The organism is Sphingobium sp. (assembly GCF_033795625.1).
Lineage (GTDB): Bacteria > Pseudomonadota > Alphaproteobacteria > Sphingomonadales > Sphingomonadaceae > Sphingobium.
This window is the reverse complement of the sequence record NZ_JARYGI010000027.1, coordinates 1-45136: the sequence shown is the minus strand read 5'-3', so window position 1 is coordinate 45136 and position 45136 is coordinate 1. Positions and strand designations below refer to the sequence as shown.

General features: G+C 63.0%; 38 protein-coding genes and 1 pseudogene. 15 read left to right on the top strand and 24 right to left on the bottom strand.

All coding sequences use genetic code 11. From position 1 onward, the window contains the following. Window positions 1-65 precede the first annotated feature (65 nt). Entirely contained in the window at window positions 66-302 is a 237-nt protein-coding gene (locus QHC67_RS13420; RefSeq protein ID WP_413818542.1) for a phage integrase central domain-containing protein, read from the bottom strand. A 26-nt stretch (window positions 303-328) separates the two neighbouring features. Next, a complete protein-coding gene (locus tag QHC67_RS13415; RefSeq protein WP_319295113.1) occupies window positions 329-637 on the bottom strand; it encodes an Arm DNA-binding domain-containing protein in 309 nt (102 codons plus the stop codon). 272 nt (window positions 638-909) lie between these two features. Here QHC67_RS13415 and QHC67_RS13410 point away from each other — a divergent pair, with 272 nt between their 5' ends. Then, on the top strand, window positions 910-2544 hold the full coding sequence (locus QHC67_RS13410; RefSeq protein WP_319295111.1) for a helicase HerA-like domain-containing protein: 1635 nt from the start codon (window positions 910-912) through the stop codon (window positions 2542-2544). Between the two features lie 623 nt (window positions 2545-3167). Here QHC67_RS13410 and QHC67_RS13405 read toward each other — a convergent pair. From QHC67_RS13405 to QHC67_RS13385, 5 genes are all read right to left on the bottom strand, one after another. Then, on the bottom strand, window positions 3168-3605 hold the full coding sequence (locus QHC67_RS13405; RefSeq protein WP_319295117.1) for a TIGR01244 family sulfur transferase: 438 nt from the start codon (window positions 3603-3605) through the stop codon (window positions 3168-3170). 75 nt (window positions 3606-3680) lie between these two features. Then, complete coding sequence (recQ, locus tag QHC67_RS13400) at window positions 3681-5450, bottom strand: DNA helicase RecQ (RefSeq protein ID WP_319295109.1); 1770 nt, start codon at window positions 5448-5450, stop codon at window positions 3681-3683. A 203-nt stretch (window positions 5451-5653) separates the two neighbouring features. Continuing rightward, window positions 5654-7486: an ABC transporter ATP-binding protein/permease gene (locus tag QHC67_RS13395; protein WP_319295107.1), complete on the bottom strand. Its 1833-nt coding sequence runs from the start codon at window positions 7484-7486 to the stop codon at window positions 5654-5656. 60 nt (window positions 7487-7546) lie between these two features. Beyond that, complete coding sequence (gene dapD / locus QHC67_RS13390) at window positions 7547-8386, bottom strand: 2,3,4,5-tetrahydropyridine-2,6-dicarboxylate N-succinyltransferase (protein ID WP_319295105.1); 840 nt, start codon at window positions 8384-8386, stop codon at window positions 7547-7549. Between the two features lies 1 nt (window position 8387). Continuing rightward, entirely contained in the window at window positions 8388-9065 is a 678-nt protein-coding gene (locus QHC67_RS13385) for a pyrimidine 5'-nucleotidase (RefSeq protein WP_319295103.1), read from the bottom strand. Window positions 9066-9171: 106 nt separating this feature from the next. Between QHC67_RS13385 and QHC67_RS13380 the strand changes: the two genes are divergently transcribed. Next, a complete protein-coding gene (locus QHC67_RS13380; protein WP_319295101.1) occupies window positions 9172-11484 on the top strand; it encodes a S8 family serine peptidase in 2313 nt (770 codons plus the stop codon). On the opposite strand, the gene QHC67_RS13375 is transcribed toward QHC67_RS13380, so the two are convergent. The 8 genes from QHC67_RS13375 to QHC67_RS13340 all read right to left on the bottom strand — a co-directional run bounded on the left by QHC67_RS13375 (window position 11481) and on the right by QHC67_RS13340 (window position 17968). Continuing rightward, the gene (locus tag QHC67_RS13375) at window positions 11481-11840 is read right to left on the bottom strand and encodes an iron-sulfur cluster assembly accessory protein (protein ID WP_319295099.1); all 360 of its coding nucleotides are present in this window, start codon (window positions 11838-11840) and stop codon (window positions 11481-11483) included. The two genes, QHC67_RS13380 and QHC67_RS13375, sit on opposite strands and share 4 nt — an antisense overlap. Continuing rightward, the gene (locus QHC67_RS13370) at window positions 11840-12304 is read right to left on the bottom strand and encodes an SUF system Fe-S cluster assembly protein (RefSeq protein ID WP_319295097.1); all 465 of its coding nucleotides are present in this window, start codon (window positions 12302-12304) and stop codon (window positions 11840-11842) included. The genes QHC67_RS13375 and QHC67_RS13370 overlap by 1 nt, the downstream gene beginning before the upstream one ends. Continuing rightward, window positions 12301-13602 (bottom strand): cysteine desulfurase, encoded by a 1302-nt coding sequence (locus tag QHC67_RS13365; protein ID WP_319295095.1) that lies wholly within the window; start codon window positions 13600-13602, stop codon window positions 12301-12303. Before QHC67_RS13365 ends, QHC67_RS13370 begins: the two co-directional genes overlap by 4 nt. Continuing rightward, on the bottom strand, window positions 13599-14351 hold the full coding sequence (locus QHC67_RS13360; protein WP_319295093.1) for a SufD family Fe-S cluster assembly protein: 753 nt from the start codon (window positions 14349-14351) through the stop codon (window positions 13599-13601). The genes QHC67_RS13365 and QHC67_RS13360 overlap by 4 nt, the downstream gene beginning before the upstream one ends. Beyond that, on the bottom strand, window positions 14348-15109 hold the full coding sequence (sufC, locus tag QHC67_RS13355; RefSeq protein WP_319295090.1) for a Fe-S cluster assembly ATPase SufC: 762 nt from the start codon (window positions 15107-15109) through the stop codon (window positions 14348-14350). The genes QHC67_RS13360 and sufC overlap by 4 nt, the downstream gene beginning before the upstream one ends. Before the next feature lie 48 nt (window positions 15110-15157). Beyond that, a complete protein-coding gene (gene sufB, locus QHC67_RS13350) occupies window positions 15158-16642 on the bottom strand; it encodes a Fe-S cluster assembly protein SufB (protein ID WP_319295088.1) in 1485 nt (494 codons plus the stop codon). Then, window positions 16639-17058, bottom strand: coding sequence for an SUF system Fe-S cluster assembly regulator (locus tag QHC67_RS13345; protein WP_319295086.1), 420 nt, complete (start codon window positions 17056-17058; stop codon window positions 16639-16641). The genes sufB and QHC67_RS13345 overlap by 4 nt, the downstream gene beginning before the upstream one ends. A gap of 97 nt (window positions 17059-17155) precedes the next feature. Continuing rightward, the gene (locus QHC67_RS13340; RefSeq protein ID WP_319295084.1) at window positions 17156-17968 is read right to left on the bottom strand and encodes an AraC family transcriptional regulator; all 813 of its coding nucleotides are present in this window, start codon (window positions 17966-17968) and stop codon (window positions 17156-17158) included. Window positions 17969-18477: 509 nt separating this feature from the next. Between QHC67_RS13340 and QHC67_RS13335 the strand changes: the two genes are divergently transcribed. The 3 genes from QHC67_RS13335 to QHC67_RS13325 all read left to right on the top strand — a co-directional run bounded on the left by QHC67_RS13335 (window position 18478) and on the right by QHC67_RS13325 (window position 23111). Beyond that, window positions 18478-19512: a quinone-dependent dihydroorotate dehydrogenase gene (locus QHC67_RS13335; protein ID WP_319295083.1), complete on the top strand. Its 1035-nt coding sequence runs from the start codon at window positions 18478-18480 to the stop codon at window positions 19510-19512. Window positions 19513-19567: 55 nt separating this feature from the next. Next, on the top strand, window positions 19568-21235 hold the full coding sequence (gene ggt / locus QHC67_RS13330) for a gamma-glutamyltransferase (protein WP_319295081.1): 1668 nt from the start codon (window positions 19568-19570) through the stop codon (window positions 21233-21235). A gap of 88 nt (window positions 21236-21323) precedes the next feature. Next, window positions 21324-23111: an AMP-dependent synthetase/ligase gene (locus tag QHC67_RS13325; RefSeq protein ID WP_319295079.1), complete on the top strand. Its 1788-nt coding sequence runs from the start codon at window positions 21324-21326 to the stop codon at window positions 23109-23111. Window positions 23112-23119: 8 nt separating this feature from the next. On the opposite strand, the gene QHC67_RS13320 is transcribed toward QHC67_RS13325, so the two are convergent. From QHC67_RS13320 to QHC67_RS13300, 5 genes are all read right to left on the bottom strand, one after another. Further along, window positions 23120-23521 carry a hypothetical protein gene (locus QHC67_RS13320; protein WP_319295077.1) on the bottom strand — a complete coding sequence of 134 codons (402 nt, stop codon included), beginning with the start codon at window positions 23519-23521 and terminating at the stop codon, window positions 23120-23122. Window positions 23522-23541: 20 nt separating this feature from the next. Further along, a complete protein-coding gene (gloB, locus tag QHC67_RS13315; RefSeq protein ID WP_319295075.1) occupies window positions 23542-24267 on the bottom strand; it encodes a hydroxyacylglutathione hydrolase in 726 nt (241 codons plus the stop codon). A gap of 5 nt (window positions 24268-24272) precedes the next feature. Next, window positions 24273-24689: a VOC family protein gene (locus QHC67_RS13310; RefSeq protein WP_319295073.1), complete on the bottom strand. Its 417-nt coding sequence runs from the start codon at window positions 24687-24689 to the stop codon at window positions 24273-24275. Window positions 24690-24777: 88 nt separating this feature from the next. Continuing rightward, complete coding sequence (locus tag QHC67_RS13305) at window positions 24778-25614, bottom strand: tetratricopeptide repeat protein (protein WP_319295071.1); 837 nt, start codon at window positions 25612-25614, stop codon at window positions 24778-24780. Next, on the bottom strand, window positions 25611-26360 hold the full coding sequence (locus tag QHC67_RS13300) for an alpha/beta hydrolase (protein ID WP_319295069.1): 750 nt from the start codon (window positions 26358-26360) through the stop codon (window positions 25611-25613). Before QHC67_RS13300 ends, QHC67_RS13305 begins: the two co-directional genes overlap by 4 nt. A 119-nt stretch (window positions 26361-26479) precedes the next feature. On the opposite strand from QHC67_RS13300, the gene thrS reads away from it, so the two are divergent. The 3 genes from thrS to QHC67_RS13285 all read left to right on the top strand — a co-directional run bounded on the left by thrS (window position 26480) and on the right by QHC67_RS13285 (window position 34988). After that, window positions 26480-28474, top strand: a complete 1995-nt coding sequence (gene thrS / locus QHC67_RS13295) for a threonine--tRNA ligase (RefSeq protein WP_319295067.1) — start codon at window positions 26480-26482, stop codon at window positions 28472-28474. 124 nt (window positions 28475-28598) lie between these two features. Continuing rightward, complete coding sequence (infC, locus tag QHC67_RS13290) at window positions 28599-29132, top strand: translation initiation factor IF-3 (protein WP_319295065.1); 534 nt, start codon at window positions 28599-28601, stop codon at window positions 29130-29132. Window positions 29133-29498: 366 nt separating this feature from the next. Beyond that, complete coding sequence (locus QHC67_RS13285; RefSeq protein ID WP_319295063.1) at window positions 29499-34988, top strand: autotransporter outer membrane beta-barrel domain-containing protein; 5490 nt, start codon at window positions 29499-29501, stop codon at window positions 34986-34988. Between the two features lie 38 nt (window positions 34989-35026). Here QHC67_RS13285 and QHC67_RS13280 read toward each other — a convergent pair whose 3' ends face one another. Then, window positions 35027-37084, bottom strand: coding sequence for a S8 family peptidase (locus QHC67_RS13280; protein WP_319295061.1), 2058 nt, complete (start codon window positions 37082-37084; stop codon window positions 35027-35029). 496 nt (window positions 37085-37580) lie between these two features. On the opposite strand from QHC67_RS13280, the gene QHC67_RS13275 reads away from it, so the two are divergent. Then, window positions 37581-37835 (top strand): hypothetical protein, encoded by a 255-nt coding sequence (locus QHC67_RS13275; RefSeq protein WP_319295059.1) that lies wholly within the window; start codon window positions 37581-37583, stop codon window positions 37833-37835. A gap of 56 nt (window positions 37836-37891) precedes the next feature. Next, the gene (locus QHC67_RS13270; RefSeq protein WP_319295057.1) at window positions 37892-39187 is read left to right on the top strand and encodes a L,D-transpeptidase family protein; all 1296 of its coding nucleotides are present in this window, start codon (window positions 37892-37894) and stop codon (window positions 39185-39187) included. A gap of 32 nt (window positions 39188-39219) precedes the next feature. Here the strand turns inward: QHC67_RS13270 and QHC67_RS13265 are convergent, their stop codons facing one another. Beyond that, window positions 39220-39903: a Fe2+-dependent dioxygenase gene (locus QHC67_RS13265; protein ID WP_319295054.1), complete on the bottom strand. Its 684-nt coding sequence runs from the start codon at window positions 39901-39903 to the stop codon at window positions 39220-39222. A 12-nt stretch (window positions 39904-39915) separates the two neighbouring features. Then, complete coding sequence (locus QHC67_RS13260) at window positions 39916-40665, bottom strand: energy transducer TonB (protein ID WP_319295052.1); 750 nt, start codon at window positions 40663-40665, stop codon at window positions 39916-39918. A 158-nt stretch (window positions 40666-40823) separates the two neighbouring features. On the opposite strand from QHC67_RS13260, the gene QHC67_RS13255 reads away from it, so the two are divergent. Together QHC67_RS13255 and QHC67_RS13250 are read left to right on the top strand one after the other, a co-directional pair. Further along, the gene (locus QHC67_RS13255; RefSeq protein WP_319295050.1) at window positions 40824-41240 is read left to right on the top strand and encodes a gamma-glutamylcyclotransferase family protein; all 417 of its coding nucleotides are present in this window, start codon (window positions 40824-40826) and stop codon (window positions 41238-41240) included. A 60-nt stretch (window positions 41241-41300) separates the two neighbouring features. After that, window positions 41301-42221, top strand: a complete 921-nt coding sequence (locus QHC67_RS13250; RefSeq protein WP_319295048.1) for a dienelactone hydrolase family protein — start codon at window positions 41301-41303, stop codon at window positions 42219-42221. A gap of 44 nt (window positions 42222-42265) precedes the next feature. Here QHC67_RS13250 and QHC67_RS13245 read toward each other — a convergent pair whose 3' ends face one another. Then, complete coding sequence (locus QHC67_RS13245) at window positions 42266-42802, bottom strand: peroxiredoxin (RefSeq protein WP_319295046.1); 537 nt, start codon at window positions 42800-42802, stop codon at window positions 42266-42268. Between the two features lie 144 nt (window positions 42803-42946). Here QHC67_RS13245 and recF point away from each other — a divergent pair, with 144 nt between their 5' ends. The 3 genes and pseudogenes from recF to QHC67_RS13230 all read left to right on the top strand — a co-directional run. Beyond that, window positions 42947-44011 (top strand): DNA replication/repair protein RecF, encoded by a 1065-nt coding sequence (gene recF, locus QHC67_RS13240; protein ID WP_319295044.1) that lies wholly within the window; start codon window positions 42947-42949, stop codon window positions 44009-44011. 139 nt (window positions 44012-44150) lie between these two features. Further along, window positions 44151-44663: a CHAP domain-containing protein gene (locus tag QHC67_RS13235; RefSeq protein ID WP_319295042.1), complete on the top strand. Its 513-nt coding sequence runs from the start codon at window positions 44151-44153 to the stop codon at window positions 44661-44663. Window positions 44664-44838: 175 nt separating this feature from the next. Further along, a pseudogene (locus QHC67_RS13230) lies at window positions 44839-45072 on the top strand (CHAP domain-containing protein); the annotation flags it as partial. Window positions 45073-45136 lie beyond the last annotated feature (64 nt).

Genomic DNA, 45136 nt, shown 5'->3' with positions numbered 1-45136 from the left:
GGCATCAGCCCACTCGCGTTCGAAGCCAAGGTGGCATAATGAGATAGGTGACCGGCACAAAACCGTTACAAGTCCACATCTCTTTGCGCGCGGCCGGTCACGATCGCGTATCGGTAGATCGTTCCAAATGTACTGCGGAGGCGGTTGGCAGTTTCATATCTTCCGCGCACCTCTACCTTGCGCAAGACTTCGAGCAGTTCGGGCGCCGCCAGATCTGCGATCGGTCGGTTGCCGATAAGCGGATAGGCGAGGTCTAGCATCCAGCGCATTTTCTGGAGCGTCTTCGGCGCACGCCCCTCGATCTCAAGCCGGGCAAGCCATTCATCGGCTATAGCTTGAACGTCTCAACCGACTTGGCTTTCGCTTCGCGAAGATTGGCCTTGCGGACTTCGATAGGATCGCGGCCATCTGCTAACGCCTCTCGAGCAACCGATCTCTTTTCGCGAGCCTTCGCGAGAGACACATCAGGGTAGCTTCCTAAAGAAAGCGTCTTCTGTTGCCCCAAAAACCGATAGTTCATGCGCCATAGGCGGCCCCCTGTGGGCGCAACCAAGAGATACAGCCCCAGACCATCGGCCAGCTTGTAGGTCTTATCCTTTGATTTTGCAGCATTTATTGCCGTAACGGTGAGCGCCATGATGGTATCTCCGCGATGGTATTTTTCGGAATACCATCAAAATACCATCACAGAGGGGTGGCTGCCAGTGTACCCCCGGGGACGTGCGGGGACGATGGGCTTCTCAAAAACCCATGTTTTCCGCCATTTTTGGGATGGCAGTGGATGTTGCTGGATGCTCAAAAAAGAACAAATGGTGCCCGGGACCGGCATCGAACCGGCTCCCCGTCCGCCCTTCCCATGACTGCCGCTTATGGCTAGTCTCCGGGAAAGTGCGGACGGGGAGTTTTCTTATGAGCGACGGCATATTTCTTGGGCTGGCTCCTGACGCCCCCGGCAGCGCCGCCCCGCAGTCCCTGAACCTCAAGCGCGCCAATCGCCACGGCCTGATTGCGGGCGCGACCGGCACCGGCAAGACCGTCACGCTTCAGGGCATAGCGGAAGGCTTCTCCGCCGCTGGCGTGCCGGTCTTCGTCTCCGATGTCAAAGGCGACCTTTCCGGCATATCCATGGCCGGGTCGCCGACCTTCAAGAACGCCGACAAGCTGGTTTCGCGCGCCAGGGAAGTCGGCCTCGAAAACTACGCCTATGCCGACAATCCCGCGATCTTCTGGGACCTGTATGGCGAGCAGGGCCATCCGATCCGCACCACCGTCAGCGAGATGGGGCCGCTGCTCCTCGCCCGCCTGATGAACCTCAACGAGACGCAGGAAGGCGTGCTCTCGATCGCCTTCCGCTATGCCGACGAGGAGGGACTGCTGCTCCTCGACCTCGACGATCTCCAGTCGATGCTCGCTTATTGTGCGGAGAACGCCGACATGCTCTCCGCAAAATACGGCAATGTCACCAAGGCCAGCGTCGGCACCATCCAGCGCCAGTTGCTGCAACTCGACAGCCAGGGGGCCAAGCATTTCTTCGGCGAACCGGCGCTCGACATTCACGACTTGCTGAAGACTGACGATCAGGGCCGCGGCTACATCAACATCCTTGCCGCCGACAGGCTGATGCAGAGCCCGAAGCTCTATTCGACATTCCTGCTCTGGCTGATGTCCGAATTGTTCGAGACGCTGCCCGAAGTCGGCGACCCGGAAAAGCCGGTCCTCGTCTTCTTCTTCGACGAAGCGCACCTGCTGTTCGACGACGCGCCCAAGGCGCTGACCGACAAGATCGAGCAGGTCGTCCGCCTGATCCGATCCAAGGGTGTGGGCATCTACTTCATCACCCAGAACCCCATCGACATTCCCGAAGACGTTGCCGGCCAGCTCGGCAATCGCGTCCAGCACGCGCTGCGCGCCTTCACCCCTCGCGACCAGAAGGCGATCAAGGCGGCGGCGGAGACCTTCCGCATCAATCCCGCTCTCGACATCGCCACGGCCATCACCGAACTGAAGACCGGCGAAGCGCTGGTGTCGGTCCTGCAGGAGGATGGCTCCCCCTCGATGGTTCAGCGCACCCTGATCGCCCCGCCCCGTTCGCGATTGGGGCCGGTGGACGCCAAGGAACGCGCGATCATCCAGTCGATCTCGCCGGTCGCGGGTAAATATGACGATGCGGTCGACCGCGAATCCGCCGAAGAAATCCTCGCCGCGCGCGGCAATGCCGCCGCCGCTGCCGCGACCGCCGCCAAGGCGCAGGCAGAGTCCGACAAGGCGGCCGCAGCCCAGGCAAAGATCGAGGCCAAGCAGCAAGAAGCCCAACTGAAGGAACAGGCTCGCGCCGACGCCGCCGCCGCCCGCGAAGCTACAAAGCCGTCCGCCCTTGGCCGCGCCGTCCAGTCCGCCACGCGCTCCGCCGCCTCCACCGTGGGACGACAGGTCGCGAGTGAACTAACCAAGGTGGTGTTCGGCGGATCGAGCCGCCGCAAATCCACCTCCGGCGGGATAGCGGGAAGTCTGGTCCGCGGCATATTGGGCAGCTTGTTCAAATAATATGCGCCACGGCCGATGCATCAATCACCTTGACATCATGAACCATATAGGTTATACGCGTCATCACTTCCAACGCTCCTGATCACGGCGAAGGCAAGTGAAGGTTCCTGCGCGGCGGTGTCGTGCAGGAGCGGTCGGCGCGGAACCATCCAGCATGAAGACGGATATCCGCAATACTGCCGGCATACCTGGTACCGAGGACTGTAGGGGCGTCGCGTCAGCGGCTAACCAGTAATTGCCTCCAAATGCCCGAAAGGGAGCAGCAGACCCGCCGGGATGCCAAACCATAAAGCCTCGACGCTTTATCATGACTACCACTACCAAGTCGTCGAGCCTGGGTGACCGAGGCAAGGACGCGCCGACCGTCATCCTTCTTAATGAGTTTCCGGACACGCGCGCCCAAGCGCCACGATCCAACACGCCCAACTTTCTCCAGGCTGAGAAGTTGGATGAGGCACTCCACCCCTTCGCAAGGGCACGCACCCACCCCCGTTCGCCCTGAGCGAAGTCGAAGGGTCAGGCTGAGCGCAGGCGAAGCATCTTCACTTGCGTTCAGGACAAGGCTTCGACTTCGCTCAGCCCGAACGGATCGGCGGGGTGCCGCGATACCCGAACGCCGCGCCTCAACCCCTGACCGCATCCATGATCTGCCGGATCGGCGCCAAGTCGTACCCCGCCGCCGCCGCCTGCGCGGACAATGCCTCCACATCATCCCCGGCCCGCGCCCGCGTCAACGCCCACAACAAAGTGCTCCGCGTGCCCGACCGGCAATAGGCCAGCACCTTGCCAGCATCAGGACCTTGGCCCGCCTGCTCCAGCGCCGCCGCCATGCCATCCAGTTGCCACGGCGCGAAGCCCGCATGCGTCACCGGCACCGCGGCATAATCCAGCCCCGCTGCCCGCGCCGCCGCCTCGATCTGTGCGCCTGTCGGCTGGCCCGGCTCCTCGCCTTCGGGCCGGTTGTTCACCACCATCGTCACGCCCAGCGCCTTGGCCATATCGATCTCCGCCACCGTGATTTGCGGCGAAACATAGAGCGTGTCGGTGACTTGGCGGAACATGGGCGCATCCTTTGCAATCAGGCGCAAATCCATGCCCAATCCATCCCCGGCTTTCAAGCGCGGCGAACCAGGCCCTCAGCCATATTGCCGCAGCACGGCCAGAAACGCGTCGCCATAAGCCTCCAGCTTGCGCGTTCCGACGCCGCTGATCGTCCCCAAAGCGGACAGGCTGTCGGGCCGATACTCCGCCATTTCCCGCAGCGTCGAATCGTGGAACACCACATAAGGCGGCACCCCTGCCTCCTTCGCAAGTTCCCGCCGGCACGCCCGCAGCGCATCGAACAGCGGGTCGTCGCTCGGATTGGCCCCGGCGTCCCGCCCGCTGCGCCGCCGCACGCGCTTGGGCGGCAGCACCAGCGACACCGCCTCCTCGCCGCGCAGGATCGGCCGCGCGTTCGGCCCCAGCATCAGCCCGCCATGCTCGTTCGTCTCCAGCGCATCGCGGATCAGCAGCGCCCGCGATACCGGCCGCAGCAGCGCCGTCTCCTCGCCCGACACGATGCCCGACACCGACAGCCGGTCATGCCCGCGCTGCCGCACCTTGTCGTTGGCCGCGCCGGTCAGCACTGCCTCGATATGCTGCACGCCGAAGCTCTGCCCCGTCCGGTACACGGCCGACAGGAACTTGCGCGCCGTCTCGGTCGCGTCGATGCTGGCGGGCGGGGAGAGGCAGTTGTCGCAATTTCCGCAGGTCGCGGGCGGGTCCTCGCCGAAATGCCGCAGCAGTACCGCGCGGCGGCATCCCCCCGTCTCCACCAGCGCGCCCAATGCCGATATCCGCGCCCGCTCGCCAGCCTGCCGAGCCTGCTCGACTTCCATGATCCGCTGGCGGGCGCGGGCGAAGTCCTCCGCGCCCCAGAACAGATGCGCCTCTGCCGGTTCGCCGTCGCGGCCCGCGCGGCCCGACTCCTGATAATAGCCCTCGATAGACTTGGGCAGCCCGGCATGCGCCACGAACCGCACGTCGGGCTTGTCGATGCCCATGCCGAACGCGACCGTCGCCACCATCACCATGTCCTCGCTGGCGATGAAGGCCGCCTGATTGGCGCTCCGCACGGAGGGGTCCAGCCCCGCATGATAAGCGCGCACCTGCCGCCGCCCGCCAGCGGACAGGCTCGCCGCCATCTTCTCGGTCGCCGCGCGGGTTTGCGCGTAGACGATCCCCGGCCCCGGCTGAGCGGCCAGCAACTCGGCGATCTGCTTGCTCAGGCCATCGCGCGGATGCACGGCGTAGCGGATATTGGGCCGGTCGAAGCCCGAGATGATCATGCCGTCAGCCGGAATCCCGAGCTGCTTGAGGATGTCCTCTCGCGTGTGCGCGTCCGCCGTCGCCGTCAGGGCGAGGCGCGGCACCTCCGGAAACTCGTCCAGCAACGGCCGGAGCAGCCGATAGTCGGGCCGGAAGTCATGCCCCCATTCCGATACGCAATGCGCCTCGTCAATGGCGAACAGGGCAATCTCTGCCGAGCGCAGCAGCGACCGGAATCCCTCGCCGCTCGCCCGCTCCGGCGCGACATAGAGCAGGTCGAGGTCACCATTGCGCAGCCGGTCCTGCGTCTCGCGCCAGTCCGCATCCACCGACGTCAGGCTGGCGGCGCGAATGCCCACGGCCTGCGCCGCCCGCAACTGGTCGTGCATCAGCGCGATCAGCGGCGACACCACGACGCAGCATCCGTCGAACGCCACCGCCGGAAGCTGATAGCACAGCGACTTGCCCGCCCCGGTCGGCATGATCGCCAGCGTCCGCTTGCCTGCCATGACGCGCGCGACGACCTGCGCCTGCACGCCGCGAAAAGCGGGAAAGCCGAATATGTCGTGCAGAAGCTGGCGCGGATCGCGGGGCATTGGTGGGGGCTTAGATACCGGTGGGCTGTGGCGCAATTGGTTTGGTGGTCACACCTTCGTTTCCCAACCCGTTCGTGCTGAGTAGGGGCTGAGCGAAGTCGAAGACCCGTATCGAAGCATTTGGCGCCGCGCATAATCCTTCGATACATCACTTCGACAAGCTCAGTGATTACTCAGGACGAACGGCGTGCGGAAAGAAACCCCTACGCCTCCACTGCCTCGCCCTCCACCGTCTCCCGCTCCTGCGCCTGCCGCGCCCACATCGACGCATAGAGGTCGCCCGCCCGCAGCAGTTGGGCATGGGTGCCCCGCTCCCGCACGCGCCCGCTGTCCAGCACGATGATTTCGTCCGCCTCCACGACGGTCGAGAGCCGATGCGCGACGATGATCGTCGTGCGCCGCCGCGCAATCTCCCCCAGCACGCCCTGGATCGCTTCCTCGGTGCGGCTGTCCAGCGCGCTCGTCGCCTCGTCCAGCACCAGGATCGGCGGGTTCTTCACCAGCGTCCGCGCGATCGCCACGCGCTGTTTCTCGCCACCCGACAGCTTCAGCCCCCGCTCGCCGACCCGCGTGTCATAGCCTTCCGGCAGCGACAACACGAACTCGTGGATCGAAGCGCCCTTCGCCGCCGCCTCGATCTCCGCGCGATCAGCCCCCGCCCGGCCATAGCCGATATTATAGCCCACCGTATCGTTGAACAGCACCATGTCCTGCGGCACGATGCCGATGGCGGCGCGCAAACTGTCCTGCTGCACCTTCGCGATATCCTGCCCGTCGATCAGGATACGCCCCGACTGGATCTCGTAAAAGCGGAACAGCAGCCGTGCAATCGTGGACTTGCCCGCCCCGGACGGCCCGACGATCGCCAGCGTCTTGCCCGCGGGAATCGTGAAGCTCACCCCATGCAATATCTCGCGCTCCGGATCATATCCGAACACCACATTGTCGAACCGGACTTCGGCCTGTCCCACATGCAGCGCGGGAGCGCCCGGCACATCCCGGATCTCCTGCGGCGTGTCGACCAGATTGAACATCGCCTCCATGTCGATCAGCCCCTGCCGGATCGTGCGATACACCATGCCCAGCAGATCGAGCGGCCGGAAAAGCTGCGTCAGCAATCCGTTCACCAGCACCACGTCGCCGGTACTGAACGTCCCCCGGCTCCACCCCCAGACGGTATAGGCCATCGCCCCCGCCATCATCAGGTTGGTGATCAGCGATTGCCCGATATTCAGCCACGCCAGGCTGTTCTCCGACTTGACCGCCGCCGCCGCATAGCGCCGCATCGCCGTGCCGTACCGCTCCGCCTCGCGCGCCTCGGCCCCGAAATACTTGACCGTCTCGAAGTTCAGCAGGCTGTCCACGGCATGCGCGACCGCCCCGGTGTCGAGGTCCACCATGTCCCGCCGCAGCTGGTTGCGCCACTCCGTCACCGTCCGCGTGAACCAGATATACAGGCCGACCATGACCAGCGTCGCCGCGACCATGCCGAAGCCGAACTTCAGCTGGAAGAACACGCAGACTGCCGCCAGTTCCAGCACCGTCGGCGCGATGTTGAACAGCAGGAAGTACAGCATCGTGTCGATGCTCTTGGTCCCGCGCTCCACGATCTTGGTGACGGCACCCGTCTTGCGGTCCAGATGGAAGCGCAGCGACAGGCGGTGCAGATGCCCGAACACATGCTCAGCCAGCCGCCGGGTCGCTTCCTGGCCGACGCGCTCGAACACGACATTGCGCACATTGTCGAACACCACCGACACGAACCGCGCCAGCGCGTAAGCGCCGACCAGCGCAATGGCGAGGCCCGCCACCGGCTCCAGCCCCGGCGCCATCCGGTCGATCGCGGCCTTGTAGGCGAACGGCATCGCAAACGCCGTCGCCTTGGCCAGCACCACCAGCACCATCGCCAGCACGACACGCACGCGCAGCGCCCGCGAATCGGCGGGCCACAGATAGACGAAGAACCGGCGGAGCGTTGCCCAGGCGGGCGGCGCATCCTCGCGCGGCCCGAGAGACGTGGGATTATCGGGAGGCATTGCCCGCATGTAGGGTAGGCAGCGGCGAAATCCAAATGGTCCCGCCGCTGCCGTAAGAGATCAGTCGCGCAGCAACTCGTTGATGCCGGTCTTGGAGCGCGTCTGCGCGTCCACGCGCTTGACGATCACCGCGCAGGACAGGTTCGGCCCCGGCGTCCCGTCCGGCAGCGGCTTGCCCGGCAGCGATCCGGGCACGACGACCGAATAAGGCGGCACTTGCCCAATGAATATCTCGCCCGTGGTGCGATCCACGATCTTGGTCGTGCTGGTGATGAAGACGCCCATCGACAGCACCGACCCCTTGCCGATCCGCACGCCTTCGACGACTTCGGACCGCGCACCGATGAAGCAATCGTCCTCGATGATCACTGGGTCCGCTTGCAACGGCTCCAGCACGCCGCCGATGCCGACCCCGCCCGAAAGATGGACGTTCTTGCCGATCTGCGCGCAGCTTCCGACCGTGACCCAGGTGTCGACCATCGTGCCTTCGTCCACGAATGCGCCGATGTTGACGAAGCTCGGCATCAGGATGACGTTCTTCGCGATATGCGACCCCGCTCGCGCAAACGCCCCCGGCACCGCGCGGAATCCGGCAGCACGGAACCGCGCTTCGTCCCAGCCCTCGAACTTGCTCGGCACCTTGTCCCACCAGAACGCACCGCCCGGACCGCCTGGGATCAGCGCGTTGTCGTTCAGGCGAAAGGAAAGCAGCACCGCCTTCTTCAGCCACTGATTGACCTGCCAGCCGTCCGCGACCGGCTCCGCCACGCGCGCCTCGCCCGCGTCCAGCAACCGCAGCGCCTCCACGACCGCATCCCGCACCTCTCCGCCGGTCGAGATACCGATATCGGCCCGCGCCTCCCAGGCTGCGTCAATCGTGGCAATCAGTGCGTCGCTCATCTCAATCCCCTGTATTTCCCTGAAGTACGTCCCCCAGAAATGGCGTCAGATGCTCTGTCTCATAATCGATGAAATCGGCATGAGCGCCGACATCGCCTGCTTCCGATCCATTGTTCACCCACACCGTTGCCATGCCGATAACCTTGGCAGGCTTCAGGTTCCGCGCCATATCCTCGAAGAAGACGCTCCGCGCCGGATCGACATCGTGCCGCTCGCACAGCGCCGCATAGCCCGAAGGATCGGGCTTGGGCACATAGGCGCAGGCATGGATGTCGTGGATCAGCTCGAACGCGTCCGCCAGGCCCAGCTTCGCCAGCACGCGCCCTGCATAGGCCGCATCGCCATTGGTGAAGATCAGCCTGCGCCCCGGCAGCGCCGCGATATGGTCGATCAGCTCATGATCCTCGACGATCCGGTCCAGCGAGATGTCATGCACATAATCGAGGAAGCTGTGCGGGTCGGTCCCGTGATCGCGCATCAACCCGGCGAGCGTCGTGCCATGCTCCAGGAAATACCCCTTCTGCACGCGCCGCGCCTCCACCGGATCGCACCCGAGCAGCGTCTGGATGAACTCGCCCATCTTGATGTCGATCAGGCCGAACAGGTCCGCCTTCGCCGGGTACAGCGTATTGTCGAGATCGAAGATCCAGTTGTCGATATGAGCGAAATCCGCGCGCATGGCGGCTGACTAGGCGCGGCAGGCTTGAAGGGCAAGCGACGCTTAAATTAATGTTCATCGCCATCGGGCAGGATACAACGGACGAGATTCTCAGAGGCGTTGGTTCATGTCTATCCGTGTCGGTCCTGCTTGCCGAACTGCTCCCTATATGGCGTTGCTCGCCAGCTGCGCCCTGTCGGCCTGTGGCGGCGGAGGGAGCGGCGTGAACTCGACGCCGACACCCCCGCCTGCACCGATCGTGACGCCCGCGCCCGCGCCAGCCCCGACGCCCACGCCCACGGCAACCAATTACGACACCGCCGAATATCGCCGCTCCGATGGCCCGGTAGAGCACGGCGCCATCACTGCCTATCGGGAGGGCGCCAGCGGCAAGGGCATCACGGTCGGCATCATCGACAGCGGCATCGCCACTGCCAATGCGGAATTCGCGGGCCGGATCAGCACGGCATCGCAGGATTTCGCCAACAACGGCTCGATCGAGGATGTCGGCGGGCACGGGACCGCGGTGGCCACGGTGCTCGCGGCTGCGCGAAACGACCGCAGGACCTTGGGAGTCGCGTGGGAATCCACGATCCTTGCGCTGCGCACCGACACCGCAGGCACCTGCGCCACGGAGGACCCGGCGAACCCGGAGAGCGGCTGCCAGCACGATACGCGCGCGATCACGCGGGCGCTCGATCATGCCCGCGTCAGCGGCGCACGGGTCGTCAACATCTCGCTCGGCGGAGGCGGCGTTCCCCCCACGTTGAGGGACGCGGTAGACCGGGCAACGGCGGCCGGGATCATCATCGTCGTCTCATCGGGCAACGACGGAACGCCGGTTCCCGACGATTTCGCGACCTCGATCGTGAACGCCAATCAGGGCCGCGGCCTCGTCATCATCGCGGCGTCCGTCGATGCCAGTGGCGTGCACAGCAGCTTCTCCGACGGCGCGCAGGGCTATGAGCAATCCACGCTGTCCGCGCTGGGCGAGCGGGTCCTGTCCCAGGATCATACTGGCGCGCAGTTCCTCTACAGCGGCACCTCCTTCTCCGCGCCGCAGATCGCCGGAGCCGCCGCCCTGCTGGCGCAGGCCTTCCCCAATCTCAGCGGAACGCAGATAGTCAATCTGCTGCTCACCAGCGCCACCGATGCGGGCGATTCAGGTCCAGACGCCGTCTATGGCCGGGGCATATTGAACATCGCCCGCGCCTTCGCGCCGCTGGGACCGACTAGTCTGGCGGGCAGCGCCATCCCCTTGTCGTTCACCGCCAATGGCACCCTGTCTCCGGCCATGGGCGACGCGGCGGGACAGGCATCGCCGCAGGTCGTGGCGCTGGACAGCCTCGGCCGCGCTTATGGCGTGGACATCCGGCAGACGCTTGAGCGCGCCACCCCGAACCTCAATCTTGCCCCTGCATTGCAGAGCCGCGCGCGCTCGATCTCCGCCTCCGCCGGTCCGCTATCGGTGGCCATGACCATCGCGCCCGGTCGCGACCGCTCCATCGATGCACGGCAGCTGACCTTGACCGAACAGGATGCCGCCCGTGCCCGCACGCTGTCGGGATCGATCCTTACGCGGCTGGGACGCGGCACCACCGTCGCCCTCGGCTTCTCCGAAGGCGGCTCCAGCATCGCCGCCCGTATGGCAGGCGCTGTCCAACCCGCCTTCCTCATCGCCGGCAGGGTACAGGGCCAGTTCGGCTTTGATCATGTCGCGGCCAGCAGCGTCGGCGTTCAGCACGCGCTGGGCGGAGGCCTCGCACTCACCGCAACCGGCGAAAGTGGCCGCGTCTGGCAGCGCAGGGATATCGTCAAAGCCCTCTCCGACCCAGCCGACCGAGAGCGATATTCGACGCTGGGCCTCGCCCTGTCGGCCGATGCCGGAGCGTGGCATCTGCAGACGGGTCTCACCTATCTGCGCGAGGACGGCACGTTGCTCGGCGCCCGCTTTTCTCCGGCCGTGGGAATGCTCTCCGGCCGCAGCCTGTTCCTCGACGCCGCGGCGCGCTTCGATGCGGGCAATGGATGGGGCTTCGGATTATCTCTCCGGCAAGGCTGGACCAGCACGAACAGCAGAGCGGGATCGCGCGCGCGTCTCACCAGCAATGCCTGGGCAGTGGACGCCGAGCGCGCCGGTCTGTTCGACACCGCCGATCGCTTTGCGCTTCGCCTGTCGCAGCCCCTGCGGGTCGAGACGGGCGGGCTGCGGCTTAATCTGCCGACAGCTTACGACTACGGTACGCGATCGGCTTCGATGAATCTCGTCCGCCTGGGCCTCGCGCCGCAAGGACGGCAGATCGATCAGGAGGCCGTCTATTCGCTCCCGATCGGGCCGGGATGGCTGACGTCCAATCTGTACTGGCGCAGGCAGAGCGGCAATCTCGCCTGGTTCTCCGATGAACTGGGCGGCGCGATGCGATACGCGCTGAGCTTCTAGATCGTGAAGCTCTCGCCGCAGCCGCAGCTTCCCGTGGCATTGGGATTATTGAACACGAACCCGGCCGAAAAATCATCCTCCACCCAATCCATGGTGGAGCCGATCAGATACAGCACCGATCCGCCATCGATGTAGAAGGTGCCGCCCGGCGTCTCGATCTTCTCGTCGAACTTGGCTTCCTCGCTGACGTAATCGACGGAATAGGCCAGCCCCGAACAGCCACGCCGGGGCGTCGATAGCTTGACGCCGATGGCCCCTTCCGGAGCCTTGGCCATCAGGTCCGCAATGCGCTGCTCGGCATTGGCCGTGAGCAGAACAGCGGCAGGACGCGCGCGGGTTTTGACTTCGGTGGACATCACAGCATCCCCAGTTCGAGCTTGGCTTCGTCGCTCATCTTGGCGGGGTCCCATGGCGGGTCCCAGACGAGGTTGACCTCTGCATCCCCTACCCCCGGCACGGCGCCGACGCGCAGTTCGACTTCGGCGGGCATGGACTCGGCGACCGGGCAATGCGGCGTCGTCAGCGTCATCGTGACCACCGCATGGCCATCATCGGTGACATCGACCCCATATATCAGCCCCAGATCGTAGATGTTCACCGGGATTTCCGGATCGTAAATATCCTTCAGCGCCTCAATGATGCCATCATAGACACTCCCGCCGGGCTCGCCCTGTGCCGGTTCGGCGGGCTTGGCCGTGAGGAACCCATCCAGATAATCGCGCCTGCGCTCGCCGGAAGCATCGGCCTCATCGACACGCGCCTTTGGCGGCGCTGCGACCGTGCTGACTTCCTCGACTGCAATCTTCACTTCTTCGCTCATCCGAAGATCTTCCTTACCCGTTCGATGCCACGCACCAGTGCCGCAACATCGCTTTCGTCATTGTAGATGCCGAAACTTGCCCGCGCCGTAGCCTCGACTCCCAGCGCCCGCATCAGCGGCTGCGCGCAATGGTGCCCGGCCCGGATCGCGACGCCTTCCTCATCCAATATGGTGCCGACGTCGTGCGGATGCACCCCCACGACTTCGAAACTCAGGATGCCCGCGGAATTTTCCGGCCCGAACACTCGCACCGAATTCAGCCCGTGCAGCGCCTCGCGAGCCTGCCCTACCAACGCACATTCATGCGCATGAATAGTGTCGAGACCGATCGCCTGCACATAGTCGATCGCCGCCGCCAGACCGATCGCGCCGACGATATGCGGCGTCCCCGCCTCGAACCGCGTAGGCGCGGGGGCGTAGGTCGTCTTCTCGAACGTCACCTTGTCAATCATCGACCCGCCGCCCTGCCAGGGCGGCATCGCGTCGAGTATCTCCTGCCGCGCCCACAGCGCCCCGATCCCTGTCGGCCCATAAAGCTTGTGCGCCGACATCACGTAGAAGTCGCAATCAAGCGCCTGCACGTCTACCGCCAAGCGCGGCACCGCCTGACAACCGTCCAGCAACAGCTTTGCCCCCACGGAATGCGCAATGTCGGCGGCACGGCGCGCATCCAGCACCGATCCCAGCACATTGGACACATGCGCCAGCGCCACCATCTTGTGCGCAGGTGTAATCATCGCCGCCATCGCGTCGAGATCGATCTGGCCATCGTCAGTCAGCGGCACCACGTCGATGGAGGCGCCAACCTTCTCTGCGATCAGCTGCCAAGGCACGATATTGCTGTGGTGCTCCAGCATCGACAGCAGGATCCGGTCCCCCGCCTTCAGGTTCGCCCCACCCCAGCTTTGCGCGACGAGGTTGATCCCCTCGGTCGCGCCGCGCGTGAACACGATCTCGCTGTCCGATGCCGCGCCCAGAAAGTCCGCAACCTTCCGCCGCGCCGCCTCATAGCCCAGCGTCATGTTCGCCGAGCGCGCATAGACCCCGCGATGCACCGTCGCATAATCCCCGCCATAGGCCCGCGCGATCGCGTCGATCACTTGCCTTGGCTTCTGCGCCGTCGCTGCGGTATCGAGATAATGCCAGTCCAGCACGCCGGGGAAATCGCCGCGATACCCCCCAACCCCGCTCGGGCTGAGCCTGTCGAAGCCTTCGCCTGAACGAAGTGAAGGCACTTCGCTGTGCTCAGTGGAACCCTTCGACAAGCTCAGCCCGAACGGAGAGGATGTGGTGCTCATACCAGCACCTCCAGCTTCGCCAGCGCCGCCGTCTCCAGCCGCTCCCGCACCGCTTCATCCGCTACGCTGTCGAACACGCCCGCGATGAACGACTGCAACAACAATGTCCGCGCAGTCGCCGGGTCCATGCCGCGCGAGGCCATGTAGAACAACGCCGCCTTGTCCAGCTCGCCCACGGTAGCCCCATGCGCGCACTTCACGTCGTCCGCATAGATCTCAAGTTCAGGCTTCGCATTCGCCGTCGCGGTGCGGTCCAGCAGCATCGCCTTTACCGACTGCGCCGCATCCGTCTTCTGCGCGCCACGCGCCACGGTGATCTTGCCCATATACGTGCCCGTGGCGCGCCCCGCGAGGATCGACCGGATCACCTGTTCGCTTGTCGCATTGGGCTGCGCATGGGTGAGCGTAGTGACGATCTCCAGTGTCTGGCTGTCGCCACCGATGATCGCGCCGCCCAATTCGAAATGCGCGCCTTCGCCCAGCGTCACGTTCAGCGCGATCCGCCCGAAAGCCCCGCCAATATTCAAAACATGGAAATGACAAGCCGCGCCATCTGCAACGCCGATTTCATAGTCATGGATCGCCGTCGCGCCATCGGCAGCATCCTGCAACAGATGGTGATGCGCGACCTCCCCAGCCGCCACGCTGATCCGCGTCGCGGGCGCAACGGGCCAAGCCGCTGCCACGGCGTCGAGGTCGCTATAACGCCAAGCCTCGTCTCGCCGCGTCGGAAGGGCTACCGCATTCACGCCGCAAGCACCTCGGCCCCGACAACATCGGCATAGCCCTCGCGCTCCAGTTCCAGCGCCAGCTCCGGCCCGCCGCTCTTCACGATCCGACCGCCCGCCAGAACATGCACGAAATCGGGCTGCACATAATCCAGCAGCCGCTGGTAATGGGTGATCAGCAGCACGGCCTTGTCGGGTTTGCGCATGATCGCATTGATCCCCGCGCCAACGATCTTCAGCGCGTCGATATCGAGTCCGCTGTCGGTCTCGTCGAGGATCGCGAGCCTGGGATCGAGGATGCCCATCTGCACCATCTCGTTCCGCTTCTTCTCGCCGCCCGAAAAGCCGACATTCACCGGCCGCTTCAGCATTTCCATGTCGAGGCCGAGCAGCGCCGCCTTCTCCTTGGCCAGCTTGATGAACTCGCCCCCGGACAGCGGAGCCTCGCCCCGCGCCTTGCGCTGGCTGTTCAGGCTCTCGCGCAGGAACTGGAGATTGGACACACCCGGAATCTCGACCGGGTACTGGAACCCCAGGAACAGCCCCGCCGCCGCGCGCTCATGCGGGTCCATGCCGAACAGGTCCGCACCCTCGAATGTAGCGCTGCCGCCCGTCACTTCATAACCAGGCCGCCCGCCCAGCGTATAAGCCAATGTGGACTTGCCCGCACCATTGGGCCCCATGATCGCATGGATTTCCCCAGCATTCAGGGTGAGCGACAGACCCTTGAGGATGGCCTTGCCGTCGATGGCGTTGGTGAGGTTATCGATATTAAGCATTGGCTCTCAATTCACTAAATTCATGTGCGGCGGCGAAACGGCAGGTAATCACCCTACGCTCCCCTCCAGCGAAATCCCCAGCAGCTTCTGCGCCTCGACCGCGAACTCCATCGGCAGTTGCTGCAGCACTTCCTTCGCAAAGCCATTCACGATCAGCGACACCGCGCTCTCCGTGTCCAGCCCGCGCTGCATCGCGTAGAACAGTTGGTCGTCGGAGATCTTCGACGTCGTCGCCTCATGCTCGATCTGCGCCGAGGGGTTCTTCACTTCGATATAGGGCACGGTATGCGCGCCGCACTGGTCGCCCAGCAGCAGGCTGTCGCACTGCGTGAAGTTGCGCACGCCCTCCGCCGTCGCGCCGACGCGCACCAGCCCGCGATACGTATTGTTCGACCGGCCCGCACTGATCCCCTTCGACACGATGGTAGACCGGGACCCCTTGCCCAGATGGATCATCTTCGTGCCGGTATCGGCCTGCTGCATGTTGTTGGTGAGCGCGACGGAGTAGAACTCCCCGACGCTGTTCTCGCCCGCCAGCACGCAGGAGGGATATTTCCACGTTATCGCGCTGCCGGTCTCGACCTGGGTCCAGCTGATCTTGCTGTTCTTGCCCTGGCATAGCCCGCGCTTGGTCACGAAATTATAGATGCCGCCCTTGCCCTCCGCGTCGCCCGGATACCAGTTCTGCACGGTCGAATATTTGATCTCGGCATCGTCCAGCGCGACCAGTTCGACCACCGCGGCGTGCAACTGGTTCTCGTCGCGCATCGGCGCGGTGCAGCCTTCCAGATAGGACACATAGCTGCCCTTCTCCGCAACGATCAGCGTTCGCTCGAATTGCCCGGTATTCTCCGCATTGATCCGGAAATAGGTGGAAAGCTCCATCGGGCAACGTACGCCCTCGGGAATGTAGACGAACGTCCCGTCCGAAAAGACAGCGCAGTTCAGCGTAGCAAAGTAATTGTCATGCATCGGCACGATCTTGCCGAGCCACGCCTTCACCAGCTCCGGATATTCCCGCACCGCTTCGCTGATCGAGCGGAAGATGACGCCCGCTTCCTCCAACTCCTTGCGGAAGGTCGTCGCGACGGAAACGCTGTCGAACACCGCATCCACTGCGATCTTGCGCGATCCCTTGACGCCCGCAAGCACTTCCTGCTCGGCGATCGGGATACCCAGCTTCTCATAAGTCCGAAGGATCTCCGGATCGACTTCATCCAGCGAATTGAGTTCCGGCTTCGCCTTGGGCGCGGCGTAGTAATAGGCGTCCTGATAATCGATCGGGGGCACGTTCAGCTTGGCCCAGTCCGGCGCCGTCATCTTCTGCCACATGGCGAACGCCTTCAGCCGCCAGTCCAGCATCCACTGCGGCTCGTTCTTTTTTGCCGAAATGAACCGCACGGTATCTTCGTTCAGTCCCTTGGGTGCGAAGTCCTGCTCGATGTCGCTCGCCCACCCGAATTCGTAGGTGGAGGCGCGATCGACGGCTTCCTGCGCTTCGGCGTTGCGGACAGTGGTGATATCTTCGGTCATACGGCTTCTCTTGACAGGCTGTTCAGCGACACGCCGGCTAGCGCCCCTCGAATGGCGCCATTGACGGCACCCCAATGCGGACGAACGCGGCAACTGCTTTCCAGTGCACAATCATGGCGTGCGGCACCTTCCTCCACACAGGCGGTCATAGCGATCGGACCTTCCACCGCCTCGACGATGTCAGCAAGGCTGATGCTGTCCGCTGACCGCGCCAAAGCAAACCCGCCCCCGGCGCCACGTGCCGACTCAAGCAATCCCGCCACCGCCAACCGCCCGAGCAGCTTCTGGGCGGTGGGCAGCGGCACTCCCGTGCGCAACGCGATATCGGTTGCCGACAGCCGCGCATCTTCATCCGCACGCGCAGCGGCGGCAGACATGACGACGATCGCATAATCGGCAAGGCTTGAAAGCCGCATCGGCGAATCCCAATCGGAGTAAATTGTTCCGATTGGGCATGTGGTCGTGAACGCGGCGGAAATCAACCTTATGTTGAAGATCGCCAACAATGGCCTTTCAGCTGATCCGATTGATCTCCGCCATCGCCAGGCCCATGTCGCGCCGTTGCAACGTCAATCTGGCCACCTCCGTCGGATCCGTCATCAACTGATGCGGCGTTAGGCCGACGAAATGCTTGATCTCGCGAATGAAGTGGGACTGGTCGTAGAATGTCGAAGCGTCGCACAGTTCCTGCCAAGGCGTTTGATCGACGGCGATCCTCACTGCACAACGCAACGCGCGATATTTTCGGGCCAGCAGTTTGGGCGGGCCGCCATAAAGGCGGTTGGTCAGCCGGGCGACCTGCCGATTGGAAAGACCGGTAGCCGCAACCAAGTCGGCCACATTGGGGGAGCCGTCCCTCGCCAGCCATGCGTCCACCGCACTCACCAGGCCGAGCATGGATGGCGAAACTGGCCGTAGATGCGCCTGTAGGAATTGCCAGATATCAGCGGCGACTGCCTGATTGTCATGGCGGAGCGCCTGCAGATGTTCCAGAAATTCGCGATAGTCGGCACTGCGTGTCGCGGCCATGTCGGCCAGATTGTCCGTCAGTTCGCTGACGTCGCCGCTCTCCAGTGCAACCCATCCCAACGGTAACAGGGAAATGCCCCATACGTCCGCTGGCTCGCCAAGCCGAAAGCTTGTAGCACCCATGGTGGGCCCCAGAAGACATACGGCCGGGGTGGCGGCCTGATTACCGTTATGGAAGGCATATTCGCCTGAACCACGGAGCATGAACCGCAGTTGCCCGGCATCGGCACGCGTCACATCCGCATAAGGGGCAATGGTCGTCGTGAAGCGATAGGCTGCGCCGAAATAGTTGCGCATCGACTCGGGAGGCGCAAAATAGTGCAGGTCTACGGCAGGATCAGCGGCTAAGTGTTCACTACGTAGCCCCACGTGGTTACCGCTTCATGGCAATGATGTTCACGATCAAGTCGGGCATTTCGCGCGTCGAACTTTGATGTGTCAGACCGATATTCATCGCGTGCTATCCCTCCGTTACCAGTCATTGCGCGGTGTCGTGCGCCACGCAATCTGTTTTGTGGGCTACATCGCGCAAAAGTTGGGCTGAGTCCGGATCGGATAAAAAAAAAAAGACCCGAACGGATGGCCGCTCGGGTCCAGGAAAAGGTCTCCTGTCATTCGACTAGAGCCCTTCGGGTCGCGGCGGCGGTTTAGATCAAGTTGCCGGACGTTTTATTGTACAGAATCGACATCCTCGCCGTATTTTCCGCACCTCTCGGCGCAACTGCTGTTAGATTGTTGCGCCCGAACGCTCGTATCGCAACGCTCCTTCTTTTGACGTGGGTTCCCGCACATGTATTAGCGCAGCGATGGCCTATTCCCTTTTTCGCCCGCTCCTGTTCCGCCTGGACGCCGAACAGGCGCATGAGATGACCCTCAAAATACTTCAGTGGGTGCCCGCCACGACTCGCCTTCGGGCTGACCCGGTGCTCTCGAACGTAGTAGCGGGCCTGGATTTTGCTGCGCCGGTCGGTTTGGCGGCAGGTTTCGACAAGAACGGGGTCGTCGCTCACAAGATGCACGCCCTGGGGTTTGGCTTTGCTGAACTGGGCACTCTTACGCCGCTGCCACAAGCGGGCAATCCCAAGCCGCGCCTGTTCAGGCTGACGGAGGATCGGGCAGTGATCAACAGGATGGGGTTCAATAACGAGGGACAGGCGAAAGCAGCGGCCCGTCTTTCGAAGCTCGCCCGGCGCAATTCCGTGATCGGCATCAATATCGGCGCCAACAAGGATGCCGTCGACCGGACAGCGGATTATGTCACCGGCGTCAGAGCCATGGCGCCCTTTGCCGACTATCTTACGATCAACATTTCCTCTCCCAATACGCCCGGCCTCCGAGCATTGCAGGACAAGGGGGCGCTGGACGCCTTGTTGGCTGCGGTGATGCAGGCCCGGGGCGGAGACGCTACGCCGATCTTCCTGAAGGTGGCGCCGGACCTGGAAGCCGAAGACATTCGCGACATCGCCGATGCCTGTATCGAACATCGCGTCGACGCCCTCATCGTGTCGAACACGACGATCGCCAGACCTCCGCTGAAATCGCGCCATGCGCAGGAAACAGGCGGATTGTCAGGAGCCCCGCTCCAAGCCCAATCCCTGCAAAGGCTGCGCGATTTCCGTTCGGTCCTCGGCACCGCCGTCCCGCTGATCAGCGTCGGCGGTATTTCAACTGCCGACCATGCCTATCAGCGCATCCGGGCTGGCGCATCCTTGCTCCAGTTATATTCCGCTCTGGTCTATGAAGGGCCGATGCTGGCGCGAACGATCCACGCGGGCCTGAAGCAACGACTGCTGCAGGATGGCTTTACGAACATCAGCCAGGCCATCGGCATAGACGCATAGTTCGCACCTGCAACAAAACACTTGCCCTCTGAACGTTGACGGATAGTCTCCGGCAATGATCCAGCGCTTTTTCCTAATCTTGGTCCTTGTATTCCTGCCGGTTCCGGCCGCTGCTCAGGGGGTGGTGACATCCGCAGACCCGAGGGCGAGCGACGCCGGCCTGCAAATCCTGCGCGAGGGCGGCAGTGCCACCGATGCGGCGATGGCGATGATGCTGGCGCTCACTGTAGTCGAACCGCAATCGAGCGGCATCGGTGGTGGCGGGTTCCTCGTTCACCATCAGGCGTCGACTGGCATCACCGATACGATCGACGGTCGCGAAACAGCGCCTGCAGCAGCCACCCCCACCCGCTTTGTCGGAGCGGACGGCAAACCGCTGCCATTCATGGAAGCGTGGCCGGGAGGCTATTCCGTTGGCGTTCCGGGAAACGTCGCCCTGATGGCGAAAGCGCATGCCAAATGGGGCAAGCTGCCATGGGCCGCACTGTTCGCCCCCGCCATTCGCCTGGCCGAAGACGGTTATGACGTGACGCCGCGGCTGTTCAATTCGCTTGGCTCCGTCCAGAAAATCTGGGCCGACTTCCCGGAAGTCCAGAAACTCTACTGGAAGGATGGCGCACCGGTTCCGGTGGGCACGCATGTCCGCAACCCCGCGCTCGCCAAGATCCTGAAGGACATCGCCGCCAAAGGCCCCGCCGCCTTCTACAGCGGCCCCAATGCCGAAGCCATCGCCGCCGCCGTCACCAGTGCCCCGAAAAACCCGGTGCCGCTGACCACCGCCGATCTTGCGGGCTATCAGGCGAAGGAGCGGCCCCCGATCTGCGGCCCTTATCGTCAGTTCACGATATGCGGCATGGGCCCACCCTCTTCCGGCGGGATCACCGTGCTGCAGATCCTCGGCATGATCGAGCGTTTCGACATGAAGGCTCTGGGCAAGGACAGCCCGATTGCTTGGCACCTGATCGCGGAAGCCATGCAGCTTGCCTATGCCGACCGCGAGAAATACCTCGCAGACCGCGATTTCGTCGAGGTTCCCGTCGCCGGGCTGATCGATCCTGCCTATATCGAAACGCGCTCACGCCTGCTGTCCATCTCGAAAACGCTGTCCAATTACGCGGCAGGCACGCCTCCCGGCGCCAAGCCACGCACGCCTGCCCTGTCATCCGAAGTCGCCGGAACGACGCACTTCATCGCGGTCGACCGCGCAGGCAATGTCGCAAGCATGACCTCCACGGTCGAAAGCCCGTTCGGCAGCCAGCTCATCGTCAACGGCTATATGCTCAACAACGAACTGACCGACTTTACCTTCGCGCCGGAGAAAGACGGTGTCGCCGTCGCCAACCGCGTGGAAGCAGGCAAGCGGCCGCTGTCCTCGATGGCGCCTACCATCGTTTATGATGCCGCGGGAAAGCCCGTGTTCACCGTAGGCGCGGCAGGCGGGAAGACGATCATCATGCAAGTCGCAAAAGCCCTGATCGCGCGGCTGGACTGGGGGCTCTCCGCTGAAGACGCTATTGGGCTTGGCCTTATCTATTTCAACAAGGATGGCCTGATTCTGGAACAGGGCACCGCTCTGGAGCCTCTCAAAGCGCCGCTCGAATCACTGGGCCACACTGTCGCCGTCGCCAAGCTGGGGCTCAAGGCCAACGCCGCCGCCCTGGAAAACGGCCACTGGGTGGGTGCCGCCGATCCACGCAGCCCCGGCGAGTCGCGCACCGAATAGCAAGGTGGCCCTCCGGCGAAGCGAACGATATAGCTGTTGGGATCGGCAATCCGACCGCATGATGGGCGCATAAGCCGCAGGAGAAAAGATGCAGACGGCCGAGCGCTTCCCCAACCTCGTGACGCTGTTCTTTGCCCGCGCGCAAGCGGGCGGGGACAAGCCCTTCCTTTGGCGCAAGCAGGAAGGCGCTTGGCATTCCCTGAGTTGGCGCGAAGTTGCGTCTCAGGTGGCGTCGCTCGCCGCGGCACTGAAGGCAGAGGGGCTGCGACCGGGCGACCGGGTCATGCTCGTCAGCGAGAATCGGCCGGAATTCTGCATTGCGGATCTTGCGATCATGGCGGCGGGGTGCGTCACGGTGCCCACCTACACGACCAACACCGCGCGCGATCATGGGCATATCCTGACCGACAGTGGGGCTGCGGCCGTGCTTGTCTCTACGGCCAAGCTGTCGAAAGAGCTGATGCCCGCCGTCATCCGATCGCAGGCGCGGTTGGTTGTCGGCATGGAGCCACTTCGCGGCATGCAGGGCGATTCGGTCCGCTGCGCGCTGTGGGACACGTTGATCGCGGCGCATGCGCCTGACATCGAAGCCTGCGCGGCTGCCCAGACCGCCAGCCGCGAAGACCTGGCCTGCATCATCTACACCAGCGGCACCGGCGGCGCGCCGCGCGGCGTGATGCAGCACCATGGCTCCATCCTCTGCAATGTCGAAGGCGCGCGGAAACTGCTGGTCGAGGATTTCGGCGAGGGCGACGAAGTGTTCCTCTCCTTCCTTCCCCTCAGCCACGCTTATGAGCACAGCGGCGGCCAGTATCTTCCGATCATGTCCGGCGCCCAGATCTACTATGCCGAGAGCCTCGAAAAGCTGGCCGCCAACATCGAGGAAGTCCGCCCGACGATCATGGTCGTCGTGCCGCGCCTGTTCGAAGTGCTGCGCGCCCGCGTCATGAAAGCGATAGAGAAACAGGGCAAGGTGCCGATGTTCCTCCTCAATCAGGCGCTGCGGGTCGGGGGCAAGGATTTGGCCGAACAGCGCAGTCTCCTGGACGCGCCCGTTCGCCTGCTCGTCAACCGGACGATCCGGCCGAAGGTGCAGCAGCGCTTTGGCGGACGGATGAAGGCGATGGTATCGGGAGGCGCGCCGCTCAATCCCGACGTGGGCATCTTCTTCCACTCGCTCGGTATTCCCCTGCTTCAGGGTTATGGGCAGACCGAAGCCGGGCCAGTCATCAGCTGCAACCGCCCCCGAGCGGGCATAGCGATGGATACCGTCGGGCCGCCACTGGATGACGTAGAGGTCCGGATCGCCGACGACGGCGAGATTTTGGTCCGCGGCGAACTCGTGATGCACGGATATTGGCGCAATCCTGCGGAAAGCGAGCGCGTGCTTGTGGATGGCTGGCTCCACACCGGCGACATCGGCGAGATCGACGCCAGGGGCCGTATCAAGATCACCGACCGCAAGAAGGACCTGATCGTCAACGACAAGGGCGATAACGTCGCGCCGCAGAAGATCGAGGGCATGCTCACGTTGCAGCCGGAGATCGGGCAGGCGATGGTGTCAGGCGACAAGCGGCCCTACATCGTCGGCCTGATCGTGCCGGATGCCGAGTGGATGCGGGACTGGGCCAAGACAAACGACGTGGAGAACGACCTGGCCGCGCTGGCCGCAAGCCCAGACTTCATTGCCGCCGTGCGGGCCGCAGTCGATCGCGTGAACGCCGACTTGTCCGTGACCGAGCGCGCCCGCCGGTTCATCTTTGCGGACGAGCCCTTCAGTGTCGAAAATGAAGAAATGACCCCGTCGCTGAAGATCCGCCGCCACGTCATCCGCGCCCGCTATCAGGCGCGCCTGGATGCCCTATACAGGGCCTAGCGGATCAATCATCTGGCGGGGGCGCTATACGGCACGAATGGGCCGAGCACACAACTACCGCGCAGGTTGCCGCTCAACCGATCCACCACGCGAACGAAATCTCCCTTGCAATAACTGCCTCCAAAGCTCTGGAACACCGGAATATCGTCCGATCTCAAGCCACCGCATTGTCCGCCAAGATCATTGCGGTAGGTCAGCTTCGTTCCTACTCGATATAGCAGAATACCGTTGCCGATAGTCTGGAGATCATTGAGCATTGTGCGCGGTACACAGTTCACGGGAGTGCCCGGCACCTTGCCCGCCAGCGCCTTTTCCAGTCTCTGCGCCTCACGCGGCGTCAGCGGCGACGCAGTTTCCGCGGCAGCGCCCTGTGCGAAGCTCAGCAGAACCAAAGCCAGAAACATCCGCATCACCGACCTCCCTTCAGAGTCTAAAACGCATCCTTGGCAGCACGCAATTCCGCCAGATGATCCGCGTCGCGCGCCCTGAGGAAGACATTAGTGGCCCGCTCCAGCCCGATCGTCGTGGGCACCGTAGGCTCACCACGCACGCGGGCTGCATCGACATCCGCCATGCGTTCCCGGATCGCTACATTCTCCGGGTCCGCAGCAAGGGCGAAGCGCCCGTTGGACTGCGTATATTCATGCGCGCAGTAAACGGCAGTGTCGTCGGGAAGGGAACCCAGCCGCTGCATATTGGCGAACATCTGCGCTGCCGTTCCTTCGAACAGTCGCCCGCAACCCATGGCAAACAGAGTGTCGCCGATGAACAGGATATGTTCGGCATCCATATGATAGGCGATATGCCCCGCCGTATGTGCGGGCACCTCCAGCACCGTCGCGTTATGAGCACCGATCGTGACGCCGTCGCCTTCCACGACTGTCCTGTCGAGCGTCGGTATCTTCGCCGCTTCCGCCGCAGGCCCGGTGATCAGGCAGCCGGTCGCCGCCTTGATCGCTTCGTTGCCGCCGGTGTGATCGGGATGCCAATGCGTGTTCCAGATCTGCGTGATGGTCCAACCGCGCTCCTTAGCCGCCTCGAGCACCGGATCGGCCACCGCCGGATCGACGACGACCGTCTCCCCGCTGTGGGCATCGTGCATCAGCCAGATATAATTGTCCGACAACACGGGAACCCGGGCAACCTCCAGTGCCATTCCGCTCACCAGACGCCCGTGTTGGGCATCGAGGCCCAAGGCTCCGCCGGTTCCAGATGCCCGTCCTGAAGCAATTCGATGGAAATGTTGTCCGGCGTCCGCACGAACGCCATGTGTCCGTCGCGCGGCGGCCGGTTGATGGTGCCCCCGGCGTCCATCAACCGCTGGCACGTCTCGTAGATATTCTCGACCCGATAAGCGAGATGGCCGAAGTTGCGCCCGCCATCATAGTCCTGTGGGTCCCAGTTATAGGTCAACTCGACCTGCGCATCCTCGTCGCCGGGCGCGGCAAGGAAAACGAGCGTATATCGCCCTTGCTCGCTATCGAACCGGCGCTGCTCCTCAAGGCCCAGCAGATTGAAGAAGCGCACAGTCGCGTCGACATCAGTGACGCGGATCATGGTATGCAGATATTTGGGCACGCTTAAGTCCTCGGCCTTACAAAGTCGGCTTCTAGGTAAGCGGTCTCAGTCCAGGAACAACAGACCCGTAGCCCCGGCGTCCCTGATTTTACGGTTTTGCGCTCAGCCGCCCGAGATTATCCGCCGCCGACTTGCCAGCGCCGCTGCCCGGGGACAGGCGAACCGCCCGCTGCCACGCGGACCTGGCTACGTCCTCATGGCCAGTGAGGACGGCTATGTTGCCCTCTTCCAAAGCCACCGAAGCATCGTCAGGCGACATCTGTACGGCACGGGCGATATGCTGTTGCGCCAAGTCCATCTGCCCCGCCCGCCGCGCCAGCGTAGCCGACAGCAACCAGGCGAGCGGGTCCTTGGGCGCTTCGTTCAGCGCAACATCTATGTCGCTACGCGCCCCGCCAAGGTCGCCAAGCGCCACCAGCGTCCGCGCGCGATCCAGAAAGGCCTCGCCCTTCTCGATGCCGGGCGGCAAACCACGTGCCAGAGCCGCATCGAAATAGGTTCGGGCCTTCGCCGCATCCCCGCTTGCGAGCGCGGCATTTCCTGCCTGCGCCCATAATCGCGCGCCGTCGGTTGCGCTTCCGGCACGTTCCGCCTCGTCCGCGCCCTGTTCGAACGCGACCATCGCGGGCGCCCAGCGCTCCGCCTTGGAGAAAGCGAAACCAAGGCACTGCCGCGCATGGAAGGTGCCGCCATCCAGCCGCCAGTCATTGGCGAATTTGATACCGGCATCAGGATCGGTGGTCGCTGCGTCAAGACATGCCTGAAACTTCGCGGCGACCGCAGGCGGCACCGGCAACGTGCCTCGGGCGGCCGCAGGCTTCGCGACCTCACCCCGAGCCTCTGCCGCTTCCCGCCTCGATCGGTCCATGACGGCATTGGTTTCAGGGCTGAACCCCTGCATGGCGAGAAGAAAGGCAAGGATCATGGATACTCCGGCAAGGTCGCCACTGTTCGGATGAGCAGTGCTATGTCCTGATCGCGCGACAGGCGATGGTCGCCGTCCTTAATCAACAGGGTCTGCACATCGGATGAACGCAGGGCAGCGGCGAGATCGACTGCGATCTGCCAAGGCACATCGGGATCCTCTTGCCCCTGCAGCAGCCGAACCGGGCAATCGATGGCGATAGCGGAGCCAAGCAGCAGATTGGCCTCACCCGACTCCCAGAATGCACAGGTGGTGACATAAGGTTCGTCGCCATAGGGTGTCGGCTCTACAATCTGCCCATCGATCCGCAGCTGGGCCTTTTGCGCATCGGTGAAGCCCCAGTTCGTGAAGTCCGGCGCAGCGGCAATGCCGACGATCCCCGCAACACGATCAGCAATCGCCAGAGCCACCAGCAAGGCCAGCCACCCGCCCATCGACGATCCGACCAGCACCACGGGGCCTTCCACCAACTCCCCGATCAGGAACAGCACGTCGTCCCGCCAGACATCCAGCGTCCCATCGACAAAGCGCCCCTCGCTTGCGCCATTGCCCGAATAGTCCAGCCGCAGCATCGCCCGGCCCCGGTCTGCCGCCCAGGCATCCAGAGCCATGGCCTTGCCCCCCTCCATGTCCGACATGTAGCCGGGCAGAAACACGATCGTCGTACCGGCCCCGGGGCGATGTCGATAGGCCAGGCGCAAGCCATCGGGACGCGCGATGAAGTCAGGAGCGGCTGAATCTGTCATTGCGAAGCCTATGAACCAAGTCGCCCACCTTTTCGAGCCCCGCTGCCCTTGACTTGACGGTTCCCGCTGGACACATGCAATCGCTCCTAAATCCCGCAGAATATAAGGCGCCGCCTTTCATGTCCCAGTTGCTCAAGATCAGCCTGCCCGACGGTTCCGTGCGCGAAGTCGCGCCCGGCACTACCCCGGCGGAGATTGCGGCGTCGATCGGGCCGGGTCTTGCCAAAGCCGCGCTGGCCGCGAAAGTGGATGGCGAAGTCCGCGACATCACGCGCCCGCTGGAGCAGGACGCACAGCTTGCGCTGATCACCGCCCGCGACGAAGCCGATGCGCTGGAACTGGTGCGCCACGACTATGCGCACATCCTTGCCGAGGCCGTGCAGTCCGTGTTCCCCGGCACGCAAATCACATTCGGGCCGTCAACGGACGATGGTTTTTACTATGACTTCGCGCCCAAGGACCGCCCGTTCACCGATGAGGATCTGCCGGTGATCGAGGAGGCGATGCGCAAGATCATCGCCGCCGACAAGCCGCTGCGCCGTGAAGTCTGGTCGCGCGAGGACCTGATCGCGCGTTGGCAGGCAGCGGGCGAGACGTTCAAGGCGGAGTGGGCGGCCGAACTGCCCGAGGGCGAGGAACTGACTGTCTATTCGTCGGGCGGCGAATGGCTCGACATGTGCCGTGGCCCGCATCTCGCCTCGACGGGCAAAGTCGATCCGCAGGCTTTCAAACTGACGCGGGTGTCCGGCGCTTACTGGCGCGGCGACCAGAAGAACGCGATGCTCTCCCGCATCTATGGCACCGGCTGGCTGAACAAGAAGCAGCTCGACGCGCACCTGCTGCGCCTTGAAGAAGCGGCCAAGCGCGACCACCGCAAGATCGCGCAGGAAATGGACCTCTTCCACCTCCAGAGCGAAGCGCAAGGCTCCGTCTTCTGGCATCCCAAGGGCTACATCGTCTGGCGCCAGCTCGAAGCCTATATGCGCCGCAAGCTGGACGACGCAGGCTATCGCGAAGTGAAGACGCCGCAGTTAATGGATGCGCGTCAGTGGGAGCAATCCGGCCATTGGGGCAAGTATCGCGAGAATATGTTCGTGGTGCCCGACGAGATTCCGAGCACCGAGGATGAGGGCCCCGTCCTGTCGGGCGATGCGGACCTTATGGCGCTCAAACCCATGAACTGCCCGGCGCATGTCCTGATCTTTCGTCAGGGCATCAAGAGCTATCGCGATCTGCCGATGCGCCTTGCCGAATTCGGCTGCTGCCATCGCAATGAGCCGCATGGCGCGTTGCACGGCATCATGCGCGTGCGCCAGTTCACGCAGGACGACGCGCACATCTTCTGCCGCGAGGACCAGATCGTCGAGGAAGTGCGGCTGTTCTGCAACCTGCTCGATACGATCTACAAGGATCTTGGCTTCGAGAGCTATGCCATCAAGCTGGCGTTGCGCCCGGAGAAACGCTTCGGCACGGAAGAAATGTGGGACAAGGCCGAGCAGAGCCTGCGGGACGCCGTGGCGCAGGCCGGGCGCGCGGGTCCGGAATATGGCTGGGAAGAACTGCCCGGCGAAGGCGCATTCTATTCTCCCAAGCTGGAGTTCCACCTGACCGACGCGATCGGCCGGACGTGGCAGTGCGGGACGATCCAGTTGGACTATGTCTTGCCCGAACGACTCGACGCCAGCTATGTCGGCGAAGATGGCGAACGGCATCGCCCCGTCATGCTTCACCGGGCGATTCTGGGCACCTTCGAGCGCTTCATCGGCATCCTGATCGAGCATCATGCAGGGCGTTTCCCGCTGTGGCTGGCGCCGGTACAGGCCGTCGTGGCCACGATTGTATCGGATGCCGACGACTATGCGCGGGATGTCGTGGAGCAGCTTCGTGCAGCCGGAATTCGCGCCGAACTCGACCTGCGCAACGAGAAGATCAACTACAAGGTGCGCGAGCACAGCCTCGCAAAAGTCCCGAAATTGCTGGTCGTCGGCAAACGCGAGGCGGAGGAGGGCACCGTCGCCCTCCGCACTTTGGGAGAGCAGGCGCAGGCAGTCCTTCGGCTGGAAGAAGTGGTGGCGCAGCTTGCAAAACAGGCGCAGGCACCCGATATACGCTGAGGCGCCGATGTCACAGGCCGCTGTCTTAGCCTATAGCAGGACATGCGGCCCTTTTCGGCATTTGCAAAAGGCGCTATGAGCCGTCCGATTCACGACCACAGGAGAGTCTGCTATACGTCCCCCGATGATGCGCCGCCCATTGGCGCCGATGCCGAAATCCGGCCCCCGCTATAACGAATTCATCACCGTTCCCAAGGTGCGCGTGATCGATGAAGAGGGCGAAAATCTGGGCGTGATGTTTACGCAGGAAGCGATCGAGCAGGCCGCCGAAGTGGGCCTGGACCTGGTCGAAGTCTCCCCCAACGCCGATCCGCCGGTGTGCAAGTTCCTCGACGTCGGCAAGTTCAAGTACGAAGCTCAGAAAAAGGCGAACATCGCTCGCAAGACCCAGAAGACGCAGGAGATCAAGGAGATCAAAATGCGTCCGAACATCGACGATCATGATTATGATACGAAGATGAAGAAGGTCCACGACTTCATTGGCGAAGGCGACAAGGTGAAGATCACCCTGCGCTTCCGCGGTCGCGAATTGTCGCACCAGCAACTTGGCATGGCCCTTCTGCAGCGCGTGGCGGAAAACGTCGTGGAGATCGCGAAGGTCGAAGCCTATCCGCGTATGGAAGGCCGTCAGATGCTGATGGTACTCGCGCCGAAATAACTCTGATACCGGGAGCAGAGGACTGCGGCCCTTCTGCTCTTCTGAGCCACAGGTGATCGGGATCATCTGGTGCGCGCTTATGGAAGCGCGCACCCTCGTGGTTGTACCTCCGCGGTTTACTTGTCGAAGAGTTGCCGCTGTCCTGATTTGAACCACATGTGTTCAGCCCCCAACCAAAAACCCACATTAGCCAGCTATTAACGCAAAAATTTCTGCGGACGCAAAATCGCAAGCATCCATTTCCTGATCCATGTGTTCAGCGGTTAACAAAAAGTTAACTAACACATGGAGGCAATAGAGTTGTCGAAGCTAACGCAAGGGAAACACACCACCTCAAGTCGCTGCAAATTCCTCAAGCATACCGTTTTGAACGGCGTTTCGCTGGGAGCCATTCTGTTAAGTGGCGCGACAATTACCCGAGCTGAGGAGCTTCGACCGATATACTCTCCGGCCGCCAATAATGGAGGTGGTTCCAGCACCGGGCGGGCAGACATCATCAGCCTCAATGGCCAGACCGAGACCATCGAGGGCGATTACAATCTCCGGTTTACCAGTTCAAAGCGCTTCACGTTCAATGCGTCCACCATCGCGGACCGGAACGCCCGGGGCGAAGTGGTCTCCGGTTTCGACGCAGTTGATGGCAAAGCCAGTGTCTCTTTGGGCACGCAGCAGAAGATTGCATCGACGACCTATCCCGACGCAATCCAGGGCACCCGCGTTGCGACCCTTGTCTATGACAATGACCAGTTGTTCGAATTTGCCTCGACCCGCACGATCACCACCAATCTTCGCGATACGAACAGCCCGGTCTATGGAGACTTGCGGCTGGCCAACATCAGCAATTCCGAAGTGACGCTCGCGACCGGCTCCAAGTCCAAGAGCGTGTACGACAAGGCGAATTTCGCTATTCTGACCGCAGATAGCGGCTCCACTCTCTACAATGTCACCAATGGCAGCCAGGTAATCTACGATTCCCGTACCGCCACCATGAACGGTGAGGATCAGGACGGAATATCGCAGTCGCGGAACCAGACATATTCCGTGCCGGTGACGACATACTCCGGCGTAGCCTTCAATGGCAACGACAGCGTGACGGATCTCGCCAGCCTCAAGCGCTACAACACCAGCCTGATCACACAGCTTTCGGCTGGAGCGATCACTCCGGAGGATTATGACAGGCTGATCAAGGCGGCGGCTCCGGTCTCCTTCGAGCGAGTTACCGTCGAGAACCGTGTCATTCCACCTTATTCCGCGCCGCCCACGACCAGCGAACGCCGGTTCATTCGCCTCGATAATTCCGGTCTGACGACGAAAGTTGATTCGCAACTGGTTGGCGTTGCCGAAGCAGACGGAAATTCCGCGGGCTCATCGACCCTGATCGAGGCGACTAATGGATCGACCGTGGTCAACAACGGCACCATCGCCCAGGCGCAGCCCGGTCCCGGCATCCTGCTGAGCGGAACGGGCACATCGCTGACGAACTCCAGCACCGGTGTCATCGGCGTAGGGTATGAAACGCTCGATCGCTCCTCCGGATCGATCGTTCCCACCGGATTCGACGGCAGGGGCCATGCCACCAATATCGCCGCAATAAGTGCGAGTGATGGCGCGGCCGTTGCCAACCAAGGAATCATCAACGTCGCCAATCGCGATATACCCGGCGCGTCAAGGCAGACCACCATCGGCAAAGCCAACGCTGGGATCGTCGCAAGCTCGGGCGCCACTGCCACTAATTCCGGCGCAATCCTGATCGGCGGCGGGCCAAGCGCAGTCGCGAGTACATTAGGCAGCTTCCGTGGCGCTGCCGGGATGGTCGCGTCCAATGGCGGCACGGCGACCAATGGCACAGGCGGCACCATTAGCGTCGGCACGACCTTTGCCGAAACGGCAGCCGATCTCGCCAATATCACTGACGTCCAATCGGTCAATTATGCGTCAGGAATGGCGTCGCTGTTCGGCGGCGGCGCAATCGTCAACGACGGCACGATCCGGATAGGATCGCTCGCGCAGAACGCCAACGGCATGCTCGTTGGCGGCAGTGGCAATACGGCGGTGAACAACGGCACGATCATTATCGACCAGTCTGTCGTTCTGACGCCAAGCGCGCGCAACGCCGCAATCTCGGCATTCGGCAGCAGTGCATCAGGCGCAGTGAACGCCACGAACGCAGGCACGATAAACATCAGCGGCGTGAACAGCGTCGGCCTGCTAGTCGAGAATTCAATCGCGAACGGCTCCGCACGTGCCCTGAATACCGGCACGATCACGATCAACGGCGGACTGTCTGTTGATCGCCTGAGGAACTACGGCGTGTTCGTCGGCAATGCGAGTTCTTCGGCCCAGCAAAACGGCGCGGTGATCCTGAATGGCGAGGGCGCCATCGGCGTCCACGCCCGTAACGGCGGCCGGATCGACGTTGGGTCTACCGGCAGAGTCGATTTTCGCGGCACCAATCAGATCGGCTATTATGCCCTGGGAACTGGCTCGACCATCGACATCAATTCGACCACGAATGTCGATACTGCGTCCTCCACCGGCTTGCGCGTCGAAGGTGGCGCTATTGCCCGCGGCGATGGCCTGGCCTTCAATGTCTCGGGTGCGAATGCATTCGGCATCGTCGGCACTGGCCCCTCTTCCGGCACGACAGTCGACACGACGGGCATGCGGATATCGGTCTCGGGACCTGGCGCGGTCGGGGTACTGATCGAGGGCGGCGCGACCGGGCGGATCAACGGCGCGAGCACATTCGCCCTGACCGGATCGGGCACGACTGCTGCGATCGTCGATGGGCAGGGACATGCGCTGGACGGTACCAACGTCGGCACAGCCCTGCCAAGCACCAGCCTCACCAGCAACGCGAATCTCACATCGTCCTTCGACAACCTGACCGGTTATGTCGCCCGCAATAGCGGCCAGCTGACGAACTCGGGCGCGATCGCCTTTACGGGAGCAGGCGGTGTAGGCATCCTCGCTACCACCGGCGCGGCAGTCACTAACAGCGGCGCAATCGCGGTTGGGAACAATGGCACCGGAATCCGGTTGATCTCGACCGGGGCATCCGATGCCGTGACCCTCACCAACAGCGGAGCCCTCAGCCTTGCCGGGCCTGACGCCATTGGCATTGACCTCGCGGGCAGCGGCGCTACCGCCCTGCACAGCGGCAGCATCACGGGCACCGGCATCGGCGCGCGTATCGCCGGTGGAGCGGCGCTCACCAATCAGGGCGCGATCGCCCTTGCATCAGGCACGGGTATCCTGATCGACGGCGCCGGCTCGACGCTTGTCGGTAGCGGCTCGAGCCCTGTCACTGCCAATGATGGCACTGCTGCGCTTCGCCTCATCAATGGCGGATCGGCAAACAGCAGCGCCAGCTTCGTGGCGAACGGCACGGCGCACGGTGTCCTGGCCGATGCTGGCGCAGGCGCGCTGACACTGGGCAATGGCACCATCACGGTCGGCGGAAGCGGCAATGGCATCGAAAATCTTGCTAACTCTTCGGCCATCACGCTCAATGGCACGACCATCATTGCCAACGGATCGGGATCGGCCATTCGAACGGCTGTCGCGATTGATCCCGCATCAACGGCGACACTTACTGCCGCCGGAGCTAACAGCACCGGCTTCACATTCGCCGGTGCAGGCGGCGCCACCACCGCGAACAACCTGACGCTGGGGAACGGCCTGGCCATAGAGGCGCGCGGCGCAGGGGCTACGGGCGTAAGGCTGGCTACTTCCGGCACCGCAACATTGGGAGGCCGGATTGCCGTCACCAATGCCCAGGGCGGTTCCGCGCTCGTCGCAGGCCCGGCAGCGTCCGTAACCAACAATGGCACACTGATATCGGCGAGCACGACTGCGCCGGTCGTCGATCTTACGGGCGGCACGCTGGCCTTCACGAACAACGGCGCGATCACAGCCTCGTCAGCCACCGCGACGGCAATAGCGGGCGGCAATAACGGGCAGTCCGTGACATTGGCGTCGGGCGATGTCGTCGGTGCTGTAGCGCTCGGCTCGGGCAACGACACGTTCCTGATGACCGGCGGCACGCTGACGGGAGCATTTACCGGCGGCGCTGGCAGCGATACGGCCACTTTCCGCGGCCTCACCAATGCCAACATGTCCGGCATCACCAGCATCGCGGGCAACGGCGCGGCAGGCGAAAACAATGTCCTGACCTTCGATGGCACGACCTCTACGGGTACGCGCCGGATCACAGGCTGGAACGCCGTCAACCTGACGCGCGGTTCGGCCCTCACGGCGGACGGGGATATGACTTTGGCGAGTGGCGGTACAGCGACGATCGACGCTACCTCCACCCTCTTCGCGGGCAATGGCGTCAACAGCGTCATTGGGGCCAACGGCGGAGCGGCAACGCTGGTAAATGCCGGTGTGATCGACCTCACCAACGGGTCTACGGGCCCCGCTGACACCCTGACGGTGCGCGGCAACTATGTCGGGCAGAACGGGACGGTGAGGTTGGAGACCGTGCTGGGCGGAGATGGGTCCCCATCCGACCGCTTCATCATTGATGGTGGCGCGGTCAGCGGAACGACGGCGCTTCAGATCGCCAACGCGGGCGGCCTTGGCGCGCAGACGACGGGCAACGGTATCGAAGTCGTCAGCGCCATCAACGGCGGCACGACCACGGCGACGACGACCGGGACGGGCTTCGCCCTCGCTGGCGAGCATGTCGATGCCGGTGCCTTCGAATACCGCCTGTTCGCGTCCAATACGACGGGGACAAGCGAAAGCTGGTTCCTGCGCACGCAGGGATCAGGCCAGACCGAGGTGCCGACTACGCCGACACCCACGCCGACGCCGACCCCTACGCCAACCCCAACTCCCACCCCCGTCCCCTCCGATCAGACGGAAGTGCCGCCAAACTATCGTGTCGAGGTGCCTCTGCTTGCGGCCATCCCGAACAGCTTGCGAAGCAGCGACATGTCCATGCTCGCGACCTATCATAAGCGCATGGGCGATGAAGAAGACACAGTGGCGGAAGGCTTTGCCTTTCCCGGCCGGGTCTGGGGCCGCGTGATCGCAGAGGATCAGCGGTTCCGCCAGCAGGGCGATGTCCGTCCCGTGACGGACGGTCGTCTGTACGGCTTCCAGCTTGGCGTCGATCTGTTTCGCTACGGCTCGTCGGCAGGGCATCACGATCTGGGCGTCTATGTCGGCCACACCGATGGCAACGGCCGTGTTCGCGGCTTTGCCAGCGGCATAGAGAACCAGTATGTCGGCAAGCTTGACCCCAAGGCGACCTATGCCGGTCTCTACTGGACCTACACGTCCAACAGCGGCCTGTACGTCGATACGGTGGTGCAGCACAGCTGGTATGGCGGCGACGCAACGGCCGTGAACGGCAACCGCATCGACATCGAAGGCACCGGCATCCTCGCCTCGGTAGAGGCAGGCTATGGCATCAAGCTGTCACCTGCCTGGACACTGGAGCCGCAAGCGCAGATCATAGCGCAGGGTGTCTCGATCGATCCGGTCAGCATCCCGAACGCCTCGGTGTCGCAGAACAGCGACGGCTATGTGACTGGCCGCATCGGCATGCGGGCAAAGGGACGGTTCGAGACCAACAGCGGCTCGATCCAGCCCTATCTCCGCGCCAATCTCTGGAAGGGCTTCAAGGCGACCGACAGCACTTACTTCAGGACGCCCGCCGCGACGACGATCATCAGCACCCGGACGTCATCTTTGTGGGGTGAAGCGGGCGCAGGTGTGACCTGGACGCTCAAGCCCGGCTTCGCGATCTATGGTGAAGCCGATCATCGCTTCTCGCTGGACGGTGGCGCAGGCCTCGCCGGTCACGCCACCAGCGGATCGGTGGGCGTGAAGATCAGCCTTTAACGACAGGCAGGAACAGAGTGTCCGACGCGGACGCGGCTTCAAAAGCGGAACGAGTACCCCGCCAGAGCCGTAGTCGAGCCGTCGGACACATCCTGCATCATGCCGATCCGAAGGCTGGACGAGGCCGAGCCGCGGGCAAAGCCTGCCGTCAACTGCAATGGCCGTGTATCGCTGGCGAGGTTGGCGTTCGATGACCGGAAGACCAGTGACTGCGACCCCGCATCATAGGCCGAAGCAAGGGTAAGCTTCGCCCGCCCGCGCTCGATCGTCAGCGGCTGGGCAATGCCGAAGCTGAGCAGGCCGCCAAAGGCAACCTTGCTCGCCTGAATGCCCGCCCGGGTTCCGATCAGGGACGTTGCGCCGGTGACTATCGAAGCCCCATCGATCTTGAGGCGCGTGACGCCGACCGACGCGTAACCCTCTAGACTCCAGTCGTTACCGATGTCGAAGCTGTGATGCGCCTCCGCCATGGCGGTGCGCGTTCCGCGCCCGAGCGACAGTCCGCCCGTAGACTCCATACCCAGTACGGACCCCCGCTCCTCGATCCAGGAAGCACGAAGCGACGTGCGTCCGACCCCGAAAGACACGGTCGCAGCGCGGGCGGCGGAACCCTCGACCGACCCGGAAGAGAGCGTTACCCCCCACCTGCCAAACCGCGTGTCGCGGTTCACGCCGAAACTGTTCCCGGCCTGCGGAGCGTAAGCCAATACGCCATCTGCAAAAGGCGCCAGACCCATGATGTCGCTTTGGAGCGAATCCTGCGCATTGAAGGCGGCCCGAACGCTCGTACGTCCTATCTGATACGCAACTTCGCCTGAACGCATCACGCTATGCACGTCGCTTTGGGCAAAGCCTGTGCGATACGTCGCATAGCTGAAGCTTCCCTGCACCTTGTCGGCGGCAAAGCTGCTTGAGCCGCCCTGCGTCATCTGGTGAAGACGCCGCCGCAACCAGGTGGAACGGGCCTGTGGCTTTACCACCATGCTTGCCATCGAGCCGTTGAAGTCCCGGCCATACTGATCCAGCACCGTCACTTGCGAGAGCGCCGTCTGCAGCGATGCCGTGCTGATCGCGCTCGGCACCACCATGATGGACTGGGCCACTGCACTTTGAGCAGAGCCGTTGGAAATGGTCGGATTGATGGGCGACAGCGCCGCCTCCACATCGATCAAGCCATGGCCGAACACCGCGTCCACGCCAGGCTCGCCGACGTCCCTGGCAGTGTTGAGAATGACTTCGCCTGCTTGCACGCCGGAGAGTTGCGGCCATTTGCTGACGATCAGCGCCGCAAGCCCGGAAACCTGGGCCGTTGCCGAACTGGTGCCGGAGAAGGCGGAAATCGAGCCATCCACTCTGGTCGTGAAGTTGGTGCCAGCGGCAGCAACGGTGCGATCGGCCATGCTCCCCGCCTTGTTCGAATAGCTGGCAAGCGCGTAGGAGGAAGACGCAGACGTATCGACGGCCACCACGAACAGCCAAGCGTCGCGATTCGCGGCATCCACGTTTACGGCGTCGGACGGATCGGATGCACTCTGGTTCCCGGCTGAGTTGACCAGGAGCCCGCCGCTTGCACCGTACCGACCGGCGGCATTGCGGATGCCCACGTTGAAACCTTGCGAAGCCAGCGAGCGGTTGACGATCTTGATCCCGGACGTCGCGGCATAGTCCAGCGCTTCGGCATCATGGCTGAGCACTTCGGTCTTCGTATCGTAGTTGTAGTCGGAAGTCCGCAGAATGGCGATCTTCGCATCCGGAGCCATGCCCATGGTCCCGGTGCCATCGCGCTTGCCCGCGATGATTGCGGCAATGGCAGTACCATGATCCGCCTGATCGTCCCCCAGTCGTTCGCGCTTGGTCGTGACGCCGTTTCTGGTTTCGCTGCCAAAGTCCTTGGAGAGGCTCGATATCTGGTCCTGTAACGCGGGAAGCGCGCTGTTGACCCCATCATCCAGCACACCGACCGTGACGCCTTGTCCGGTCCAGCCATTGTCCAGCGCGTATAGGGATTTGACGATCTCATTACCCACATAGTTCTGGCGATATTCGGCAGTGTCGCTGGCGGAGCGGACGGGCTGCATGCTCGCAGGGGTGATCATGCTTCCCGTTGGCGGCGCCACGGGCGCCGCATAGGACGGCTTATCTGTCGCCGTGGGACTAGGGGTCGGACTGGGACTGGGGGCCGGACTGGGGCTTGGGCTTGGGCTGGGGCTGGGCGCCGGAACCGGGATTGGCGCTGGTTGCGAGGCCGGAGCTTGCGTACCGCTTGAATTTACTCCGCCGCCTCCGCCACATGCCGCGACTGTCGACAGTGCCAGGATGCTGATGGAACGTTGAAGATGTTGCATGGCCAAAGGTCCTCGTTCGGTGGAGAACCCATGCGCGCCAAACTCAAAAAATATGGTTAAGCCCCCTCCAAAAAGCTGCACCGCCAAGATGAAGGCTGCATCTCCCGCGCAGTAACTTTCGGCCAACCGTCGCTGATTGAGCACTGTCTGCCGCTGCGCTGATGACCCGCATCGAATGGCGGGTTCTTTCAGTTGCGGGGGGATGATGAAGACACGCCAATAACTTCGGCGTTTATGGGAGGATATTATGCGTATTCAATCGATGCTGCTCGCGGGCCTGGGTGCCTTGGCCCTTGCCGGATGTGCACAGAAGGAAGTGGTTGCAGAAGCTCCGCCGCCGCCGCCGCCTCCCGGAGCAGTATCAGGCAGCGTAGCCGCGGATCGTGACGGCGACGGCCTGGTGGACGGCTACTATACTTCGGACGGCATCTATCATCCTAACGCCGTGCTGATGCCGCCGCCGCCACCTCCTGCACCGACTCGCAAGGGGGAACGAGGCTGATTTTCCTGCCTCGGGGGATGCGGCGACGCCGCATCCCTCTCCTGTCTCTGCTGATAATGTCCTTCGCCGGTGGCTGCCTGACTCACCCGGCGAATGCAGCACCGGCGCGCGCTTATCAACGTGCCGAGTTGCCCGCGATAAGCTCCAATCGCACAACCGCCGTCGCCCTTGCCACAAAGCAGCGCTCCGGCGGTGCCCTGCGCCGCTTTTATGCGAGCCGAGGATATCGGGGGCTGTGGGCCTCCAGCGGCTCGATCGGCAAGCAAGCGGAAACCCTGATCGGCTTTCTCGCCTCTGCCGATCTGGATGGATTGAACCCCGCTTCCTACAAAGTTGATCGCCTGCGCCATGCAGTGCAGCAGGCGCAAAGCGGAGATCCGGAACTCGTCGCAGAAGCCGAGCTGGCTTTGTCCACCGCATTTGCGCGCTATGTTCGGGATCAGAGGCGTTCCAAGGTCCGGATGACTTATGCCGACCCGGCCTTGAAGCCCAAGAAGCCGCGCCCTGAAACGGTGCTGCGCGCTGCTGCATTTCCGAAATCGTTCGTCGGCTATATCGCGGACATGGGGTGGATGAGTCCGCAATATGTCCGCCTTCGCACGTTGATGGCGCAGGCCCAGCGCCAAGGAATGACCGCGCGGGCGCTGGCGCGCCTCCGCCTCAATCTGGATCGCGCACGCCTCCTCCCCGGCCCATGGACACATCACATCGTCGTAGACGCCTCCTCCGGGCGGCTCTGGTATTATGAGGCCGGCAGGCAGGCTGGAACCATGCGCGTGGTCGTGGGCACGAAGGAGACACCGACGCCCATGCTTGCCGGCACCCTGCAATGGGCCATCGTGAACCCGTACTGGAACGTGCCGACCTACCTCGCACGCAACAGGATAGCGCCGAAGATACTTGCGGGGCGATCTCTTGCTTCATTGAAGATGGAGGCACTGTCGGACTGGAGCGAAACGCCGCGCAAGCTGGAACCGTCGAGCGTCGACTGGTCGGCAGTTGCTTCGGGCACTCAGGAGATACGGTTGCGCGAACTGCCGGGGCCGAGCAATTCGATGGGGCGAGTGAAATTCCTGTTCCCCAATGACGAAGGCATCTATCTGCACGACACGCCCGATCGCGACCTGCTGAAAAAGACCGACCGTCATTTCAGCAATGGCTGCATCCGGCTGGAGAATGCCGCCGAACTGGCTCGCTGGCTGCTCCAGAAGCCCCTTCGCACGACATCGAAACAGCCGGAACAAGCTGTTCCGCTGCCCGTGCAGGTGCCGGTGTACCTGATCTATCTTACCGCTGCCGCGACGGATGGTGGAGTAGCTTTCCGCGAAGACGTTTATGGCTGGGATCAGTAGATCCCTCTAACACCCGTCATGCTTGGCTGAACTTAAGCGTCGGCCCAGCGGCGAAGCAGATTGTGGTAGATCCCGGTCAGACGAATGACCTGTGCATCGCCATGGCTGCGCTCCGCCGCCAGTACCTGTATGCTGCTATCCAGGTCGAACAGCGTCTGCCGCGCCTGATCATCACGCACCATGGACTGAATCCAAAAGAAGCTCGCCACTCGTCGCCCAGCCGTGATTGGTTCGACACGATGCAGGGACGAGGAGGGATACAGGACCGCGTCACCAGCGGGCAGTTTCACTTGCTGAACCCCGAACTGCGTTTCAACGACAAGCTCGCCGCCTTCATAAGCGTCGCAGTCTTCGAGAAACACGGTGATGGAAAGATCGGAGCGCACGCGAAATCCGCTGCCTGCCTGAATACGCACGGCATTGTCGACGTGCGTTCCGAAAGCCTGCCCGCCCGAATAGCTGTTGAACAGCGGAGGGAATATCTTCAACGGCAACGCGGCGGCGATGAACAGCGGACTGCGGCCCAGCGCATCCAGGATCAACTGGCCCGCTTCCCGCGCTTGAGGCGCAGTCTCGGGCAATTGCAAGTTGTTCTTGGCAAGGGCCGACTGAGGTCCCGAAGTGGCATTCCCGTCGATCCACTGCGCGTCGTCGATCAGGCCGCGTATGCTTGCAACGCATTGCGCGTCCAGAAGGCCGGGGATTGCAATCAGCACTAATGCGTCCGCTCAGCTCTTGAGGATGAAGGGAATCTCTACCCTGCCGCGGACGATGACAGCCTGACCGTCACGAAGGGTCGGCGCCCAGCGCCACGAGCGTACGGCGTCCTCCGCCGCATCGTCCAGCCGCGGAAAGCCACTGCTTCTTGCTACGGAAATAGCCGACACCCGGCCATCCAGCCCCAGTGTCAGCGCGAGCACCACAGTGCCTTGTTCCTTCTTGCGGCGACTCTCGACCGGATAGCGTGGTGGCTTGGCCGAGAGCATCCTGGTGGCGAGGTCGTCCGCCTGCACAGTAGCAGGGACGGGCGGCGCCCTGACCGAAACGGGAACAGCGACAGCAGGTACGGGAACTGGATTAGCCACTTGAACTGGGGCTGCCTGGGCCAGCACATTGACCGGCGCGGGCGGCGCTTTCGTAATGGCCATTGCAAGTGGAGCCGTAACTTCGGGCGCTGGCGGCGGCGGCGTTTCGGCCTCGGCGGGCGGAGGCGGTGCCGGCGGCGCAAGATTGAGCACAACCAGCTTTGCTTCTTTATGGCGGACAAATTCAGTTCTTGCCTGGATCAGCACCCCTATGAGCACGGCATGGAAAAGCACGACAGCAAAGATGACAGGCCAGTTGGTGCTCGCGGCCTCGCCATATCGCCCGGCGCGTTGTATGGACGGTTCAGGCGTTTGCAGAACAAGCTTAGGTGCCGCGCGCACTTCCGGGAAGGACAGGATTTCACCAGCGTCCGCGTCAATCCGTTCTGACATGCCAAACATAACGGCCGCTCGTTCCCTGACTGCTTCTGCAGGGGCTGCATAGCGCAGCCCCTAATGCGAATCAATTGCAGTCTTTGGACAAGTGTATTTAGCTCATTTGCTGATACCGTTCTTCTATCCTTCGCTCTACATCGATAGTGCCGCACGATATGCTCGCTTCGCCACTCCATCTGAACCTGTTCGTCTATGGCACGCTGCGCAAAGGCAGCGACTCGGAGATGGGCAGGTGGCTTATGCAGCACGCACAATGGTGCGGTACCGGACGAGTGCGGGGGGTACTTTACGAAATCGAGAGCTACCCAGGCTTTGTGCCTGATCCATGCGGCAGTTGGATTCAGGGAGATGTATTCAGACTTGGCCCGGAAAAACGGGAAAGCGTGCTCGCGGCGCTGGACGATTACGAGCAATGCTCGCCCCGTTTTCCACAACCTTGGGAATATCGCCGTGAGATGCTCGATATCAATGGCCCAGACGGCTGCCTGCCCGCCTGGACCTATGTCTACGCTTGGCCTGTCGAGGGCAAATTGCCGATCACGAGCGGCGACTTTCTGTTCAGGCAACCGTGAACATTGCATGACGCCATAGATCCAGTAACCTTCGCAATGAGGGAACTAGAGGAGATAGCGATGCAGGACGATCCAACGACACCCATAGGCTCGAACGAGGTCGATGACAGGCTTCCCGAAGATCGCAACTGGGTCGCATCAACTGGCATCGATCGCCGCGGGGTGCTGGCAGGGGGTGCGTTCGCAGCGGGTTTTGCCGCCGCCTGTCAACCCGTGGCTGCCACGACGATCAAGACTTCGGCCGAGGGGATCACCGAACTTTCTGCCAGCGTGAAAGCTGCGGACGGATTTGCGGTTCCCCTGTTCGTCGCCAAGCCAAGCGGCAACAAAGCTGCGCCCGTCATTGTCGTAGTCCACGAGATATTCGGCGTCCATGAATGGATCAAGGATGTTTGTCGCCGCTTCGCAAAGGCAGGCTACTGCGCTGTCGCTCCCGATCTTTTCGCACGCCATGGCGACGCGACGAAGATCACCGACTTCACGGTGTTGCGCGACACGATCGTATCCAGGGCGAGCGATGCCCAGGTCATGGCTGACCTGGACTCGACCTTTGCCTGGGCGGGAAAGAATGGCGGCGATGCAAAGCGCCAGGGCATTACCGGCTTTTGCTGGGGCGGACGCGTGGTGTGGCTCTATGCCGCGCACAGCAAGGCGCTCGACGCCGGAGTCGCCTTTTACGGGCGTGTAACCGGCAAGCCCGCTCCTCTCCAGCCGACCAACCCTGTCGACGAAGTAGCTAAGCTTAATGCGCCCGTGCTCGGTCAATATGGCGGCAAGGACAAGGGCATCCCGGTAGCAGACCTCGATGTCCTTAAAGCGAAACTCAAGGAACCCGGCAAAGCGCCGCCGTCCGACATCACGGTATACCCCGAAGCGGACCACGGCTTCATGGCAGACTATCGCCCCAGCTATAACGAAGCTGCCGCCAAAGCTGCCTGGGCTGCCACGCTCGACTGGTTCGGAAAATACGTGAAAGGATGAAAGCACCCCGCCCCGCTCGATGATAAGCGGGGCGGGGCTTGCCTTTACTTGCGTGCCTTCATGGCCTGCACCGCCGCGAGCGTATTCTTCACATGCGCGGCATAGCTGAGATCGCTATGCACATAGGCGACGCGTCCGGTCGGCGCGATCACGTAAGATGTGCGGTTGGACAAGCCCACACGCTGGGGCAGGGCCACGTCAAACCCTGATATGACGTTGGGGCCCGCCGAGGCCACCGTGAACTTGTTGCGGCACTCCTCGACGGAAAACTTGGCGAGCTTCTCCACCGGATCGGCCGACATGCCGATCACCGTCGCGCCCGCCTTCTTGAAGTCATCCGCCGCATCGGCAAACTCCCGCGCTTCCGCGGTGCAACCGGGCGTGAACGCCGCCGGGAAGAAGTAGAGCACCACAGGTCCCTTCTTCAGCTCGTCGGCCAGGTGGATCTGCCGCACCGTGCCCGCAAGCGCACCGCGCGTCGTGAAATCCGGAACCTTGGCGCCGACAGCCAGAGCCGCCGAGGCGGCGTGAGGCGCAAGCGACAGAGTGGCAGCGGCGACGAGAGCAAAAAACGTCTTCATGAACGAACTCCTGGATGGCGGAGGACGTGAAAGATGCCACGCCTTCAAAGTGCTCCTCCCAATACCGCGGATGCAGGCAAATACCTATACCGGGCATGGCGATGCAATCTTATCATGCCAGCCAAAGGACGCTAGAGCCGCACGATGATCAGCCGCCTCACCGTCAGCGACTTCCGCAACCATGAGGACGCGCTGATCGTACCGGCGCACCCCTTCATCGTCCTGACCGGAGAAAATGGCGCAGGCAAGACGAACATACTGGAGGCTGTGTCGCTGCTCGCCCCCGGCCGGGGGCTGCGTGGCGCAGCGCTGCGCGACATGGCGCGGCAGGACGGCAGCGGCGGCTTCGGGATTGCCGCGCAAGTGGATGACGTGACGATCGGCACCGGCGTCCTCCCGGACGCCCCGGACCGCCGCACCGTGCGCGTCGGCGGCGCTCCCAGTGCGGCCTCGGCTTTGGCGGAGCGGCTATCGGTGCTGTGGCTGACCCCCGCAATGGACCGCCTGTTTGCAGATACGCCGGGGGGACGCAGGCGGTTCCTGGACAGGCTGACGCTGGCGCTGCATCCTGGGCATGCCACGCACAGCACGCGGTACGACGCGGCGATGCGGAGCCGGAACACCTTGCTGTCGGAAGCGACTTCGCCCGATCAGGCATGGCTTTCCGCGCTGGAGAGCCAGATGGAGACACATGGCATGGCCGTGACCGACGGGCGGGCGGACACAATATCAGCCTTGAGCGATATATTGAATGGACAGGATGAAGGTCCTTTTGCTCGGCCTACCCTGGCGCTGGAAGGATGGGCTCTGGACGACCAGCCACTCGCCCGGCAACTGCGCGATAGTCGCCGACGGGACGCTGCCGCCGGGCGAACGCTCGTCGGCCCCCATCGCACGGACCTGAAAGTGACGCACGCCGCCAAGGAACAGCCTGCCGCTCTGTGCTCGACTGGAGAGCAGAAGGCCTTGCTGCTGTCCATCATCCTAGCGCATGCGGCATTGGTCGCGGGCCGCGTGGGCAGGCCGCCAGTGCTGTTGCTGGACGAAGTGGCGGCGCATCTCGATCCTTCGCGGCGCATGGCCCTTTTCGATCGCCTTGCCTCCACGGGCGGGCAAGTGTGGATGACAGGCACGGAAGCGGCGCTCTTCGACGGCGTAACCGGTGCAACGCGGCTCCATGTGAAAGCTGGACATATCACGTCCGAGTGAGGTGTTCGAAAGGTTCCGACGAGTTGAACGGCAGTTGAACCGCGCACCCTGACAGGGGAACGTCTCACCGCAGCGCGCTGGTACAGCTCTCTCGTTTCGCCTCTACGCCCCTCAACGAAGCGAGGGGTCGCACATCATAATGCAAGGTTTCTTCCGCGCGGCTTTCGCGCTGTTCGTGGCGCTCGGTCTGGTTACAACGAGCGCTCCGGCCATGGCAGGCACATTGCAGTGTGCGCCTTACGCCCGCCAGATCTCAGGCATTCAGCTTTTCGGACGCGCTGCCGACTGGTGGGACCAGGCCAGCGGACACTATGATCGCGGCCACGAACCTCGCGTCGGCGCGGTGCTGGCCTTCGCTTCCAGCCGCTCCATGCCCGCCGGTCATGTCGCCATGGTCAGCCAGATCGTGTCTACCCGTGAAGTCCTGCTGACGCACGCCAACTGGTCCTATCGCGGCGGGATCGAGCGCAACGTCCGCGCGATCGACGTATCGGCCAACAACGACTGGAGCGACGTCAAAGTATGGTATGGCCCCATCGGTGGCCTGGGCCTGCGATCCAATTCGGCCCGCGGCTTCATCTACGCTACGTCGCCAGTCGCAGCAAAGCCCGTTCAGATTGCCTCTGCGGATACCGGAATCACTCTGCACTGATGCACCCCGGCATGCTTAACGGCTTGCTAGGCATTTCCTGACATAGTTCTGCCCCAACCGAAGCCGGCTGTCGTTGGGGGCCACTATGATGCAGAACATTCGTGGCAAGACCGCAGCGGGGCTGCTGGCAATCACGCTTGCCTTGTACCCTGCCATTCCATTGCGGGCGGCCGATATGCTGCAATGCGTGCCTTATGCGCGCGTCGTCTCTGGCGTCACCTTATATGGCGACGCGTGGACCTGGTGGGATCAGGCGGCGGGTCACTATGGTCGCGGTCATCGCCCCAGAAAAGGCGCGGTGCTCGCCTTTCAGCCTTATGGCCCCATGCAGCTTGGTCATGTCGCCGTGGTTAGCGCCGTGCTGTCGAGTCGCGAAGTGCTGATCCGCCATGCCAACTGGGGACCTCCAAAAACCCCTAGCCAATGGCTGCGTGATTTGATTCATTGCGGCTGACGGGAGGTGAGGATGCGTC

Excerpts from the sequence above, each read along its gene's own strand:
- sufB (WP_319295088.1), bottom strand. The coding sequence starts at position 16,642 with ATGACCGAAGATATCACCACTGTCCGCAACGCCGAAGCGCAGGAAGCC.
- QHC67_RS13235 (WP_319295042.1), top strand. The coding sequence starts at position 44,151 with ATGCAAGGTTTCTTCCGCGCGGCTTTCGCGCTGTTCGTGGCGCTCGGT.
- QHC67_RS13245 (WP_319295046.1), bottom strand. The coding sequence starts at position 42,802 with ATGAAGACGTTTTTTGCTCTCGTCGCCGCTGCCACTCTGTCGCTTGCG.
- QHC67_RS13260 (WP_319295052.1), bottom strand. The coding sequence starts at position 40,665 with ATGTCAGAACGGATTGACGCGGACGCTGGTGAAATCCTGTCCTTCCCG.
- QHC67_RS13365 (WP_319295095.1), bottom strand. The coding sequence starts at position 13,602 with ATGAGCACCACATCCTCTCCGTTCGGGCTGAGCTTGTCGAAGGGTTCC.
- QHC67_RS13275 (WP_319295059.1), top strand. The coding sequence starts at position 37,581 with ATGCGTATTCAATCGATGCTGCTCGCGGGCCTGGGTGCCTTGGCCCTT.
- QHC67_RS13385 (WP_319295103.1), bottom strand. The coding sequence starts at position 9,065 with ATGCGCGCGGATTTCGCTCATATCGACAACTGGATCTTCGATCTCGAC.
- QHC67_RS13410 (WP_319295111.1), top strand. The coding sequence starts at position 910 with ATGAGCGACGGCATATTTCTTGGGCTGGCTCCTGACGCCCCCGGCAGC.
- QHC67_RS13320 (WP_319295077.1), bottom strand. The coding sequence starts at position 23,521 with ATGCGGATGTTTCTGGCTTTGGTTCTGCTGAGCTTCGCACAGGGCGCT.
- infC (WP_319295065.1), top strand. The coding sequence starts at position 28,599 with ATGATGCGCCGCCCATTGGCGCCGATGCCGAAATCCGGCCCCCGCTAT.
- QHC67_RS13405 (WP_319295117.1), bottom strand. The coding sequence starts at position 3,605 with ATGTTCCGCCAAGTCACCGACACGCTCTATGTTTCGCCGCAAATCACG.
- gloB (WP_319295075.1), bottom strand. The coding sequence starts at position 24,267 with ATGGCACTGGAGGTTGCCCGGGTTCCCGTGTTGTCGGACAATTATATC.
- QHC67_RS13345 (WP_319295086.1), bottom strand. The coding sequence starts at position 17,058 with ATGCGGCTTTCAAGCCTTGCCGATTATGCGATCGTCGTCATGTCTGCC.
- recQ (WP_319295109.1), bottom strand. The coding sequence starts at position 5,450 with ATGCCCCGCGATCCGCGCCAGCTTCTGCACGACATATTCGGCTTTCCC.
- QHC67_RS13370 (WP_319295097.1), bottom strand. The coding sequence starts at position 12,304 with ATGAGCGAAGAAGTGAAGATTGCAGTCGAGGAAGTCAGCACGGTCGCA.
- QHC67_RS13300 (WP_319295069.1), bottom strand. The coding sequence starts at position 26,360 with ATGACAGATTCAGCCGCTCCTGACTTCATCGCGCGTCCCGATGGCTTG.
- sufC (WP_319295090.1), bottom strand. The coding sequence starts at position 15,109 with ATGCTTAATATCGATAACCTCACCAACGCCATCGACGGCAAGGCCATC.
- QHC67_RS13305 (WP_319295071.1), bottom strand. The coding sequence starts at position 25,614 with ATGATCCTTGCCTTTCTTCTCGCCATGCAGGGGTTCAGCCCTGAAACC.
- recF (WP_319295044.1), top strand. The coding sequence starts at position 42,947 with ATGATCAGCCGCCTCACCGTCAGCGACTTCCGCAACCATGAGGACGCG.
- QHC67_RS13340 (WP_319295084.1), bottom strand. The coding sequence starts at position 17,968 with ATGCGCAACTATTTCGGCGCAGCCTATCGCTTCACGACGACCATTGCC.
- QHC67_RS13255 (WP_319295050.1), top strand. The coding sequence starts at position 40,824 with ATGCTCGCTTCGCCACTCCATCTGAACCTGTTCGTCTATGGCACGCTG.
- ggt (WP_319295081.1), top strand. The coding sequence starts at position 19,568 with ATGATCCAGCGCTTTTTCCTAATCTTGGTCCTTGTATTCCTGCCGGTT.
- QHC67_RS13375 (WP_319295099.1), bottom strand. The coding sequence starts at position 11,840 with ATGTCCACCGAAGTCAAAACCCGCGCGCGTCCTGCCGCTGTTCTGCTC.
- QHC67_RS13270 (WP_319295057.1), top strand. The coding sequence starts at position 37,892 with ATGTCCTTCGCCGGTGGCTGCCTGACTCACCCGGCGAATGCAGCACCG.
- QHC67_RS13380 (WP_319295101.1), top strand. The coding sequence starts at position 9,172 with ATGTCTATCCGTGTCGGTCCTGCTTGCCGAACTGCTCCCTATATGGCG.
- dapD (WP_319295105.1), bottom strand. The coding sequence starts at position 8,386 with ATGAGCGACGCACTGATTGCCACGATTGACGCAGCCTGGGAGGCGCGG.
- QHC67_RS13280 (WP_319295061.1), bottom strand. The coding sequence starts at position 37,084 with ATGATCACCCCTGCGAGCATGCAGCCCGTCCGCTCCGCCAGCGACACT.
- thrS (WP_319295067.1), top strand. The coding sequence starts at position 26,480 with ATGTCCCAGTTGCTCAAGATCAGCCTGCCCGACGGTTCCGTGCGCGAA.
- QHC67_RS13415 (WP_319295113.1), bottom strand. The coding sequence starts at position 637 with ATGGCGCTCACCGTTACGGCAATAAATGCTGCAAAATCAAAGGATAAG.
- QHC67_RS13250 (WP_319295048.1), top strand. The coding sequence starts at position 41,301 with ATGCAGGACGATCCAACGACACCCATAGGCTCGAACGAGGTCGATGAC.
- QHC67_RS13325 (WP_319295079.1), top strand. The coding sequence starts at position 21,324 with ATGCAGACGGCCGAGCGCTTCCCCAACCTCGTGACGCTGTTCTTTGCC.
- QHC67_RS13335 (WP_319295083.1), top strand. The coding sequence starts at position 18,478 with ATGGCCTATTCCCTTTTTCGCCCGCTCCTGTTCCGCCTGGACGCCGAA.
- QHC67_RS13395 (WP_319295107.1), bottom strand. The coding sequence starts at position 7,486 with ATGCCTCCCGATAATCCCACGTCTCTCGGGCCGCGCGAGGATGCGCCG.